Genomic DNA, 56986 nt, shown 5'->3' on the forward strand with positions numbered 1-56986 from the left:
CAATCCGTCCGGCAGCATCCGCGGAATGTTCTCGATGAATCCTCCGCCTGTCACATGCGCCATGCCGTCCACCTTACCGCTTTTCACCACCTTGAGCACCGGCTTCACATATATTCTCGTCGGTTCCAGCAATTCTTCTCCGAGAGGACGCGCAAACGGTTCATAGACAGTATCCAAATCAAGTCCGCCGTCATCAAGAAGCACTTTTCTCACAAGGGAAAACCCGTTGCTGTGAAGGCCGCTTGAAGTAAGTCCGATTAAGAGATGCCCCTCTTCGATATGTTCACCGGTGACGATTTCGTCTTTTTCCGCGACGCCGACTGAAAAGCCCGCAATATCGTATTCATCAGCCGTATACAGCCCCGGCATTTCCGCCGTCTCACCGCCGATAAGCGCTGATCCTGACTGCTCGCATCCGTCCGCCACGCCCTGAACGATCTGCTCAATTTTTACCGGATCGGCCTTGCCGACCGCTAAATAATCAAGGAAAAACAGCGGCTCCGCTCCTTGGGCAAGCACATCGTTTACACACATCGCGACCGCATCGACGCCGATCGTGTCATGCTTATCCATTGAAAATGCGAGTTTCAGCTTGGTGCCGACACCGTCTGTTCCGGAAATTAAAACAGGCTTTTGATACGGAAGCTCTGACAGATCAAACATTCCGCCAAAACCGCCCAGGCTTCCCATAACGCCGAGCCTTTTCGTGCGCTCCACGTGTTTTTTCATTCGTTTGACGGCTTCATACCCGGCTTCGATGTCAACTCCGGCATTTTTATAAGCATCAGACATCCCTATCACTCCTTGTCAATTCGTTTCTCCTTAAAAGGCAGAAAGAGAAAGGCAGCCTGAATTCCCGCTGCCTTTATGTCATTTTCACATTTTATTTTGTCAGCACCGCTTCTTTTACGTGAGGAAGCACTGTATCCTGATAAATTTCCGTCGGATATTTGCCCGTAAAACAAGCGAGGCATTGTCCGCAATTGGTGTCTTCAAATTTTCGGCCGACTCCTTTTAACAATCCGTCTACACTTAAGAAAGAAAGCGTGTCAGCACCGATGATCTGGCGGATTTCTTCCACAGAATGAGAGGAAGCGATCAGCTCCTCATGGGTTGATGTGTCGATGCCGTAGAAGCACGGATGAGCGATCGGCGGTGAACTGATCTTGACGTGCACCTCTGTCGCTCCCGCTTCTCTGAGCATTGTGACAATCCGGCGGCTTGTCGTCCCGCGCACGATGGAATCATCAACCATGACGACCCGTTTTCCTTCGACAACACCGCGGACGGCGGACAGCTTCATTCTCACGCCTTGCTCACGGAGAGCCTGTGACGGCTGGATAAACGTTCTGCCGACATAACGGTTTTTAATGAGACCGAGTTCGTACGGGATGCCCGTTGCCTCGGCATAGCCGATGGCCGCAGAAATACTGGAATCAGGCACGCCTGTGACGACATCCGCTTCAACCGCGGACTCCTGGGCAAGCATTTTTCCGAGGTTTTTCCGGGCGCTGTGCACGTTAATGCCGTCGATATTGCTGTCAGGTCTTGAGAAATAAATGTACTCCATGCTGCATATGGAACGGTTGATATTCATGGAGAAACGCTCTGATTTCATGCCTTCATCATTGATGATCAGCATTTCGCCCGGCTCTACCTCGCGAAGGTATGTCGCGCCGACCACATCGAATGCGCATGTTTCTGATGCGACGACGTAAGCATCGCCCATCATGCCGATTGACAGCGGTCTGAGTCCGTTCGGGTCAAGCGCTACGATCATTTCTGTTTCAGTCATGATTAAAAAGGCATAAGCGCCTTTCAGCATAGATAGCGAATTTTTGATTTGATCCTTCAGCGAAAAGTGTCCGCTGCGTTTAATCAGATGAGCCAGCACTTCCGTATCGGAGGAAGTCTGAAAGATGCTCCCTTGGTTTTCAAGCTGCTGCTTCAACTGTGTGGCGTTGACCAAGTTGCCGTTATGGGCGAGCGCGAGGCTGCCGTTGTTTTGCGAACGGAACAGGAGCGGCTGGACATTTTCATATCCGCCTCCGCCAGCCGTCGCATAACGGACGTGCCCGATCGCGCCTTTTCCCTTCACTTTGCTCAGTTCGCCGTTTTGAAAAACCTCGGTAATAAGCCCCTGTCCTTTATGCGCCGTCAGTTTTTCACCGTCAGTCGCCACGATGCCGGCGCCTTCCTGTCCTCTGTGCTGGAGGCTGTGCAGGCCGTAATACGTGATCTGCGGGGCTTCTTCATGTCCCCAGATGCCAAACACACCGCATTCTTCATTCAGGCCTTTGATTTCAGCAAGCATGGAATAGCTCCTTTCCACGCGCGCTCTAGTTCTTTCGTTTGCGCGTGAACCAATTGTTGTCCGTCCTGGTTTTGAATCGCCAGAAGTCCGTCAGCCGTTACCTCGCCGATATGAACCGCATCAGCCGCAGCCGCTTCAAACGCCGCTTGGTGTTCTTTTTTCACCGAAACGACGAAGCGAGATTGAGATTCAGAGAATAATAATGCCGCTTCTCCTGCTACAGTCACGTTGGCGCCAAGGTTTTCCGTCGTCATGACGCTTTCTGCAATCGCTACGCCTAAGCCGCCTTCAGACACATCATGCGCTGATTGAACGAAGCCTTTTTTAATCGCGTCAAGCAATGCTTTTTGGCGTGACAGCTCTATATCAAGATCGATTTGCGGCGCTTTGCCGTAAATGCGGCCTTCTGTCATTTTTTGCAGTTCGCTTCCGGCAAACTCAAGTTTTGTTTCGCCGATCACGTATACAAGATCCCCCGCTTGTTTGAAATGCTGTGTCGTAATATGAGCGGTATCTTCAATTAAGCCGACCATGCCGATAACAGGCGTCGGGTAGATCGCCGTTCCGTTCGATTCATTATAAAGTGATACGTTTCCGCCGATGACGGGTGTGCTGAGAACATTGCACGCCTCGCTGATGCCGTCGGCCGCTTTTTCGATTTGCCAGAAAATTTCAGGTTTTTCCGGGTTTCCGAAATTCAGATTATCCGTGACCGCAAGCGGTTCGGCGCCGGAGCATACGATGTTGCGCGCCGCTTCGGCAACGGCGATTTTTCCGCCTTCTTCTGGATCAAGATATAAATAACGGGCGTTACAATCCGTCGTCATCGCCAGCGCTTTTTTCGTGCCGCGGATTCTGAGCACTCCCGCGTCAGAGCCCGGAGCGACCACCGTATTTGTGCGCACCATGTAGTCATATTGATCGTACACCCACTCTTTGCTGGCGATTGTCGGCTGCTGCAGCAGGGCAAAAAGCGTCTCTGTCGCATCTTTTACTTCAGGCGCGGGAACTTCCGTTTCCTGAAACTCGCGGTAGTACGCGGGTTCTGCTGACGGCTTATGGTATACAGGCGCTTCTTCCGCCAGCGCGTCGACCGGAAGCTCGCAAACAACCTCTCCGTTATGGCGGAGGCGGAGCATTTTATCATCCGTAACATGACCTACGGAAACCGCTTCAAGATCATATTTATCAAAAATATCGACAATTTCCTGTTCACGTCCGCGTTCAATGACGAGAAGCATGCGTTCCTGAGACTCGGAAAGCATCATTTCGTAAGCGGTCATACCTGTTTCCCGCTGCGGAATGAGATCAAGGTTCATTTCAATGCCTGAGCCGGCTTTGCTTGCCATTTCAGCACTCGAACTTGTCAGACCGGCCGCCCCCATATCCTGAATGCCGACTAAGGCGTCGCATTGGATGACTTCAAGGCATGCTTCCAGGAGAAGTTTTTCCATGAAAGGATCGCCGACCTGCACCGCGGAACGTTTTTCTTCAGATGAATCTGACATTTCTTCTGATGCGAAAGTAGCGCCGTGTATGCCGTCGCGGCCCGTTTTAGCGCCGACGTACATGACCGTGTTGCCGACACCTTTCGCCTGGCCTTTTTTAATATCTTTATGATCAATTAAGCCGACGCACATTGCATTGACAAGCGGATTGCCCTCATAGCTTGCGTCAAACTGCACTTCTCCGCCGACCGTCGGAATTCCGATACAGTTTCCGTATCCCGCGATTCCCGCCACTACTTCTTCAAACAAGTACTTCACACGAGGTGAAGTGAGCTCACCAAATCGAAGAGAGTTTAATACAGCTATCGGACGGGCGCCCATTGAGAAAACGTCACGGATGATGCCGCCCACTCCCGTCGCAGCACCTTGGTATGGCTCAATCGCTGACGGATGGTTATGAGATTCAATTTTGAACACGACCGCCTGATTGTCACCGATGTCAACGATTCCCGCGCCTTCTCCGGGACCCTGCAGCACGCGTTCGCCGCTAGTCGGGAATTTGCGTAAAACCGGTTTTGAGTTTTTATAGCTGCAGTGCTCTGACCACATGACGGAAAAAATCCCGATTTCCGTGTAGTTCGGCAATCTTCCGATAATAGATTCAATGAGTGCGAACTCGTCATCACTGACACCCATTTGCTGATAGAGTTTCTCTTCTTTTATTTGTTCTTTACTTGGTTCAAGCAGTAGCGACATGAGTTTCCCTCCAATTTTTCACGATAGACCGGAACAATGTAAGACCGTCTGCGCTGCCGAGCAGTTCATCGACTGCGCGCTCAGGGTGAGGCATCATGCCTAATACGTTGCCTTTCTCATTCACGACGCCGGCAATGCCGCTGACGCTTCCGTTAATATCGCCGCCGTATGTGAAGGCGATTTGATTGTTTTCTTTTAATCTTTCAAGCGTTTCGTCATCACAGTAGAAATTGCCTTCGCCGTGGGCAACCGGAATCGTAATCGATTGTCCTTTTTCATAGGAAGATGTGAATAACGTACCGCCGTTCTGCACGATTAATTCAACCGGTCGGCAGATGAACTTTAAATCTTTGTTGCGTCTCATCGCGCCGGGCAGAAGTCCGAGCTCCTGCAGAATCTGGAATCCGTTGCAGACGCCGAGAACCGGTTTTCCTTCGGCAGCCGCTTTTTTCACAGCCGGCATGATGTTTGCGAATCTGGCGATGGCGCCGCATCTCAAGTAGTCGCCGTATGAAAACCCGCCGGGGATGAGCACGCCGTCAAATCCGTCAAGGCTTGTTTCCTCGTGCCAGACATACTCGACTTCTTCGCCGAGTTCGTCCTTTACGGCGTGGAACATATCAATATCACAGTTGGAGCCGGGTAACACAATCACCGCAAATTTCACTGTGCGACAACCTCCTCAACTTCATATCGGTAGTCTTCAATGACTGTATTGGCAAGGAGCTTTTCACACATTTCTTTCACGAGCGCGTCAAGATCACGGTCAGATTTTTCAATCGTCAGCTCCATGTATTTTCCGATGCGCACATCCTGCACTTCATTGTAAGTCATGCTGTGCAATGCATGCTGCACCGCGCTTCCTTGAGGATCGAGCACACTTTCTTTTAAGCTGACATAAACTTTCACTTTATACATTATGAAATGCCTCCCAGTCTTTTGAAAATCTCTTCATATGCGTCGGTTAAGCTTCCCAGGTTCCGTCTGAACAAATCTTTATCGAGCTTTTCGTTTGTGTCTTTGTCCCACAGACGGCACGTGTCAGGAGAAATTTCATCCGCTAAAAGAACCCGTCCCTCTGCGTCTAAGCCGAATTCCAGCTTAAAATCTATTAATCTGACGCCGCAGTCTTCAAAAATATGCTGCAGCTCTTGATTCACCTGTTTTGTAATCGATTTGATCGTTTCCACCTGCTCAGGAGCCGCTGCTTTTAAAAGCCAGATATGATCTTCTGTGATGAGCGGATCGCCGAGTGCGTCATCTTTATAGTAAAATTCGATAATCGGCTGCGGAAGCTCAGTTCCTTCCGGGATGCCGAGACGTTTCGACATGCTTCCGGCGGCAATGTTTCTGACCACGACTTCAAGCGGAATGATGCTCACTTTTTTGATAAGCTGCTCTGATTCTGAAACACGCTCCACAAAGTGGTTGTCAATTCCTTTGGCGTGCAGATGTTTGAAAATCAGGCTTGAAATTTCATTGTTCAGACGGCCCTTTCCGCTGATCTCCGCTTTTTTCTCACCGTTAAAGGCTGTTGCGGAATCCTTGTAGACCACGCGGAGAATCTGTTCGTCCTCAGTTTGATAAATTCGTTTCGCTTTTCCTTCATAAAGAAGATTATTGTTCACAATATTCACGGAAGGCCTCCTAACCCGAATGTTGGGAATATTCAATCTATGGCGACTGAAGAAGCCGCCTCCGGCTGGCTTCTTCTATAAACCTAAACGCTCAAAGATCAAGTCGACGTTTTTCAAATGATAATTGTAGTCAAAGCAATCGGCAATCTGTTCCGGTGTGAGACGGGACGTGATTTTTTCCTCCGCTTCGACAAGCTGGCGGAACGGCACTTGTTTTTCCCACGCTTCCATCGCTTTCGGCTGAACCGTGTCATATGCTTCTTCACGAGGCAGACCCGTGTCGATTAAAGCAAGCAGCACGCGCTGAGAATAGATCAAACCGAGTGTGCGGTCCATGTTGCGTTTCATATTTTCCGGGAATACCGTTAAGTTTTTGACGATATTGCTGAATCGGTTCAGCATGTAATTCAGCGCGATTGTCGCGTCAGGAAGAATGATGCGCTCAGCTGATGAATGAGAAATATCACGCTCATGCCATAACGGTACATTTTCGTATGCCGTCAGCATGTACCCGCGGATCACGCGCGCCATGCCCGTCATATTTTCCGACCCGATCGGATTCCGTTTATGAGGCATAGCCGATGAGCCTTTTTGTCCTTTTGCAAAAAACTCTTCCACTTCACGTGTTTCACTCTTTTGCAGACCGCGGATTTCCACTGCGAATTTTTCAATGCTCGTCGCGATCAAAGCCAGTGCCGCCATGTAATCCGCATGTCGGTCGCGCTGTAATGTCTGAGTGGAAATCGGCGCCGCTTTCAGGCCGAGTTTTTCACAGACATACTGCTCTACGAACGGATCAATATTTGCATATGTGCCGACCGCGCCGGAAAGCTTCCCGACTTCGATCCCTTCTTTTGCCTGCTTGAAACGTTCAAGGTTGCGTTTCATTTCTTCGTGCCAAAGCGCGAGTTTCAGGCCGAATGTCGTCGGTTCCGCGTGTACACCGTGCGTGCGGCCCATCATGACCGTGTATTTATGTTCTTTCGCTTTTTCTTTTATAATGTCAACAAATCTCTCAATGTCCTTGAGCAAGATCTCATTCGCCTGTTTTAATAGATAGGAAAGAGCGGTATCCACGACATCTGTTGACGTCAGGCCGTAGTGAACCCATTTTCTTTCTTCGCCTAATGATTCTGAAACCGCGCGGGTGAATGCAACGACGTCATGACGCGTATCCTGCTCGATTTCCAAAATGCGGTTGATGTCGAAAGACGCGTTTTCGCGCATGACCTTGACGTCTTCTTTCGGAATGACGCCAAGCTCAGCCCAGGCTTCACAGGCTAAAATCTCGACTTCCAGCCATGCCTGGTATCTGTTTTCGTCCGTCCAGATCGCGGACATTTCAGGTCTTGAATAACGTTCGATCATTATGCTCGTCCTCCGTCTCTTTTCATCCATATGTTCGTGATGTCCTGAATCCATGTTTCATCAGGCTTCCGCAAAAATGTCATATGCCCCATTTTGCGGCCTTTTTTAATCTCATGTTTTCCGTACAGGTACAGTTTGGCTTCCTTTAAAAGCTCCGTATGCTCCTCTGCAAGCTTCACTTCATCACCGAGCAGATTCACCATCATTCCCGGTTTGAGAAGATCGGTTCTGCCGAGAGGAAGTCCGCAGACCGCTCTGATGTGCTGTTCGAACTGGCTCGTTTCACAAAGGTCGAGCGTATAATGCCCGGAGTTGTGAGGACGCGGCGCCAGTTCATTGATCAAAAGGTCTCCGTCTTCCGTAACGAACATTTCCACCGCAAGCGGCCCGACAAGCTCCAATTTCTCCGCGAGCTGAACGGCAAGCGCCTCTGCCCGCTTTTGAACCGTTTCCTCCGCTCTCGCGGGCACGATGCTTTGGAACAGAATATTATTTTTATGGATATTTTCAGCAGCCGGAAAGGTTGAAATCTCACCGTGCACCGATCTCGTCACGATAACGGAAAGCTCCATCCGGAACGATACCCAGCTTTCAAGTATGCACGTTCCGTTTTCTAGCAGCGCGGCCGCTTCGTCTGTCTGTCCTTCTTCCTTAATGACAAATTGGCCTTTGCCGTCATATCCGCCGCGGCATGTTTTCAGCACAGCCGGGAGCCCCAGTGCCTGAACAGCTTCCTCAAGCTCCCGTCCGCTGTTTACGATCCGATAAGGAGCGACTTGACAGCCTGCTGACTGGATCGCCTTTTTTTCCGTTTCCCTGTTTTGGGTGATGAGCAGCAGCTCGCTTCCCTGGGGAAGATATGCATGTTCTTTGAGCCAGTTGAGCGCCTCGTAATCGATATTTTCAAATTCGTACGTAATGATGTCACTGACTCCGGCCAATTTTTGAATCGCTTCACGGTCATTATACTGGGCGGTAATCTCAATATCGGCGATCTGTCCGCATGGCGAGTCTTTCACGGGATCGACGACTGCGACTTTATAGCCCATCTGTTTTGCGGCGACAGCCATCATTTTTCCGAGCTGTCCGCCTCCGATAATGCCGATGACGGCGCCGGGATAAATCGTTTTTTTATCAGACAAGCTGATCACTGCTTTCCAGCACCGTTTGTTTTGTCGCATTTCTTCTCGCCTCTAGTTTATCCGCAATGTCATCGTCAAATGCCGACAAAATTTGCGCGGCTAACAGACCCGCGTTCACTGCGCCCGCTTTCCCGATCGCAGTCGTCGCGACCGGCACGCCGCCGGGCATCTGTACGATAGACAGAAGAGAATCAAGCCCGTTAAGCGATTTTGTCTGAACCGGTACGCCGATCACCGGCAGCGTCGTTTTGGCCGCCGTCATTCCCGGCAGATGCGCCGCTCCTCCGGCTCCGGCAATAATGACTTTTAAGCCCCTGTCTCTGGCGCTTTCTGCATATTCAAACATCAAATCAGGCGTCCGGTGCGCGGATACTACCTGTTTTTCATAAGGAATGTGAAGTTCGTCAAGTATGTCGCATGCATGTTTCATTGTCTCCCAATCGGAGGTGCTTCCCATGATGATTCCTGCTAGCGGCTGCATTCTGTTCCCACCTTCTCATGCTTTGTTTTTCAGAAAAAAAAGCCCGGCTTATATTGCAACTATGAGGAAGCAATACAAACCGGGCATGGCGCGCGTATCGTCAGTCGTTCGCTTCTGCGATATCCATGTCAGCTGTTTATCACTTTCCTGCATAGTCCGGCCGTTTACGGCAGCCGGGTAGAAACTTATGGGCCATATTCCCAAGATTATATGAGGTCGTGTTTTGATTTCATGTTTATCTTAACAACGGACTTGGATAATGTCAACGACATTATCGAACGATATAAAAATTCTTTCTTTTAATGTTCGTGTTTAGATCAATTTCCCTTCAAATACGATTTTTTTCCCGCAAGGAACGACTTGAATTGATCCATTTTCTTTCTTTTCTGTAAAGATCGGTTCTTCCATCCGCCGGACGGGCATATAGCCCTCTTCCTTCATTAAAGTGAGAATGGTGTCAATCGTTTCATCTTCCGTTACTTCAAACCGTTTCTTTTTTGGCTTTGTCATTCCTTAATTCTCCTCTTCTTCACTGCTTTCACCCAGAATCCGCCGTGGATCGTTTTCGGCTCAAAGGCGATGATAAACGCTTTTTCATCAAGCGTTTTAATCGTATCATAAAGCTGAAGCTCATATTTGCGCGGCGTCAGAATCTGCATGGCGGTCCGGTCTCCTTCAAGTCCGCCCGCAACCCAGCTTGTAACCCCGTATCCTTTTTCCCGGAGCTGTTTCGGCAGGTCCAGATCGAGCTCCTTCGTAATGACGTTGACTGTAATATAGCCGAGCGCCAGTTTTTCCTCAATTTTCATTCCCACTATAACACCGATGCCGTAGCCGAGCGCATAGGCAATGACGTTTTGAATTTGATTCAGATTGCCGAGCACAAGACTCAGGCCGGTCACATACACAAGGATTTCAATCGTACTGATGCCTGCGGCGAAATAGCGCTGTCCCTTTAATGTCAGAATCATCCTGATCGTAAAGAAAGAGACATATATAATGTTAATGATGAGAATAATGAGAACCATACCTATACTGTTGGATAAAATCGTCTGCATCACTGATTCCCCTCCTCTGATACTTTGAAAAGCATCAATCCTTCAATTAAGGATAGTTTACCCTCTTTTCATCATTTTCAAAAGAAAAAAAAGCCCGCCCCGCAAGGCAGACTTTCAAGCTCTTATCAGTGAAGCTCGGCTTTTTTCAATCGTTTGACGGCTTCATATTCCTTCTCAAGTTCACTCAGCGTGTACCCGGACAGTTCCTGAACATGGTCTTGATAAAACCCTGAGCGGATCAGTTTTGTCCTCAGGTGCTGTTTTTTCCGATTAATGGCTTCTCGCAACAACGGGGCCATCTTCATCATCCCTTTCCGAATCATAAAGAGTAGTGCCGCTTTCGAATTGCTGTTGCTCTCATCATATCTCGGCCGGGTCCTCAAAACAACACGCTTTATTAGAAAAATTTGTAAACATTGTGAAAGACAAATTTCGACTTATAAAGGGATCAGCGAAGCAGTAAAGTACTCTGAAATAAGCGGCCATGTCACAGCCGTAAAAACGAGCATGATGATAACCGCCGCGGAAATACAGTACATCACGTCAGCCGCAGGCTTTTCAGCCGATTTGTATAGAATCTGCACAAACTGCACCATCGCCGAGGCGGCCAGAAACAAGGTCAGCGCCGTAAACACCACGGTGATGACCGGCAGATTCAATATCGCGAAAATCATCCACACGATAGAGCAGGCGACAGCCGGAACCAAAAGCGATCCGACCCCCGCGGCCGCATCCCGCATCGTGATTTTCTGTTTCATCATATAGCGTGATACAAGCCAGACCGCGCCCGCCGCAGCGGCAAAAAAGACGAGCGTATACACGAGAACGACGGTAAAGCCGTCAAAAAACGTATGATGCCGCTCCCCGTATCCGAGAGGCCTTTGCTGGCTTGCCCTCAGCTGAAACCAATTTCCGATTGAGAAAAAGATACTGAATACAAGCATTGAAATAAGAGCATATTTAAAGCGGGAAAAGCCGTCTTCCCCAACGACCTTCACCGGTGATGTCAAAATGCGCAGCGCGAAACGGCAATAACGTTTGACCGCGGCCCATGCAGAAGCGAGTTTTTCCGTAAAAGCCGGAGCCGGGCGCCGTTCCTTTTCTTTTTTCTTTTGCTTTTGATAACGTCCCGCATTTCTGGACATTCTCGACAGCGGTTCTTCATCAGTCCCCTGATGCTGTTTTTCTTCTTCCAACGTTTCTTTTCTTTCTTCCGTCATGTCAGCAACTCCTATCAAAAAAATACGGCGGAATTTGTTAAACAAGAAAATAAAACACTTATATAAGGTACCGAAGCGTCCTTAAACAGTCAAGCGGTTTTCTTCACCCGGACACCCACATGACGTTTTATAGTATGTATTGGTTTTACGGAATAGGACAAAAACAAAAAACCGGCTTAACTCAGCCGGTTTTTCCGTTATTTCAAGAAGATGAAATACAGGATAAAGATGACGAACAGCCCGTACATAATCGGGTGAACGCTTTTTCCTTTTCCTTTGCAGATCATTGTAATCGGGTAGAATATAAAACCGATCGCAATCCCCGTCGCAATGCTGTACGTCAGCGGCATCATAATCATCGTTAAGAATGCCGGCACAGCCACCTCGAATTTATCCCAGGCGATCTTACCGAGCGGCGCCACCATCAGCGCGCCGACAATAATTAAAGCCGGAGCCGTCACATTCGTGGTGACAACTGACAGAAGCGGCGAGAAAAACATCGCCAGCAAAAAGAGAATGCCCGTCACAACAGCCGCGAAGCCGGAGCGCGCCCCCGCCGCAACGCCTGAGCTGGATTCAACATAAGAAGTCGTTGTGGACGTACCGAGTACGGCTCCGATAACGATTGATGTTGAATCCGCCAGAAGCGCTCTTCCCGCACGCGGAAGTTTGTTTTCCTTCATCAGCCCGGCCTGTGTCGCTACAGCCACCAGCGTTCCAGCCGTATCGAAAAACCCGACGAACAGGAACGTTAAAATGACAATCAGCATTTGGACGGAGAAGATATCCGGAAGATGCATCCACGCCTGTCCGAAAGTCGGCGCAAGACTCGGCACGCTGCCGACAATGTGCGTCGGAACCGGAATCAGTCCGCAGACCATGCCGGCAACCGCCGTCAGAAGCATTCCGATAAATACGCCGCCGTTTACGCGAAGCACCATCAGAATGACCGTCACAATAACACCGAAAACCGTCAGCAGCACAGGGCCGCTGTGAATATTGCCGATAGACACCAAAGTCGATGAGTTCGCTTCAATAATGCCCGAACCCTGCAAACCGACAAATGTGATAAACAAACCGATACCCGCGCCGACCGCCAATTTCAGCTCAGGCGGAATCGCATTAATGATTTTTTCCCGCAGTCCCGTCAGCGAAAGCGCCACGAAGATAATTCCGGAAATCAAGACGCCGGAAAGCGCAGCCTGCCATGAAATCCCCATGCCGAGTACGACAGAGAAAGCAAAAAACGCATTTAATCCCATACCCGGCGCAATCGCGATCGGATACTTTGCAATGAGCCCCATTAAAATACAGCCGGCCGCAGACGCCAAGGCTGTAGCGGTGAACACCGCGCCCTGATCAATTTTTAATGCTTCGGGAAATCCCTTCACACCGTTTAAAGACAATGTCAGCGGGTTGACGAACAGAATGTACGCCATTGACAAAAAGGTCGTTAAACCGCCGATGATTTCATTACGATAGCTTGTCCCCAGCTCATCAAACTGAAAAAATTGCTTCAAGCCAATTGCCTCCTTCATTCTCTCCCATTTATTCTGCCCGTTATCCGCCAAATAAAAAACGCCCCAAATACATTTGGGACGCTTGACTACATACGTTCAGTCTGAATAAATAAGAATGGATTATTTATATCAAACGATTGAGATTGATCCGTAGTCAAGCCATTTACGGTAGCTTGGTAGAAACTTGCGGGCCATATCCCCGCCATTATACGATATCTGCATATTTGATTTCTGAGTCTATTGTATCAATTCAATTTTGAAAACTCAATAAAAAAAACGAACAATCCCGTTAAAAAAATTTGGTTTATTCGTTAATTGACCAAAAATGGAAGACGGCAAAAGCCGCCTTCCCGACATCATTTTCCGTCCGCAGGCCGGACCGGCACCGAGAATGTAATCTTGCCGTCACCTGCTAAAGTGTTCATGAACGTTCGATTGACATACAAAGCGTATGAATCGAATGAGAAATCGCGCAACGAATAGTCTTTATCGGACGAATCATCTAATTCAAAAACGGATTCCATTTCACCCGTTTTAAGGTTCGTGACTTTCGCCTTATTCCCTTTCAGATAATAGCCTTTTTTATACTCATTAAGCGATGGCCAGGTTTTCATTTTTTTCGTATTGCCGAGACCGATTGACTCACCGACATTCATCAACTGATCTTTATCTGCTTTGCTGTAATTAATTCCTGTGAATTGATAATCGACGATCACCCGTCTGCCTTGCTGTTTGATCTTTTTGATGGTGATGCCGACATGATGATGTTTCGTTTTATAACTGACGGGCAGTTTTGTTTTCAGAGGGACGATTTCTCCAGGCTCTGATTCTGATTTTACATCGCCCGTTATGAAAAGTGTTTTCGCTTTCGGGTCTATCGGTTTGCTGAATTGTGTTTGGCCGCGTACTCTTTTCCCGCCGCCGGGAAGGTTCTTCCTGTTGCCAAGTTCAATAGCCGCTAACGTCATTTCATAATGGTTTCCTGCATCATCCGTTGCTTCGTCAATCGAGATGGCATCATTTTTAGCTGCATTTTGAAAGTCGACTGAATACAGGAGAGCCGATCCCGTCGTTCCGTTTTCCGCCCGGATATCGAAAAAGCGGTATAACCCGTTGACATTCACAGCTTTCGTTCCTTCAAGAGAAACGGACTTTTGTTTTTTAATCGGGAGTGTAAAGCGCCAGTTTCCGGGAATATCCTTGATTTGTGTAATGACAAGCGGAAGCTTATCACCGTCTTTCATCTTTGGGCCGTCCGCAAAAAAGCGAAGCTGCCCCCCGTACTGCCCGTCTTTCACTTTTTTCATGCCCTGACTGTCATAATCCAAAGATAATATATTCCGGCTGTCTTTATAATCTACTTCAAAAGGAATATCCTCCTCATTAGATTTCAAATTGTCAACGGTAAAATTGTAAACGAGCTGTCCGCTGTCGTAATACACACTTTTCACTGTAACCGTAATCCCGCGCGATTCCGCTTTCTCGTTCAGTTTTGTCACCAAATTGCTTTTAAACAGCGCAGAACCTGCCTTATCCTGAAATACCCTGTAAATCTGCCCGGCAACAGGGATGTTTCCCATAGCCGTATTAACGGAGGGCATGAATAAGCCTGAGGACAGATACAGAATAAACAAAGCAGCAGCAACCGCGAGTCCGTTTATCACTTTTCGTCCCCATCTCCGTCTGACGGCGCCTTCTTTTCCGGCACGGACAGCGGCGCTGTGTATCACGTTTTTCAATTCAGCTTTCGGCACGTCAATGTCCTGATACAATTGCTTCATTTGATGCTTTTCCATATATGTTTATCCTCCTTTTCCAGCTCCTGCTTCAATGCTTTTCTCGCCCTGTGGAGATGCGTTTTTACAGTGCCTTCCGCCATACCGGTCTGTTCAGCGATCATAGCAATCGAGAAATCTTGAAAATAATAAAGCTGAATGGTCAGCTGTATATGTTCGTCAAGGGTTTCCAGGGCATTCCGAAGATCTATGTATTCTTCAATGTTCTTATTCTCCGCGCGCGTATCGTGTTGCGGCTCAAACGGAATGACGTCTCCGTGCTTTTTCCTCATCGCAAAAATCGTATGAAGCAAAATCCGGATCAGCCACGTTTTAAAATATTTCGGCTCCTTCAGCTGCGCGATATGCAGAAAAGCCTTGTAAACCGTTTCCTGCACTGCGTCCAGCGTATCTTCCTTGTGATGCAAATAGAGATAAGCTGTTTTATATAAAGTCTCCTGATGAGCTGTGATCAGTTTTTCAAAGGCTGCGGCATCACCTTTTTTCGCCTTTTTGATCAATCGTTCTTCTTTCACCTTATCCACCTCCTATGCTGTTAGATATGAATCAGGGCAAAACGGTTTCAAAAAGATGAAAAAAAACGCCTCTTTTTTAAAAGAGACGTTTTTTTATCTTCATTTATTCCCACTCAATCGTTGCAGGCGGCTTGCTCGTAATGTCATACACGACGCGGTTGATGTGTTTCACTTCATTGACGATCCGTGTCGAAATCACTTCGAGCACATCCCAAGGGATACGCGCCCAGTCAGATGTCATGCCGTCAATTGATGTTACGGCACGGATACCGATTGTGTAATCATACGTTCTCGCATCTCCCATGACGCCGACGCTGCGGATGTCAGGAAGAACCGTGAAGTACTGCCAGATGTCGCGCTCAAGGCCGTGGTTCGCCACTTCTTCACGCAGAATCGCGTCTGATTCACGAACGATCTCAAGTTTTTCTTCCGTTACTTCGCCGAGTACGCGGATGCCAAGTCCAGGGCCCGGGAACGGCTGACGCCATACGATATCATCCGGAAGGCCGAGCTCTGTGCCGAGCGCGCGCACTTCGTCTTTGAAAAGGGTGTTCAGCGGTTCGATCAGTTCAAACTGCATATCTTCAGGAAGTCCGCCGACATTGTGATGCGATTTGATCGTTTGCGCCGTTGCAGTACCGCTCTCGATAATATCCGTGTAAAGCGTTCCTTGCGCAAGGTAATCGATGCCTTTCAGCTTGTCCGCTTCATCATCAAACACGTAAATGAATTCGTTACCGATGATTTTGCGTTTTTGCTCAGGATCAGAAACACCTTTCAGCTTGTTTAAGAATCTGTCTTTCGCATCAACTTTAATGACATTCATATTAAAGCCTTCGCTGAACGTTTTCATGACGCCTTCCGCTTCGCCTTTACGAAGCAGGCCGTGATCGACGAAAATACAAGTCAGCTGGTCGCCGATCGCTTTATGAATTAAAGCAGCCACAACAGAGGAATCAACACCGCCGCTTAGCGCGCATAGAACCTGCTTGTCTCCGACTGTTTCACGGATTTTTTGCATTTCGATTTCGATAAAGTTTTCCATTGACCATTTGCCTTCACAATCGCAAACGCCGAATACAAAGTTTTTCAGAAGATCATTGCCGTATTCAGAGTGGCGCACTTCCGGGTGGAACTGAACGCCGTACCAATTCTTGTCCGCTTTGCTCATCGCTGAATTCGGGCAGTGATGGCTTGTTGCGTCAACAGTGAAGCCTTCAGGAACTTCTACAACCAAATCGCCGTGGCTCATCCACACAACCTGTTCTTCCGGAAGATCTTTGAACAAGTCAGGAGTTCCTTGAATCTGAATGTTCGCTTTTCCGTATTCGCGCTGGCTTGCCGCCTCGACTTTCCCTCCGAGGTAATGAGTCATCAGCTGCATGCCGTAGCAGATGCCCAATACAGGAATATCGAGTTCAAAGATTTTTTCATCACAGCGGAAAGATCCTTCATCATATACACTGTTCGGTCCGCCTGAAAGGATAATTCCTTTTGGATTCATTTCTTTGATTTCCTCAGCTGTCAACGTATGGGGGTGCAGCTCGCTATATACGCCAAATTCACGGATCCGGCGGGTAATCAGCTGGTTATACTGACTGCCGAAATCAAGAACAAGAATCATTTCATTCACTAACTTCGTCATGGTTGTCACCTAATCTCCTCTAAGTTTTTGACACAGAAAAAACGGAGGACAAACGTTCAGCCCTCTGTCGCGCAAGACTTGTACGGAAGCCCGGCTTTTTAACGCTCCCGGGCTCCCATTTAACATTCATTTATTCTAACAACAGGACGATATGCGGTCAAGACTATCTTGTTTTAATTATATTTTCCCACAACTGTCCCGATTCATCCCAAAGCTTTGCGGCATTATCCCTGCGGTATAAGGCCCGCTCATAGCGCAGCGTCAGCTCGGACATGTCGTTTGTATGGTGCGCCTCGTCAATCCTCGCAGCAAAATCGCGCAGTGTTTCTCCGTCTCCCCTGCTGAATCCTTTTCGTTTCAGCTGGCGGAGCAGCGCGGCATATGCGTCGAAAAAGACGTCTTCATCCGTTCGCCGCTTCAATCTGGCTGCTGTAACGTGCGGAATCCAGCGCGCCCGGAGAAGCCAGGCGAGTGCCGCCGCGGCTGAAATCACGATGACGATGGCTGCATACGGCCATAGCTGTGCCGCGGTTTTGTTGCGGATCACAGGCTGCGGTGCCGCGCTGTGATCCCGCTTTTTCGGCTTTTCCTCTTTTTCCGGCTTTGTTTCCTGACGCTGCTTGTCAGACGGTTCATCCGAATTTCCCGCTGAGCCTCCGCTGTCTTTTGCCGCGGTATGATTTTGCTCTGACGTAAACTCCGTCGGATTGGTGAAGCCTTTTGTCGGCTCAAACGTCACCCAGCCCTGATCGGGAAAATACACTTCTACCCACGAATGGGCGTTGTTGTTTGTGACTTCATAAATGTGGCCGTTATGGTCGCCTGCCCCTTTATATTCGCCGGATGTATAGCCCTTCACCCAACGGGCGGGGATTCCCGCAGAGCGGAGCAGCACAGCCATTGCCGATGAAAAGTTATCACAATATCCTCTTTTCGTTTCAAACAGAAATTGATCGACATAATCCTGATTGTGCTCCGGAACCGCGACATCCTGTGTATTATACGAAAATGCGGAAGATCCGAGATAATCCTCGATCGCCTTCGCTTTATCGAACATATTATGATGATCCCGCGTCAGTCTGTCCGCAAGCTGTCTCACTCTTTTCGGAAGGCTGTCGGGGACCTGTAAATACCGGTCATTGAATTGATTCTGCTCACGGTATCGTTTCACTTTCACTTTTCTGAGATCATTCAGCTTAAAGACGGGCGCCTGAAAAGTCACCGTGTACCGTCCCATATTGCGGATGTTGCCCACTTGTTCACTGACCGGCGTAATTTGCTCGGTGTTTCCGTTCATTTCAAGCTGAATCGAGTGCTTCGGTTTAATATTGGAGACGCCGATCGGATACATGACGTGATTATAGAGATAATTCTCATCAATGGACACCTGTGCCGTATACCGTCTCGTCTGCACACTCCGGTCAAACCATATATCTTCCACGTTGCCGCCGTTCAGTTTATAGGACATGCCCTGATCGGTCTCCACCCAGCCTTTCCCCGTGTATGTATCCTTCGTTTCCACCCGGAAGTACGCCCGTTCTTTTCCGTTCCATGTGAAAACCGGCGTATCATCCTGCTGAAAAGGGCCGCCCAATGTTTCATCATGATTGCCGTAGCCGATTTTGCTTTCGGCGGCGGGCACTTCTTTGTGGTTTGTTATTTTTTTAAGAAACGGCACGGGGTCCGGCCAGTTCGGGTCTGATTTCGGAGCCGCCAGACCGAACACGACGGAAGCGCAGATAAACAGCATCAGCGGCAGAAACCATTTGAGTATCAATCTTTTTTTAAACGCTATGTGTTCCGTAAGCCGGATGCGCTCCATATACAAAAGCCCCATCATCAAAAAGCCGATAAAGACGATCCGGATGACGGCGTACGCGGCATCATAAGGAGTAAACGTATCAAGCACGGTGATATACGCCACCGTCATGATAAAAAAGAATAATATTTTCCGCTGATAGATCACCCAGTAATGCAGCAAATACACGAGCAGCCATAAAAGCACAAAAAACAGCAATGTGCGGAATGACGGATTCATGTCATTCCATCTTCCGGACCCGATGTGGCGGGCATTTTGCATCACGTCCCGCAAAAAAGAAACGAGCCATTCCGGCTGAAAAACCGAACCTTTATAAAACAGGATGTGAATACTGATCAACGTAAACAGAATGCAGGACGGCACGGTGACGTACCACCTCATCCGGAAGAATGACAGCAGAAATGCCAAACCGATAAAAACGATGAAAAAACCGGTATGTTTTGTATCCGTAAAATTGTGCAGCGGCCTGAGCCATTCCCATAACAATAAAAAAGCGAGAAAATAAAACAGCAGCAGACTCAGCCTGCTTCCCTGGTTCTCGTCATGCGGCATGGCGCGCCACCTCTCTTTCTAAACAACATGGGACACCCGTTTGTCCCTGATCATTTGCACCTTAATATTTTTTTGAGCGAAGATGAGAGCGAGTTTCCGTTCTTTCTCCGAAAGCGCGGCATTCGTTTCTTTCGCCAAAAACACCGTCATGTCAGCACGGCCGGGCTCAGCCTGTTTGAGAAGGTCTTCTGTAAGACTGCCCGTCACGACGGCAATGGAAGCTTTGCGGACGCGCGGATCCGCCAGCTCTTTTCCTAAACGCCCGCCTGCATCGGCTTCTTCCGATTCTGAAGCTGATGCCAGGTAACGCAGCATCTTTCTGAAATGCCGGTCTCCCTCCCGGACGGGAAATACGGTCCGGTCGCTCCCCAATGAAATAAATCCTGCGGGAGAGCCCTTCACAAGCGCCGTGTAAAGCAGGGATGCCGAAGCTGATACCGCGGCTTCAAACGATGGGGACGGCCTGCAGTCCAAAAGGAGAATCATATTCACACTCTGCAGCGGGTCAAATTCCTTCGTCATCAGCTCATTTCGCCGCGCTGATGTTTTCCAGTCAAGTGCGGAAAACCGGTCGCCCGGCTGATAATTTCTGACGCTCGCAGCCATTGCGGAGCGGTGTACCTGAAACGGAGCGCCGGCAGCCGCACCCTCTTCCCCGGAGGCGGCCTGCGGCTTATAGTGAACAGACCCGTACGCCGGGAAAACCAGAACCGTATCCGTAACGGAAAACGACGCCGTCTTGTCCAAAAGCCCGAGAACATCTCCCGTGCGCACTCTTATCGTATGTAAACGATGCTCTCCGCGCGGCACCTGCGGCAGCTCATATTGTAACGTCAGCTTCCTTTGAAACCACGGAAACACGAGCTGTTTCGCACTGCGCCTCTCGCCAAGCGTTTCCGGCATCACATCTTCAATGACCATATATGTCAGCGGAAACGGCAGGCGCCTCGTCAGCCTGATGGTGACAGACAGCCCGTCGCCTGAGGTTAACTGGGCGGAGGACACGTCACGCGCCACCTGAAACGCCCGCAGCGGGTACACAGCGACCAGCCCGGCGTAAACGGTAAACGGCAAAAACGCATAAAATAAAAACCAGCTCACAAATCCGCCCTGAAACATGGCATAAGAAAAGACAGCCGCCGTCAGTACGGCCAACATAAGCAGCTTCCAGCCATATAGAAGCCAATGCATCTTCTTTCTCATTAGCGGACCGACATCCTTTGAACGGGGACTTTTTCCGTTTGCATGATGTCTTCTATAACCGCTTCCGGCGTCACATCGTTAAATTTCGCCTCGGCGGTCAGGATCATTCTGTGCGGCAGCGTATACGGAGCCAAATACTGGACGTCATCAGGAATGACGTAATCGCGGTCATGAAGCAGCGCGTACGCCTGCGCAGCTTTCATTAATGAGATTGAACCGCGCGGACTTACGCCCAGATGTGCGGACGTATGCCGGCGGGTATGCTGAGTAATGCCGACGATATACGCTTTTATTCCATCATCCACCCGCACCTGCTCCAATTTTTGCTGAAGGCTGATAAACTGTTCTTTAGAAATGACGGGCTCGATTGTTTCAAGCGGATTGCGCCCTTCCTGCAAAGACAGAACTTGAAGCTCTTCCTCGGCAGTCGGATAGCCCATGCGCAGCTTAAATAAAAACCGGTCAAGCTGGGCTTCGGGAAGCGGATACGTTCCTTCATATTCAACCGGGTTTTGTGTGGCCATGACGAAAAACGGCTCAGCCAGCCGCATTGTCTTTCCGTCAATCGTGACATTCCCTTCCTCCATTGCCTCAAGCAGGGAAGACTGTGTTTTCGGAGAGGTTCTGTTAATTTCATCAGCCAGCACGATATTCCCCATGATCGGTCCCGGGCGGTATTCAAATTCCATCGTTTTCGTATTATAAATAGAGACACCCGTCACATCTGACGGCAGAAGATCCGGCGTGAACTGAATCCTCTTAAAGTCAGCTCCGATCAGCTTGGCCAAAGCGCGGACCATCATCGTTTTTCCGACTCCCGGCACGTCTTCCAGCAGCACATGCCCTTTTGCGAGAATGGCGGCCAGACTGAGTATGGCGATATCCCGTTTTCCTATGATGATGTTTTCAATATGCTCAACGGCTTTCTCCAGCAGCGGATGCAGCTCTTCTTTATAAGCCATTCTTCTCCTCCTAGTCATCTCTCAAATTTCAATTATCGTAACCTAACTTTACCACAAAATATAAACAGTATAAAAAATCGTTTCCAGCGAATTGTTTCCAGTCTGAAAAAGGAAAAAGCTCCCTTTAGAAAGGAAGCTTTATTTCAGCTGGAGAGGCTCCATATGAACGTGTGAATGGTCAATGGCATGTTCCTCTTTCATCTTGCGTTCTATCTCATTTGCGATCTCATGACTCTCTTTAATGTTCAGATCTGACGGCACTTCAATGACGACATCAATATGAACGGAGCTGCCCAGATATCTCGCTTTAATATCTTTTAAACGGCTGCCGCCCGCAATCTGTTCAATCGTCTTTTTATAATCAGAAATATGTTTGACATCAAAGCCGTCAGTCAGCGAATGAGAGGATTCCTTAAAAATATCCCACGCGGTTTTGCATATGATCAATCCGATGATAAACGCGGTAACCGTATCCACCCAAGCCAAATGGAACTGAGAAGCAAAAATTCCGATAAACGTGCCGATACTGACGAGCGCATCTGATTTATTATCAGCGGCCGCAGCTGAAAGCGCCTGGCTGTTTACCTTTTTGGCAAGCCCTTTCGTATAGCGATAGACCATCAGCATCACGACCGCGCTCCCCGCGGCCGTCCAGGCGGCTATCATATCCGGCGTTTCCTCTTTAACGGAAAAAATAGATTGCGCGGCGCTGAACAGCACTTGCATTCCGACAAGCATCATAATAATGGAAGCGATGAGTGACGCGACGGTCTCCGCCCGAAAATGGCCGTAAGGATGATCTTCGTCAGGAGGTTTCTGAGAGATGCGCAAACCGATGAAAACAGCCGCAGATGCCGCGATATCAGTCGTATTATTTAAACCGTCGGCCTGAAGCGCTTCTGAGTGAAACAAATAACCGATTACAAGCTTCACAGCCGACAATGCCGCATATGCGCCAATACTGACAATCGCTCCGGTTTCGCCTTTTTTCAATTCATGATATCTCTCCACTGAAAATCCTCCTTCCCGTTCAATTTTTCCTTCATTATCATACAAAGCGAGGACACAGTGGGTCTATAGAAACATGATTCACTTTCCACAGAAAAATAGTAAGCATAGAACATTTATGCACTCAGGAAACTTATTTTCATTCACAAAACCCCTCTCATCCCAATCGTATCAAGGATTCTCGCCAACCCACGTTCATGGAATTATTTTCAAAACCATTAAAACACAGAAATAACAGAAAATTATTTTTTTTCCTTCCGGCACTTTCTGCTGTACGGACGAGAAAAAATGTCATATTTTCTTACATCATTTTCAACTGCCTGTGGCATTTATGATAGAATAATACTTGTCGGAATATTCAGCATAAACAAACCAAAAGGAGGCAAAGAATGAATCAGCCTAACTCTTTATCAAAGGGATTAAAAACCCGGCATATGACTATGATTTCAATTGCCGGCGTGATCGGCGCCGGATTATTTGTCGGAAGCGGATCCGTCATTCATTCCACCGGACCCGGAGCGATTGTCTCCTACGCTTTAGCAGGATTATTAGTGATTTTTATTATGAGAATGCTGGGGGAAATGTCCTCCGTCAACCCGACAAGCGGTTCGTTTTCACAGTACGCGCATGACGCCATCGGTCCTTGGGCCGGTTTTACGATCGGATGGCTGTATTGGTTTTTCTGGGTCATCGTCATTGCCATTGAAGCCATTGCAGGCGCCGGAATCATACAGTACTGGTTCCCGGGCATTCCGTTATGGCTGACGAGTCTGCTTCTGACCGTGCTGTTAACACTGACGAATATTTATTCAGTTAAATCGTTCGGCGAATTTGAATACTGGCTTTCCTTAGTGAAGGTAGCGACGATCGTTGTCTTCTTAATCGCGGGATTTGCGTTCATTTTCGGAATCGTCCCCGGCAGCAAACCGGTCGGGCTGGAAAATCTGGCGGGCAGCGGCGGATTTTTCCCTAAAGGTCCAAGTTCCGTTCTGCTCGGCATCGTCGTTGTCATTTTTTCTTTCATGGGATCTGAAATCGTCGCAATCGCAGCGGGAGAAACGTCAAATCCGGTCGAATCCGTCACAAAGGCTACCCGCTCAGTCGTTTGGCGGATCATTATTTTTTACGTCGGTTCCATTGCGGTTGTGGTCACACTGCTGCCGTGGGATTCAGCTAATATTTTGGAAAGCCCCTTCGTTGCCGTTTTGAGCCATATCGGGGTTCCCGCAGCCGCTCAAATCATGAATTTCATCGTCCTGACAGCCGTTCTGTCCTGCCTGAACTCCGGGCTTTATACGACGTCACGGATGCTGTATTCACTGGCAGAGCGAAATGAAGCGCCGCGGCGTTTTATGAAACTGAGTAAAAGAGGCGTACCGGTTCAAGCCATTATCGCCGGCACCTTTTTCTCCTATATTGCCGTTGTTATGAACTACTTTTCTCCCGACTCCGTATTTTTGTTCCTGGTCAATTCATCAGGGGCGATCGCACTGCTCGTCTATCTCGTCATCGCCGTCTCACATCTGAGAATGAGAAAGAAAATCGAACGGACAAACCCTGAATCTCTTAAAATCAAAATGTGGTTCTATCCGTACTTAACCTACCTGACGATCATCGCCATTTGCGCCATCTTGTTATCTATGCTGTTTATCAGTTCAATGCGGTCTGAATTTCTGCTGACAGGATTTATTACTCTGCTGGTACTTGCCTCCTATGTATTCCGCAAAAAACAAAAACCGAAAGAGAGCGCCTCCGAAAGCCGGATTGCGCAATAACCGCAAACACCCCCCCTCAAAAAAGGGCGGGTGTTTTTTTAACCAACCTGTTCCAGGCAGCATTAACTGTAGTACAGGATTTCAATAAATGATAAGGACAGGATGAAAAATGGCACTAGAAAAATTTGCAGATGAACTGCCGATTATCGAAACACTCCAGCCGCAGAAGAAATCAGACGGCAGCACGTATTATGAAGTCACCATGAAGGAATGCTTTCACAAGCTGCACCGCGATCTCCCGCCGACCCGGCTGTGGGGGTATAACGGTTTATTTCCCGGCCCGACGATCGACGTGAACCAAGATGAAAACGTCTATATTAAATGGATGAATGACCTTCCGGATAAGCATTTTCTGCCCGTGGATCATACCATTCACCATTCAGAAAGCGGCCATCAGGAACCCGATGTCAAAACCGTCGTCCATTTACACGGAGGAGCAACGCCGCCGGACAGCGACGGCTACCCGGAAGCATGGTTCACAAAGGATTTTAAGGAAACGGGTCCTTATTTTGAGAGAGAGGTATACCATTATCCAAACAAACAGCGCGGGGCTCTGTTATGGTATCACGATCACGCCATGGCGATTACGAGGCTCAATGTGTACGCCGGGCTTGCCGGGATGTATATCATCCGCGAGCGAAAAGAAAAGCAGCTGAAGCTTCCCTCCGGAGAGTACGACGTACCGCTTATGATTTTGGACCGCACGTTAAATGACGACGGTTCCTTGTCTTATCCGAGCGGGCCTGCTACCCCTTCCGAAACGCTGCCCAACCCTTCCATCGTCCCGTTTTTTTGCGGAAATACCATTCTCGTCAATGGTAAAGCGTGGCCGTATATGGAAGTTGAACCGCGGACATATCGTTTCCGCATCCTTAATGCCTCCAATACGAGAACATTTTCTCTCTCGCTCAATAACGGCGGGAAGTTTATCCAAATCGGTTCTGACGGCGGACTGCTTCCCCGCTCTGTCAAAACACAATCTATCAGCTTAGCCCCGGCAGAGCGGTATGATGTGCTCATCGATTTCTCCGCCTTTGACGGAGAACATATCATTTTAACGAACGGCACCGGCTGCGGGGGCGACGCCGATCCGGATACAGACGCCAATGTGATGCAATTCCGCGTCACAAAACCGCTGAAGGGAGCAGACACAAGCCGGAAGCCTAAATATCTTTCAACAATGCCTAATGTGACATCAAAGAGAATACACAATATCAGGATGCTTAAACTCACAAATACGCAAGACAAATACGGCCGGCCCGTTTTGACGCTGAATAACAAGCGATGGCATGATCCTGTGACAGAAGCGCCGAAGCTCGGCACAACGGAAATCTGGTCGATTATCAATCCGATGGGGGGAACCCATCCGATACACCTGCACCTTGTTTCCTTCCAAATCCTTGACCGGCGCCCTTTTGACTTAGAGCGTTATAACAAATTCGGCGACATTGTGTATACAGGCCCCGCCGTCCCGCCTCCTCCAAGTGAAAAAGGCTGGAAAGATACCGTGCAGGCGCACTCGGGAGAGGTCATCAGAATCGCGGCGACCTTCGCTCCTTACAGCGGACGCTACGTATGGCACTGTCATATTTTAGAACATGAAGATTACGACATGATGAGACCGATGGACGTCACGGATAAGCAGTAAACAAATATCACCCCTTTTAAAGAAGGGGATTTTTTATTTATCCAAAAAGAAAAAATAAGAAGACACTTATTTGCATATACTGTAATAACAGGAAGACGATGCACCCTCATTGGAAATCTGGATAGAAAAAGGAATTAGGAGATTAGGGAAAAGTATGAGACAATGAAGGAGTGCACGAAAATTCATAAGGGAAGAAGTGACTTTATGTCTTACTACAACAAACGTAATCAGGAACCGCTGCCTAAAGAAGATGTCAGTACGTGGGAATGCACAAAAGAGGACTGTATCGGCTGGAGCAGAAAGAATTTTGCCGGCAGTGATACCCCGACTTGCCCCCTTTGCGGCAGTAAAATGATCGACGGCGTCCGTTCGTTGGTAAATCTCCAAAACAATAATCAAACGGCATCAAGTTAGACCTCCCTTTTACGAGTCTCAACATAGAGAAGGCCTCCATGTCTCATGAGAGGCCTTTGCGTTATTATGTCCTTTTATGATGCAAAAGAGCAATGAACATGAAAAACGATCGGCAGCAGAACGATCTGAAGGAAATGGCAAAACGGCGGAAAATGAACCTTGCCGCACAGTCATTCATCGAAACGCTTCATTTTGCCGTTCCGATTCTCCGTTTTTTCAAATGGCTCGCCTCAGCCGCAGCCAGCTTTGTTCATTAAAAAACACCCAGCGGGCGCTGAGTGTTTTTTTCATGATTGGATGACGGAAAAACTGTTAATAATGCCGTTGTCATTTTCCCAGACTTTTTCGCATTTTTTCGTATCCAAATGATAAGCATAAATGGTCCGGACCTTCGCATTCCGCCCCGTTTCATCCTTCAGACGCTTAGCGCCTTTTGCTTCCGCCATGAAATAAATGATGCTGCCGTCTTTAGAAAACTGAGGCTGGGCATCAATCAGCGGAGCGAAGTCCTTCCCGTTTGAGATAATCGTTTCATCTTTTTTCGTTTTGACATTCATCAGACGGATGGACGCTTTTTGTTCCGTCCCTTTTTGTGTATAAGATGTAAAGACAAGGTTCTTTCCGTCCGGTGACACCGCCACGTCGCTGATAAACTGCTCAAGGTTTGTCAAATCCTGAAGGTGTTCGCCCGCTCCTGCTGCAAACCGGATATTCGTCGGTTCAGGGTCAATCCCCTTCTCATTTGCCTCATCCGTTTTTTGATAATCCTCTTTTACGGAATAATGCAGAAGCGCAAAATCGTTTTGGCTCCGGTTATAAAAGAAGCTGCTCACACTGTCGTCTTTCTCATCGGCGGCGGGATACAGATTTTCATAACGTTTCGTTTTCAAATCAAAAGATGCGAGACGGAAAATATCTTCATCCGCTTTTCCGAGACGGAAATAAATGTGCGTCAGATCCTTTGATAAAAACAGACTGTCAGCGCTTGCCGTTCCTTTATAAAGCACCGTCTTCTTTTTCGTCTTCAGATCAAGCTTATAGAGACGCATCTCATTTTGGTCATTATTCCCGACAAAATAGAGCACCTGATGGGCGTCATCGAGCGCAAACGCCGGATATGCCGAAAGCTTTTCCTCATACAGCACGCGGCCGTCCTCGTAATATTTCGTCATCAGATCTTTGTCTGTAATGGAAACAAGCAGCTTGTCATGGCCGCCGGAGACAACGGCTTTCCCGCCGCCGTCGCTTTTTCCTTTAATCAGTAAAACGGCCGCGATGACCGCCGCCGCCAAAACGGCGGCCAGCAACATCCAGATCCATCGTTTCTTCTTCATTATCAATCTCTCCGTCAATCAGAAAAAGCAAGAATCAGTGTCCTTGCTTTTTAAGATGGTCTATTTTAATAGCTGTAGTGTCCGGATACTCTTCCTTTGCTTAATGGATATCCGAGCGCTTTAAACGCTTTCGGGCTGACATCCAATACGGCATTCGGCAGACGGCCTACATCATTTTTGTATACGGTGATAACCTTTTTCGGTTTTGATTTCGCATAAGCTCTGATTTTCGTTCCGTTTCTCGGAACGTCAAATCCTAATTTTGTCGCGCAATCCCAGTGCCCCAGTTTTTTACCGGAAGATCCTTTTTTACCGACTCCATTATACCATGTAATATTTCCGTTCACTTTTTTAGCGCTTGCATCAGAAGAGTAACTGATCGCTCCCAGCGTGCTTCCTGCTAAAATCAATAAGGCTAAGAATAACTTCTTCAAGCTTTCGTCCTCCTGATTCTTTATTCTAGGCAAAATTATACACCAAGAAGACGATTATAATATTTCAATCACTTTACATGTTCATTACAACGTGGTGAGAAATGCAAATAACGACGGCACAATTTCCCGTTCTATATAATTCCATGGTAAATTATACTACAAAATTTAATTCATTAGCGTTATAATATTCATAGAGTATTTCTGCATTCAATATGGACTTTTTATAAGGCCTATTGATAGTTGCATAATATGATATATTTTGAGAAATCAGGCTTTAGGAAGCAGGCACTTTATTCCTTTTAACCGTGGTTCATATTGATCATGTACCTATACTCGTTTCAATCAGACTAGGAGTGATAATCAATGAAAGCGGCAAGATGGCACAATCAAAAAGACATTCGAATCGAAAACATTGATGAACCTAAAGCAGAACCGGGTAAAGTCAAAATTAAAGTCAAATGGTGCGGGATTTGCGGAAGCGACCTTCATGAATATTTGGGAGGCCCGATCTTTATTCCGGTCGGCAAACCTCATCCGTTAACAAACGAAATGGCGCCCGTCACGATGGGTCACGAATTCTCAGGAGAAGTCGTTGAAGTGGGCGAAGGCGTCAAAAATTACAGCGTCGGCGACCGTGTCGTCGTGGAACCGATTTTTGCCACACACGGACATCAGGGAGCCTATAACCTTGATGAACAAATGGGATTCTTAGGCTTAGCCGGAGGAGGCGGCGGATTTTCTGAATATGTATCCGTTGACGAAGAATTGCTGTTTAAGCTTCCTGAAGAGCTTTCTTACGAACAGGGCGCGCTTGTTGAGCCGTCAGCGGTAGCGCTTTACGCCGTCCGCCAAAGCAAATTAAAAGCGGGCGACACGGCGGCAGTTTTTGGCTGCGGACCGATCGGGCTGCTTGTGATTGAAGCCCTGAAAGCGGCCGGCGCCACAGATATTTACGCGGTTGAACTTTCACCGGAACGTCAGGAAAAAGCGAAAGAACTCGGCGCTATCATCATTGATCCGTCAAAAACGGACGATGTCGTTGAAGAAATCGCTAAACGTACAAACGGAGGCGTTGATGTTTCTTATGAAGTAACAGGCGTTCCTGTCGTTCTCCGCCAGGCGATCCAGTCAACAAACATTGCCGGTGAAACGGTTATCGTCAGCATTTGGGAAAAAGGAGCGGAAATTCATCCGAACGATATCGTTATCAAAGAACGGACCGTAAAAGGCATTATCGGATACCGTGACATCTTCCCTTCCGTTCTTGCACTGATGAAAGAGGGCTACTTCTCAGCAGATAAGCTCGTCACGAAAAAAATCGTGCTCGACGATCTGATTGAAGAAGGCTTCGGCGCTTTAATCAAAGAGAAAAACCAAGTGAAAATCTTAGTCAAACCGAACTAAATCGTTTAGCTGAATAACAGACACATCCGAAAAAGAGCCGTTCCGGCTCTTTTTTTCATCTCATCGTCTTTCCTTCCTTTTAAAAATGATCCCCTCTGCGCAAACTATTTTTCACCCTGTCCCGTCTATCCTTAGGCAGCAGCCTATGATACGTATTTTTAAAAAAGGAGCCCTTTGAAGCAATGAAGAACGAAACAGCCAAAGCGTCGCTTGTGACGTGCATAACTGAGCGCAAGGAAGACTTTTACCGGCTGGCGTACAGTTACGTAAAGAACAAGGATGACGCGTTAGATATTGTTCAGGAATCAATTCAAAAAGCGCTGACATCGGTCGAATCAGTCAAAAACCCCGATGTGATCAAAAGCTGGTTTTATAAAATTTTAGTGCGCACGGCCATTGATTTTCTCCGCAAACAGAAAAAACTGAAAGTGATGGACGATGAAACGATCGAGTTTTTAAGCCGCGGAAAGGAAGATCACTACAAAGACACAGACCTTCACGAAGCGCTTGATGACCTGCCGCATCAATATAAAACCATTATCATTCTGCGTTTCTTTGAAGACCTGAAATTAGAAGAAATCGCGGATATCACGGGGGAAAACATCAACACCGTCAAAACACGCCTTTACAGGGGGCTGAAGCTCATGCGCATTCAGCTGACGAAGGAGGATCTTTCTTAATGGAAAAGAGATTAGAACAATTAAGAGAAGAGTATAAAAGTGTGCCCATTCCTAAGGAACTGGACAGCATTGTCGAAAAAGCCCTTCAGCAAAAACCGAAGAAAAAACGAATCGTAATGTGGCCGACATCCGCGGCAGTCGCTGCGGCCGTCTTATTTACCGCCGTTGTCAATATCAATCCGGATGCCGCACAAGCCATGTCTAAAATCCCCGTCATCGGCAAAGTCGTCCAAGCCATCACATTCACGGAGATGAAGGAAGAAAAGAACCAATCAAGCATTGATGTGAAAACGCCCGCTCTGTCCGGACTTTCCGATCATAAACTCGAAGACAGCATCAATCGGCATTATATGAAAGAAAGCAAAGAGCTGTATCAGGAATTTATGAAGGCGACCTCAAAAAGCAAAAAAGGCCACCTCAGTATTTACAGCGATTATGAAACCGTTACTGACACAGCGGATTTGATCTCAATCCGCCGTGATATCGAAAAAACACAAGCTTCATCTTATACGCAAAGCCGTTACATCACGATTGATAAAAAGAATGAGGCCGTGCTTACGTTAAAGAGTTTATTTAAAGATGACCGTTATATTAAAGTCATCAGTGAAAATATTAAAGAACAAATGAAAAAACAGATGAAAGAAGATCCGAATAAAATATACTGGGTCGAAGATGATGATATGACGGAGCCTTTTAAAGCCATCCGCGCCGACCAGAATTTTTATATTACAGATAAGCACAAACTTGTTATTTCATTTGACGAATATGAAGCGGCACCCGGATATATGGGCGTTACAGAGTTTACAATACCGACCTCCGTCATCTCCAAGCTGCTTGTCGGAGACCGCTACATCAGATAAAGAAAGAAAAAAATCCATGATATCCGCAGATCATGGATTTTTTCTTTCGTCCCGCAACAGCCAAGATGCACAAGGGACCCTTTTCATATAACAGACGCCGGACGGGGGCTGAAAAGTTTAAGAAAATCACAGCATTTCATTCACTTTTTCTGAAACAAAATCCCCTTCCGAATGCGTCTAATTAACGGAACAAATGGAAGACTGTACAGAAATCTGCCATAGCCATCCGCAAAACAGCGAGAATTTCCGCACACATTATTGGAGGAATACCATGTCAGACAAGTCACTGCATCACCGCTATATTCCCGGACTGGATGGACTTCGCGCCTTTGCCGTCCTCGCAGTTATCGCATATCATCTGAATTTTAACTGGGCCGACGGCGGTTTCATTGGTGTTGATATCTTTTTTGTTTTATCGGGGTATTTAATTACATCTATTATATTGCCTGCCCAAGGCAATGCCATCACCCTTGATTTGCGTGATTTTTGGGTGCGCCGGATCAGGCGGCTTCTGCCGGCGGCTTATCTCATGATTATCACGACGGTCATTTGGGTCGTATTGTTTAACAGCGAGCTCCTGCATACCGTACGCGGGGATGCGGTCTCCTCACTTTTTTACATAAGCAATTGGTGGTTTATCTTTCATCAACTTTCTTATTTCGACAGCTTCGGCTCCCCTTCGCCATTAAAAAACCTTTGGTCACTGGCGATTGAAGAACAGTTTTATATCATATGGCCCTTCCTGCTGCTTGCGGGAATGTACATATGTAAAACACGGGCCCGGCTTGCGGCCGCGGTCATGTTTCTCGCGTTATGTTCGGCAGTCGTAATGAGTATGATGTATGTGCCCGGCGGAGATCCGAGCCGCGTTTATTACGGGACGGATACCCGCTCATTTGAATTGCTGATCGGCTGCGCTTTAGCTTTAGTGTGGCCGATGAAACGATTATCTTCCAAACGGCTGCCGAGCAGCATGAAACACCTGCTTCACGGGACGGAGCTTGCCGCTTTTGCCGCGCTGCTGCTTTGCGTCTTTTACACAGATGAATATGAACCCTTCCTGTACAAGGGCGGCATGCTTTTGATCAGCATCACCGCAGCGGTTCTTGTCGCATGTTTATGCCATCCGAGCAGCTTTTTGGGACATGTCCTTTCATGGAAGCCGCTTCGCTGGATCGGAACGAGATCATACGGAATCTACCTTTGGCATTACCCGGTTTTCGTACTGAGCACACCCGTGCAGGAAATCGGAAATCCGGTTTATTGGCACTGCGCCGTCAGAATCGGCGCCACTTTCATTCTTGCCGAGCTGTCTTACCATTTCATTGAACAGCCGATCCGCACTGCGGGCTTCCGGCCATTTTTACGCCGCGTGTTTCTGAACCGCTTTCTGGAATGGAAGACGTCCTCTGTCATCAGCAGAATGTCGCTCGGCCTTATTCTTGCCGCCATTCTCGTATTTGCGGGCGGGCTGTCAGGAATAGCCGAAGAGAAAAAACAGCCGCAATGGACGTACGCGCAAAATGATCAGCAAGAAACCGCCGCCTCTTCGCACAAGACGGCCGATCACGATCAACCGGCAAAAGAAGATGACAGCAAGAAAAAACACGGCGGCGAAAAAACAGACACCGCGTCAGACAAAAACAAGAAAGAACCAACAGACAAATCAAATACAAAGAAAAACGAAGAGAAAAAGGAACGGTCATCTCAAAAAACGGCTGATCCAAAACAAACACAGCCTCAGCAAGACGTGCTGGCCATCGGTGATTCGGTGATGCTGGACATTGCGTCATACCTGCGGCAGTCCCTCCCTCATGTCACCATCGACGGAAAGGTAGGAAGACAAGTCTCTCAAGCACTCCAGCTCACTTCGGAATATGCGTCATTTAATCAGCCGAACAAAGCGGTCATCATCGAGTTAGGGACGAACGGCTATTTCACAAACAGCCAAATTGAATCACTGATCAGCTCCTTTTCAAAAGCCGATATCTATCTTGTCAACACGCGTGTGCCGCGGCAGTGGGAAAGCAAAGTAAACGAATCATTGCGTCGGCAGGCCGAGTCTCGCAAAAATGTGACGCTTGTCGATTGGCACGCAAAAGCATTGCAGCACCCTGAATACTTCACACCGGACGGCGTCCATCTCATACCTGAGGGGTCTAAAGCGCTGACATCCCTCATCGTTCAAACAATGAAATCATGACAAAAAAAGAGGCCCCAAAAAGGCCTCTTTTTCGTATATCGTCAGGCAAGCTTCTGTCCGCAATTCGGGCAAAAATTCGCGCCTTCCGTTTTCGTTCCGCAGTTCGGACAAAATTTCGGCTTAGCCGCTCCTTCCGAGCCGTTCGCCGGTGCCGTCCCCTGATTCTGCTGACTTTGATTTTGCTGCGGCTGGTTCTGCTGATTTTGGTTCATTTGGTTCATCATTTGATTTGCCGCATTCATTCCCATCATCATGCCCGCCATGTCTGAGGCGGCGCCGCTTCCGCTCATTTTGCCGGATGACATTCCGTCCGTCATGGAAATCTGCTGATAGCGGTTCACATCGCCCACCATGCCGTAAGAAGCGTTTTTCGTAATCATATCCTGAACTTCCTGCGGATAATTAAAGCTCATAATATTGAAGCCCGTAATCGACATGCCGTCTCCGATCAGCTGCATATCAAGATCTTCTTGAATCCCTTTTCCGATTTCAAAGGAATTCGACTGCAGATTGAACATGTCTTTTCCTTCTCTGGTGATCCATTTCATCAAAAGCTGATCGAGAATAGACGTAATCCGGATTTTAATGTCCTCCACTAAATAGCTGTCTTTGACACCCGCAATCTTATCAATCAATCCGATGTAGTCAATGACCTTGAAGTTAAATGTGCCGTTTGCGCGGATCGGCATACCGCCCGGCATACCTGCCGCCGGAATGTTGATAGCGTTTTTTGTGCCCCACTTCACGGTGAACTCCTTCGTATTCACAAACAGCACTTCAGCCCGCATGCCGCTGTTAAAGCCAAACTTAAACCCTTTTAGTGTAGATAGAAACGGAATGATTTCTGATTCGATATCATAATCGCCGTCATCACGGAAAATCCCTTCAATCTTCCCGTTGTATAAAAAGATGGCATCCTGTCCCGGCCGGATGATCAGACGGCTGCCTTTTTTAATTTCACGGTTGTTCCATTTATAGAAAACCATGTCATCTCTGAATTCTTCCCATTCCACCACATTTGCTAACTGATTTCTGAAAAAACCCATGTATGCTCAAATCCTTTACATATAATTTAAAAACTTCCCTTGCTTCCGCTGTAACTCGTGCCGCCCCTCGTGACTCCGCCGTCATTGTCATTATCTTTATCAGGCTTTTTTTCTCTTGTAACGTCGGTTCGGATATATGTGTCGTGCTGGCTCAGCACTTCAGACGTATCGTGATCCATATACGTGCTGCCGGTGACGGTGACCTTGCCGCCGGAATTGTACACCATCACAGTGACGGCGATGCCGGCCGCGGCTGCGGCAATAATGAGCTGAAACCACCATGTGAGCAGCAGATTGTCAGACTTGTCGTCCGGGCTTTTCCCCATATCTTTATAAGCCAACTTGATGTAGGTCTGAAACGCCTTTTCATAATGGCCTGCGGAAATATCTGACGAGATCGTATTTCTGATCGTATTCAGCCGGCTGTTATTCAAATACGTCTCCGCCTTTTTATATCCGGAGATAAATACTTCCCGCTTTTTCATATCAATGGTCAAAATCGCCGTGCTTCCGCTAAAATGACTGTCATAAAAATCACCGGCGTACTGCTCGATGTCCTTACCGCCCGTTCCGTTTGCGGTAAGAATGATAAAATCGGTATGGCGCTTTGCCCCGAGCTTCCCGGCCAATTCCTCAAGTTTCTTCGTTTCATCCTTCGTTAATAAATGAGCATTGTCATAAACATATTGCTTCTGTTCCGCGGCAGACGCCGATGTATGTAAACCAAAAGACAGCATCAGAAAAAGGACGAAGCAGAAGAGACACGCTTTTTTTATCGATACTTTCATCAAAAACCGCCTCCTATCATAAGTGAGACGAGTCTTAATGCTAAAAACGCACCGGCGGTTATGCCGCCGAACCACGCGGCCACTTTTCCGGCACTGATCGGCGGTTTGCCGACAACCTTGCCCGTCTGCCCGTTCATCGCAAAAATGTGCTCAGCCCGCTCATAGTCGTAGCTGACCATCCAGACCGGAAGCAGTACGTAAAAGCTGCTGATTTTATCGGTCTGAATCTGCTCATCCGTAATGTCAGCCGTCGTATATCCGGAGAAGGTGGATCTGATATAAGAATCAATATAATGGCTGATTTTATCCTTCGCCCGCGGAAAGAGATCGTCATCGGTATAATTGTACTTTTCCGCTATATATCCCGCTAAATAGGCCGTATTAAACTCCTTCAGTTCACTGTATGAGTAAGGTTCCAATTTGTCCATTAATTCATCATTCATTTTTTCTGAAGCGTCGACCGGAATTTTGAGATAATCAAGATTGATATCTCGGTACGCGTTGTAATACTCGGTCTCCGTCACCCGGTATTCTCCATCTTCATAGTGATGCACTCTCGTACAAACGGCATTGACCTGAACCTTGCTGTTTAAATCAAACATCCAAAATGGCACGTACATGCCGGTTATGCTCTTCACCCGATCGGCAGTCATAAATCCTTTCGGTGTCAGACGGCCGTTTCGGCACCACTTTTTAAAAGCGCTCATGGCCTCTTCTTTACTGATCGTAAAAGGAATCACCATCGAAGGCGCGAGATTTCCCGACAATCGGTCGGCGAGAACGGCGGCTCCTCCGCAAAACCCGCACGTCGTGGCCGTCGTTTCCGCCTCAGTCATTAATACCGCGCCGCAATTCTCACACCGGTACTCGTTCGCCTCATTTTCGGAAAATCTCGTCGTAATATACTCCTTTGGCAGGCTTTCAATCTGATCCTGCCGCCCGCAGCTGTGACATGTCAGCATGCCGGATGAACTGTCAAAGACCATATCATCGCCGCAGTTCGGGCATTTATAAGAAATGATCATTCTGTTTCTCTCACTTTCTCTTTATATCGGACAAAGCTGCAGCCCGCTGTCTATTGATCTTTACTGAAAAGCATTTTCTGCTTGAGCGCCGCCAATTCATCATCGACACTGCTTTGATTGCTGTCATATTTAGCCGTCAGATCGTCAATATCGTCTTTCGGAGACGCGTTCAGCTCAGCCATCGCATTGGCATGATCAAGCGCTTGGTTGACCTTGTCTTCCATTCTGCCGAAAGCTGTCATCGATTGGCCCGCATTTGACACAGAGGACCCCAATTTGTTCATTCTCTCCTGCGTTTTTGCCACAGACCACTTCGCTTTGATGGCATTTCGGCGCGACTCAAGCTCTCCGATATCAGCGACAAGCTTGTCATGCATTTTGCGCATTTGAGAGGCGTTGGAAGAAGCGAGCTGATAAGCCGTCTGCAGCTCAGTCAGTCTTGATTCAACAGCCGCTTTCCTTTCCAAAAACGTCCGCGCATCGGCTTCATTGCCGGCCTGCAACGCTTTCATCGCATAACTTTCCATCTTTTCGGCATCAGCCTGGCATTCTGTTAACGCTCTTTTCGCCCGCTGTTCCTCAGCCATGACAGAAGCCGTCTCCGCTTTCACTTTTCCTAAATCACTGTTCAGATTCCGCAAATATTGATCAACCATTTTTTCAGGGTTTTCAGCTTTGTCCAGCAGCGCATTGATATTGCTTGACATGATGTCTTTAAATCTTCCTAAAATACTCATTTTTCATTTTCCTCCCAAAATTAAATAGTAACAAGTTCATAGTTATCTATACTGTTTTTTTCGAAAAAAGTTTCATTTTCTCATAAATTTATGTATTTTATATGAAAATAGTCTCATTCAGCCCATTTGTGCCGGCGGAAATTCTTTACGACCAGATACAGTGAGAACAAAAAATAAATAAAAAGCGCGATCATCAACCCGCTCACTAACGGGTAATGCTTCGCCGCATACACAAAGAAATCCAGCTGCGAAATCTGTTCCGGACTTGTAATCGTATCCGTCCCATTCAAAAGCTTTGAAAATTTAGCCGTATAATTCCAATCAAACGAATCAGAAACAAGCTCACTCCCCTGATACCAATTGACAGCGGCGAGACAAAGAAAACAAAAAACAGAAAACGCGCATTGCACAATAAGAAAAACATGTTTCATGAAAAACATTCCTCCGCGGTTCAATATCACAGGCCGTCACACTATACATGACGGCAGCAGCAGAAACTTGGTTTTACTCAGAACTGATAAAAAAGTTATTGTATGAACTTCACAGCGGTTCAATTTACTGGATGCCTTTCTAAAGTATACCTTATATCGAAAAGGGTTTCAGGCCTAAATAAAAGAGGATGCTTCCCGAAGTCCGATGACTTTCAAGAAGCATCCTCGATATTTTACAGTGATACTTCAACCTCTTTTAAACTCGGCAAAGCATCGATCGCACCGATTTTGGTGCACACGAGCGCCCCCACCTTATTGGCAAATGAGACAATATCACGCAGCTTCGCAAAATCATCGGCTGCCGTCTGAATCTCATCCGTGCGCGCCAGCTGATACAGCGCCGCGCCGACAAACGCATCTCCCGCTCCCGTTGAGTCTATTGATGTCACCGGAATGCTCGGAATGATGTCAATATCCTTCCCATTTGAAAGAAGGGTCCCGCTTTTCCCGAGTGTCACCGCCACAATACCGGCCCCGAGCTCATGAAGAACCGCAACACCTTCTTTATGATCCTTCGCACCGCTGATGATCTCAAGCTCTTCGTCACTGACTTTCACAAAATCACTTACGGCAACGGCTTTTTTTGCGGTGTTTATAAACTCTGAAACTCTTCCTTTCCATAAATCCTCACGGTAGTTAGGATCGAAGGAAATAAACTGTCCATTATCTTTCGCAATCGACATCAGCCGTAAATAGGCTGAGCAAAACGGATCAGATAACAATGCTGTCGCTGATCCGAAATGAACGATTTTCGCATCGTTTACCTTTTCCAGATCAATATCATCCAGCGTAAACAAAGCGTCCGCTCCTCTGTTAAACACAAAGTCGCGCTCCCCATTTTGTTTTAATGAAACAAACGCAAGCGTTGTAGGCGCTTTCTCATCCATGACGAGCATAGAGGTATCGACGTGTACGGCGTCCAATGTCTGCTTCAGAAAATACCCGAACGGATCTTTGCCTGTTTTTCCGCTGAAAGCCGCGTCTCCGCCCAGCTTAGCAATCGCTGCCGACACATTCGCCGGTGCGCCGCCGGCACTTTTTAAGAAGTTGCGCCCTTTCGTCAAATCAACATCCACATCGGTACAAAAGAAATCAATTAACAATTCTCCAATACAAATAACAGATTGGCTTCTCACATTATCACACTCATTTATCAATTCTCGATTATAGTTTCAGTATAGTGCTTTCTGTCATAAATACAACCGTTTACATAGAATATTTTAAATTTTACGTATACTTATCTGGCAGCCCTTTGCTCCAGATCAGACATCATCTGCTGATATTTTTTTTCAGTTAAAGGATAAAAAGAAATAAGAATAATAGACAGCAGAATGAACAATCCCGGAATGAGCGCATTCATATTTTTAATCGCATTCAATGACGAGGCGGTCTGATCGGTATTCGCGGCATATCCGGCGATTCCGAGATAAACGGCCGAAAATGACCCGGCTAACGCAACTCCGAGCTTATTGATGAAACTCATGCTCGAAATCACCACGCCATCAGCCCGGACTCCGGTTTTCCATTCCGCATAATCGACACAATCGGCAACCATTCCCCAAGCAAGCGTATTTAAAGGCGTCGTGAAAAATCCCGAAACGAAAAGCCAAAAGAAAATAAGCGGCAGCGAAGAATACGATGTAAACTGAAGGCCCGCATAAGAAATCAGCGATAGCGCCGCCGTGATGATCATAACCTGCTTCCGGCCCCGCTTCTCAGAAAAGAAAGGAATAAACAGATTGCTGATCAGCGCTGCGCCGAAAAACAACACGGTTCCTAAAAACACAAATTCCTTATGGCTGACGTTATACGTAAAATAGTACACCATCGTGCTGAGCTTAATGTTAAACCCAATCGCAAACGCCAAAAATGCAGAAACCAAAATGAGCAAAGGCTTGTTTCGGAACAAAACAGACAACGTCTTTTTCATTCCTTGTTTTTTTCTTTTTTCAGGCTGAATCCGCTCCCGTACAGTAAAGAAACTAAATAGATTCAAAACGATGCTGACAGCCGCATAGATGAGCGCCGTCATCTGAAATCCAAACGCCTGATCTTTCCCGCCGATGGCGTCCGCAAGCGGTGTCGCACAGGAAATCGATAACAGAATTCCGATATAAACTAAAATCATCCGGGTCGTCGTCAGAACCGTCCGTTCCTCCACGGAATTCGTCATCCGCCCCGTTAAGCTGTTGACCGGAATCGTCTGCATGCTGAAGGACATCCCAAGCAGAATATAAGTGATGTACGCATAAACCATGTTCCCCGTCTCGCCGAAATGGGGGGTCGTGAAGCATAAGAACGTAAATAGCGCAAAAGGAAACGCCACCCACAAAAGATACGGCCTTGCCTTTCCCCATCTTGTATTCGTCTTGTCTAAAACCGGTGACGGAGACAGCATCCATTGCCGAATCGCCTCTATATCAAAGTCGCGGCCGATAAAGTTCCCCGTCCGGCGTGACGGTAAGTTATGCGTGACGGACTTTCTTGTAAGCGCATTCGTTTCGTGGCTTGGTCTGTCATGAAACAGCCGCTTTACTGCTTTTTCAACATCGTCATCACTCGGTGCTCCGAATGATCCGTCTTTCCGGAGTATTTTTGCTTTTTTTAGACAAGACGCCGTCCAAACGGGCAATGCGGGTTTGATGACGGGTATGGTGGTGGTTTCCAGAAGGCCGGTCAGCCATTCAGAATCCATATCAGTCTTTTCTATAATGATCCAGATCATGCCGAACAGCTTTCCGTCGTCAATTCGTCCGGGAATGTAGTTTGCGCCCATCTGTCCGATCCAGCTTTTGATCGTGTTAGAGGAAACGCCTAATCGGAGTGCGATTTGATCTATATAAGACTGTCCTGTTTTTTCGTTCTTTTTCCTTCTGACTTTATAATCAGGATGAAGTTTCAGCGATTTGACGGCAGGCGCCAGCAGTTCTGCAAAATGTGTCCGGTTTTCAAGTTCGGCCATTAGCCTGCACCTCCTATTAGTACTATTTTATCAATTCAGTGTTTTTTGTATATGAAAAAATAAAAAGTACAGTGCGGCTGTCCTTTTATACAGCAGGAAAGGCTGTTGAACGTATGGAAAAGCAGATAAAATAGGGGCAGTAACAGAGAAAATAAAAATGTATGCACTTACATTTCAGAGCAGAGAAAGGATTTTGCCAAATGACTCACACAGTGCCTCAAAACATGAAAGCGGCGGTTATGCACAACACGAGAGAAATCAAAATCGAAACATTGCCCGTGCCTGAAATCAATCATGATGAAGTGTTGATTAAGGTGATGGCTGTCGGAATTTGCGGATCTGATCTGCATTACTATACAAATGGCAGAATAGGCAATTATGTAGTGGAAAAACCATTTATCCTCGGTCATGAATGTGCGGGAGAAATTGCCGCCGTCGGATCGTCTGTCGATCAATTCAAGGTGGGAGACCGTGTCGCCGTCGAACCCGGTGTCACATGCGGACGCTGTGAGGCGTGTAAGGAGGGGCGTTATAATCTTTGCCCGGATGTACAGTTTTTGGCGACACCGCCGGTTGACGGCGCGTTTGTCCAATATATCAAAATGCGTCAGGACTTTGTTTTCTCGATTCCGGATTCACTATCCTATGAAGATGCGGCTTTGATCGAACCGTTTTCTGTCGGCATTCATGCGGCCGCGAGAACAAAGCTTCAGCCCGGATCAACAATTGCGATTATGGGAATGGGGCCTGTAGGATTAATGGCCGTTGCGGCAGCGAAAGCATACGGGGCAGGCACAATCATTGTGACCGACTTGGAGCCGCTGCGGTTAGAAGCTGCGAAAAAAATGGGAGCGACTCATGTCATCAATGTCCGGGAACAGGATGCCGGTGAAGAAATCAAAACGATCACGAATGGCAGAGGCGTTGATGCTGCCTGGGAAACAGCGGGGAATCCGGCGGCATTGCAATCCGCACTGGCTTCCGTGCGCCGGGGCGGAAAACTGGCGATTGTCGGTTTGCCTTCTCAGAACGAGATTCCGCTCAATGTGCCGTTTATTGCAGATAACGAGATTGATATATACGGAATCTTCCGTTATGCGAATACGTATCCGAAGGGAATTGAATTTCTCGCTTCCGGCATAGTGGACACGAAGCATCTTGTAACGGACCAATATCCGCTGGAGAAGACGCAAGAGGCGATGGAACGGGCCTTTCAATACAAAAATGAATGCTTAAAAGTGATGGTGTATCCAAATCGCTGAGTGAACGGGGAGGATCTTTGCATTCTCCCTCTCACCGGCTGGGCCGGCATGGGAAAAACAACAATCGCTCTTGAAGCAGCCTACCTTTGTGCCGGCGGTTCACCAGATTGGCCGGCATTCAACAGCATCATCTGGATCAGCGCTGACTGGAAAGGATTAAGCTTCAGCGATTTTTTAAACACGATTGCCTACCAGCTCGGACGCACCGAACAAATCGACAAATCCATTAACGAAAAACGGTTCGTTGTCCGCAATGCATTAGCCGCTCATGCAAGTGAAAAACCCGTGCTGCTGATCGTTGACGGCATTGATACAGCGGAACGTGACATTCACGAATTTATCATCGGCCTTCCGCAAGGCGTAAAAGTCCTCCTTACGGCACGTGAAAATGTAAAACAGACATACCGGGACGGCTTCGGAGAACTGGCGGCCATCCAGCTGAGCGGTCTTGAACAAACGGATGCCCTTGATTTTTTTCATCAAGAAGTGCATCGCTGTCTGCAAACATGCAATCTCCCGCATAAACGGGAAAAGCTGGAGCAGCTGTTGCAGCTATCGCCTGACCTTAAGAATGAATTTGTCTCGGCAGCCGCCGGCAACCCGAAGGCCATGGCACTCAGCATTGCATACATGTCAGACGACGACATCCCCGCTCCCCAGCTCATTCAAGAGCTTAAACAAGCGGGTTACTCATTATTGGAATTGTTTGAGGTTCTCTTTGGCCGCACATGGGACAGATGTCATGAAGACACACGAAAACTATGGCAGACGCTTTGCTTTTTCGCTAAACCCCCTGACGAAAAAAGCTTGGCTCAAGCGGCCGGATTAGACGCCCGCCGTTTTCATTACGCGATTGAGCAAATGCGGTCATATGCTTTAATACAGCCGGAACGAAGCGAAGGAAGAATTCAATATTCAGCCCATCAAACTGTTGTCGCTTACGGAGAACAGCACTTATCCGAAAATCATGATTTTGCAAAAGAAGCCCGAAGCCGCTGGGCGCATTATTATATGGATTATGCGGAAACCCATATAAAACGGGAACAGCCGAATTCCATCTATTGGAGCTACCTGCTGGGACGGAATTTAGAGCAAATGAAAAAGGAATGGCCGAATATCCTGAAGGTCATCGAATGGTCGAGCGAAACCGGACAACATGAAATCCTGATCAAACTCATCATCCGTATCAGCCATTTTCTAAGCAGAATCAGCCTGCCCCTGCGAATCGAATACGGATTAAAAGCTGCCGATGCCGCCCATCAATCAGGCGAACACACACGGGAAGCTTACTTTCGGATCGACACGGCAGGCTGGGCGCTGATGGAAGTCAACGATTCAGACGAAGCTCTCAGGCAAATAGAAGCCGGCCTGAAGATACTCGAACAATCAGGCGCGCCGGATCACGATGACTTGAAAGTATGGGGAATCGCCCTGCAAGCAAGGCTGCTGTTAAAAATCGGAGAACCGGACAAAGCGGCAGCAATGCTGGACGGCATCAAAGATCAGCCCGTCTCGCCCATTATCCGGCACAGGGTTCTTCTGGTCCGCGGCGACCTGAGTTTCGCCCGCTCTCACTACGAAGAAGCCATCACATTATACGAAGCGGCAAACACCACCAGCGCCGCATACGGCGGCGAAAAAACGATAGAAGCCTATTTTAACCTGGGCATGGCTTACGTCAAGTGTGATCAACTCGAAAAAGCGGAAAAAGCCTTTGAACAAATGCTCTATGACAAACACAACGCCAATCAAGTTGAACTGATTTACTATCATTACGGAATGGCACAGCTGTTGTATCGAAAAGGAGAAACTACGAAAGCGATAGAAGCTAATCAAAAGGCGATTCGTCTGATTGATTCGTGGGAGCCTGGGATTGGGATTCGGGGTGAGGTGGAGCAAATGGATATTCTCATTTAAAAGACAAATACATTGCGGCTAGCGGTAAGAGCTTTGAAAAACACTCATGACCTTGTTGTTTTTAAAGATAAAAAGGTATCTTTATCAGTACAGTAAATTGATTAAGATACCTTGATTGAAAAATTAATTTTTCACAGAAAACAAATTTCTAAAGTTAAACTTTTTAACAACAAGAGGTTAATACTTATACAGCCGTATTAATGCTGTACTGTAATATAATGTTTTAGTTCACCTGACCAATATCTTCCTCCCCAATCCTGTCCAACTTGCACATCATACTTACCTGCAGGAAGATTTTTCGTTGAAAAACTCACACGAAAATTACGTGAACCAATACTATGCGAAATATCTTTTCTGGCAAATACTTTACCTTTATTATTTAAGATAATTACTGAAAAGCCATTATCTAAATCCCTAGCCAAAGTACCCGTAACTACAATGGAAGTAGCACTTTTCGTATATGTATTAGCATCTGTTTTAAATTTGATTGTACCTTTCGAATCCATAGCTAAGGCTTCTGACCCACCTGCGAAAATAGCAACTCCCAAAAGTACTGCTGTAAACAGGGTCATTACTAACTTTTTCATCTTTAGAATTCCTCTTTTCTTTTTAATATTTTAAATCCAAAATTATAATAACATATTTTCCTAAAAAAACAGAGGTTTTTCCATATCTTTCTTCCGAGAAATGAATAAGTATGATAGAAATTTATAATATTAATGCAAATTTAAGATTTTTGTGAAATGAAGCTTAAAATTTGAAGTATAGTATCATCTATAAAACCTTTGCCAAGGTGTCCTTCCAAGCGCCCAATGGATATGGGGTAGAAAACACAATGTGAATAACAGCATGATAAGTTCCTCATGTTTCCCCTTTCTCTTTCCTTCCATACTATTAAACAAGACTATTCTAATACCCTTGAACTGCATTTAAAATTGGTTTAGTGTTATTATTTAATAAAGATCTGTGCAATGAAAACTCTTTCTGTCCGATATACCCTTAAGTATTCCTAATCAACATTATGCTGGTGAGTTCAAATATTTCTTAATTCAAACTCTAGTTCTTCTGCTCTTTTTCAAGATCCAAACAAGTAATGCAATAAAAACGACGTTAATTAAAAACGCAGAAATAACATAAGTTTCATCTGAAACGCCAATATACTTCCCTTTCGATTCTAAGAGATTCCTTACTTGCTTACTCCATAAAGAACCATTCAGCGAACTATCGTCTGCTCCAAATGTAATTTGTGCTGTTTCCTTATTGCTGCTTGTAATATTAACACCATAAAATACTGTATACCTATTGTTATAAAAGATAGGCATATAAGAATAGTCAGAAACTAAAGGCTTTACCTTTTTGGCAGGTAATGCTACGTACAAAATCGCAGAATAATTACCTACCCCTGTTTCAAATTGCTCTGCTTTAATAAACTTCGTGTTTGAAGGTAGATCAATATTATAAAAATGCTCAAAAATTTGAATATCTTCTTCCGAAAAATCTGTTAATTGGTAGTAATGCGGATCAATAATACATTTATGAAAATACCATCCATTAAACAATAATAAACAGGCACTTATTAAAATTATTAATACTGCCTTATATATAATCTTTAACTGTATCACAATGATATGCGCCCCCTCATAATGTGCATTACTTTTGGGAAGAATTAATTATTCAGATTTTATTTTTCTTTAAGGCAATCTGCAAATGCTTGTGCAATTGTTTGACCATCCTCTTGGGTATAATTATTAACAGTAAAATGATGTTTAAATTTCAGATAGACAGGATTGTTGGTGTTTAAATAGCACTCTGCATCCTTAGTAACTGCTTCAAATGAATTATTAAATCTGTTTTTGGAAAATTGAGAGTATCTTGTACTATAGCCGATGCTAACTTAAATAAATTAGCATCATTCATTCGTAATTTGAGATGAATGATAGAAATAAAAAAAGCCCCTCACAAATTCATTGAACTTGTGAGAGACCTCGTATGGCATTACATCTGGCAACCCCTTATGTCCAAACAGGGATCATAATTTTTTACATCATGCCGCCCATACCGCCCATGCCGCCCATGTCAGGCATTCCTGCGCCGCCGGCGTTTTCTTCCGGTTTGTCAGCGACAACGGCTTCAGTTGTTAAGAGCATTGCTGCTACAGAAGCTGCGTTTTGCAGAGCAGAACGTGTCACTTTTGTCGGGTCAACGATACCTTTTTCGATCATGTTTACCCATTCGCCAGTTGCAGCGTTGAAGCCTACGCCGATTTTTTCGTTTTTCAGGCGCTCAACGATGACAGATCCTTCAAGACCAGCATTGTGCGCGATTTGACGGATCGGCTCTTCAAGCGCGCGAAGCACGATGTTGATACCTGTTTGCGCATCGCCTTCAGCTTCCACTGCAGCGACTTTGTTGTATACGTTGACTAGCGCTGTACCACCGCCGGATACGATGCCTTCTTCAACAGCTGCGCGAGTGGAGTTGAGTGCGTCTTCGATGCGAAGTTTACGCTCTTTCAGCTCAGTTTCAGTCGCAGCGCCGACTTTGATGACAGCTACGCCGCCAGCAAGTTTCGCAAGACGCTCTTGTAATTTTTCTCTGTCGAATTCAGAAGTTGTTTCTTCCACTTGAGCGCGGATTTGGTTGACGCGTGCAGCGATTTTTTCAGTGTCGCCGGCGCCTTCTACGATTGTTGTGTTTTCTTTCGTTACCACAACTTTAGAAGCGCGTCCCAATTGTCCGATTTCAGTAGATTTCAGATCAAGGCCTAAGTCTTCTGTGATTACTTCTCCGCCAGTAAGAACAGAGATGTCTTCAAGCATTGCTTTACGGCGGTCACCGAAGCCAGGAGCTTTAACGGCAACAGCGTTGAATGTGCCGCGAAGTTTGTTGACAACGAGTGTAGCAAGAGCTTCACCTTCAACATCTTCAGCGATCAGAAGCAATGGTTTGCCTTGCTGTACAACTTGCTCAAGCACAGGAAGGATTTCTTGAATGTTTGTGATTTTTTTGTCTGTGATTAAGATGTATGGATTATCGAGAACCGCTTCCATCTTATCAGAGTCAGTCACCATGTAAGGAGACGCATATCCGCGGTCGAATTGCATACCTTCCACAACTTCAAGCTCAGTTGTGAATCCTTTAGACTCTTCGATTGTGATGACGCCGTCGTTTCCTACGCGCTCCATTGCTTCAGCGATAAGGCTTCCGACTTCCTCATCAGCAGCAGAGATCGCAGCAACCTGAGCGATAGACTCTTTGCCTTCGATCGGCTTAGAAATTTCTTTTAAGTTTTCGATTGCTACAGTCACGGCTTGTTCCATACCTTTACGCACGCCGACAGGGTTAGCCCCCGCAGTTACGTTTTTAAGGCCTTCGCGGATCATAGCCTGCGCAAGTACAGTCGCAGTCGTCGTACCGTCACCGGCAACGTCGTTTGTTTTGCTGGCTACTTCAGCTACAAGCTTCGCACCCATGTTTTCAAACGCATCTTCAAGTTCAATTTCTTTTGCGATTGTCACACCGTCATTTGTAATTAACGGAGAACCGAATTTTTTCTCCAGAACCACGTTGCGTCCTTTTGGCCCTAAAGTTACTTTTACAGCGTCAGCAAGCGCATCGACACCGCGAAGCATAGCGCGGCGTGCTTCTTCACTAAACTTAATATCTTTTGCCATGTTAACGAAACCTCCTCGAATTTTTAAAAATATTTATTTGCTTAGCCGATTACAGCTAAAATGTCGCTTTCACGTAAGATTAAGTATTCAGTACCTTCGTATTTCACTTCAGTACCGGCGTATTTTGAGAAGATAATGCGGTCGCCCTCTTTTACTTCTAAAGCAACGCGCTCTCCGCTTTCCAACACGCGACCTGAACCGGCTGCCACGATTTTGCCTTCTTGCGGCTTTTCTTTTGCAGAATCCGGTAATACGATTCCGCTGGCAGTTTTTTCTTCAGATTCTACGAGTTCAATGACAACGCGATCACCTAATGGCTTTAACAATGTAATAACCTCCTCAATAGTATGAATATGTAATTTTAGCACTCAGCTCTAAAGAGTGCTAACACAGTTATTATAATAAAGAATCTCACTTCCAATTTCAAGTCATAAGAATAAAAAATTTTCACGCTTACATGATTCTCTCTCACACTGATTTTCTCCTTTTTTCACGTCAAGTTCACTTGTGTTACAATAAGAACAAATAAGTTGATTTTATAGGATAAAGGAGTACATATCATTTGAGAAAACAGTATTGGTATATCATTTTGACATATGTTATCATGCAGCTTTCCGCATTGATCGGCATTCCTTTAATGTACAAATTCGGCTATGCGGGCGGGCACCCTACGAATGCGAATCTCACCATGGCTCAGGGGATTTATTCCGTCGTAAGCTTTTTTATCTGCCTGATTATCGTTCTCTTGATTTTGAGAACCGCGCCGAAGCAGACATTAAGAAACGGGAAGAAAGCATCCGCCGGCATGTCCGTTCTCTGGGCGGTCGCGGGAATATGGCTCGCTTTATTTTCTCAGGGAATCGCCGGGATGATTGAGCAGTATGTCTTTCATGTGGGCAGCGGTTCCGAAAACACGAAAGCCATTCTCAGCATTATTAAAGCCATGCCGCTCATGATTATCGTTTCTTCTATCGTCGGGCCGATTCTTGAAGAAATCATTTTCCGGAAGATCATTTTCGGTGTATTATATGAAAAAACGAATTTCTTTATCGCCGGACTGATCAGTTCCGTCATTTTCGGCATTGTGCACCAAGACCTCACGCACCTGCTGCTGTATACGGCCATGGGCTTTACCTTTGCGTTCTTGTATGTGCAGACGAAACGGATTATTGTGCCGATATTCGCCCATGTCATGATGAATACCATTGTCGTGGTCATGCAGCTCGGCCCCGCCCAAAAATATATTGAACAGCATAGTGAGCAAATGCAATTAATTATTGGAGGATTGTTTGTATGAGGAACCCAATGACTTGGGGCTTGATTTATTTCGCAGTCGGCTGTATCTTTACGTATTTGGCCGCAAGCTCTCCGGGAAGCATGTGGTCTTTTTATTCCATACTGCTGATGGTTTTCGCCGCTTATAATATCAGCATCTCGTTTAAAATGTTCGCTTTCTCATTTAAAGTGAAGAAAAATCAAAAATAAAAGAAAAGCCATTTCTCATCATTGAGAAATGGCTTTTTTTATGCTGATACGTCCTGATCGGATTCACTGCTGGTCTGCCTTTTCCGATACGCCGCTTTTGAGATAAGAATGCTGATCTCATATAAAATGCAAAGCGGAATGGTAATCATCAAGTGAGACAGCAGCTCAGGCGGCGCAATCATCGCGGCGATCACAAGCAGCACAAAATACGCGTACTTCCTGATCTTCGATAAAAACATCGGCGTGATAACACCGAGTCTCGTTAAAAACATGATCAGCACCGGCATCTGAAACAGCAGTCCGAACGGAATCGTCAGCTGCAGCAGAAAATGAAAGTACTCGGTGATCCCGATCACCTGGTTGACATCGAGGTCATTCGAGACCCGCTTCATAAAATCAACGACCAGCGGAAATAAAATATAATAAGAAAACGACACACCGCCGACAAACAGCACGATCGAAATCGGAATATAGCTGAGTGTTACTTTGCGCTCCTTCTCATACAGGCCCGGGCTGACAAACGCCCAAATCTGATAGAGAATAATCGGCGAAGTCAAAATGATGCCGATGATAAACGCGAACTGCAAAAAGATAAACAGCGGATCCGTCAGGTTAAAAGCATTAAGGGTGAGCTCTTTTACTTCATCGGCTTTTTGAAGATACACAATGATAGGTTTTGCCAGAAAAAAGCCGGCAATAAAGAAAACCGTAAAGGATAACGCCACAATCAGCAATCGTTTCCGAAGTTCGGCAATATGCTCCACAAGCGTCATTTGATTCACTCTCATACGCGTCATCCTATCTTACTGTTCTTCTTTCTTTTTTTCCTCTTCTTCACCGGCTAATCCCTTAGTAGCGTTCTTAAATTCACGAAGCGTGTCCCCCGCCGCTTTTCCTAATTCGGGAAGCTTCTTCGGACCGAAAATAATCACCGCCACCACACCGATAACCGCCAGGCTTCCAGGACCGATCATGTGCAGCTCCTCCTTTCGCTATTCAATTTCTTCCAAAACAGAATAATGCTTCAAGAAATAAACCAATGATTGAAGCTCTACAGCTAAATCTATATGATGAATTCGAATGTGATCCGGCACATTCAAACGGGCCGGCGTAAAGTTAAGGATTCCCTTGATTCCGAGCGACACGAGCCGGTCGGTGATTGACTGGGCGGCAACCGCCGGAACGGTAAGAATCGCCACGGGTTCATCCTTAATGTGAAGCTCTAAATCATTAAGATCAAAGACAGGCACACCGCCTACCTCAGTTCCTATTTTACTCTGATTCACATCAAAAGCCATAGATATTTTTGTGTTATTATTTTTTGTGAAATTATAGTGAAGAAACGCCGTCCCTAAATTCCCGACACCGATCAAAATGACGTTCGTCGTTTCATCCTGATCCAGTGTTTTTCTGAAAAATGACAGCAGGTAATCCACATTATAGCCGTATCCTTTTTTGCCGAGCGCCCCGAAATAGGAAAAATCCCGGCGGATCGTGGCCGAATCGACTTTTACCGCGTCGCTCAGTTCAGCTGATGAAACGCGCTGTTTTCCTGACGCGTGTAAATTCTTTAAAAAGCGATAATAAAGCGGCAGCCGTTTTGCCGTCGCCTGTGGAATTTTTGATTGATCCTTGTTCATGATTGGTCCTCCACTTTATACTCAGATGCATCTCTTTTAAAATCACCGTTTTTGCCTCCTGTTTTTTCCATGAGGCAGGTCGGGCCGATGACCATTCCTTTATCCAGCGCCTTACACATGTCATACACGGTCAAAGCGCAGACTGAAGCGGAAGTTAGCGCTTCCATTTCCACACCTGTACTCCCTTTCGTTTTTACGCTAGCCTGTATATGAAGAACGGCTTCGGAATCCTTTTCCTCCCAGCCGAATGAAATGTCGACGCTGCTTAAAGAAAGCGGGTGGCACATCGGGATAATCGCTGACGTCTGCTTTGCGGCCATAATTCCGGCCACCTGTGCGACAGCCAGCACGTCTCCTTTTCCGATCTCGCGGTTTTTGATTCTGCTGTACACGTCATGCTTCATGTGTACGCTGGATATCGCAGCGGCAGTACGGACTGTTGAAGATTTATCGCTTATATCCACCATGCGGGCACGGCCTTCTTCATTAAAATGAGAAAATCCATTCATATTTAAACTCTCCTTACTTCTGATCATACACTATTTTCTCCCTGATGTCTTATCCTATAATGTTCCAATTCTGATGTATTGTTTGCTGACAGCAGGTTGATAAGCTACACTTAACTTATTATAACAGAGGTGAAATAATATGATGATCTTACAAATTAATCAGCTATCCAAATCTTTTGGCGCTGATCCTATTTTAAACAATATAAAGCTTGAAGTCAGATCTCGGGATCGCATCGCCATAGTAGGCAGAAACGGAGCCGGCAAATCAACTCTCCTTAAAATTATCGCAGGTCACCTTTCATATGAAAAGGGTGAATTAATCAAACCGAAAGAATTAACGATGGGATACCTTGCCCAGCACACAGGCTTGGAATCCCAGCTTACCATAAAAGAAGAACTGCTGAGCGTTTTTGATTTCCTGAAAGCAATGGAAAAAGAGATGCGCTCTATTGAAGAAAAGATGGCCACGGCCGCCCCCGCGGATCTTGAGACGCTGATGAAAACCTATGACAGGCTTCAGCAAGATTTCAAGGATAAAGGCGGCTATCAATATGAAGCGGATGTCCGATCTATCCTTCACGGCCTCGGCTTCGGAAAATTTGACGATTCCGTGAAAGTGCAAAGCCTGAGCGGCGGCCAGAAAACAAGACTTGCGCTCGGAAAACTGCTGCTGACCCAGCCTGATCTGCTTATTCTGGATGAACCGACGAACCATCTCGACATCGATACGCTTACATGGCTTGAGCATTATTTACAGGGATATTCAGGCGCCATTCTGATCGTCTCCCACGACAGATACTTTCTTGATAAAGTCGTCAGCCAAGTGTACGAGGTCTCACGGACAGAAAGTAAAAAATATCTCGGCAACTACAGCGCCTATTTAGAACAAAAAGCTGAGCAGTACGAGAAAGACCTGAAGCTGTATGAAAAACAGCAGGACGAAATCGCCAAGCTTCAAGATTTTGTCGACCGCAATCTGGCCAGAGCTTCTACAACGAAAAGAGCCCAAAGCAGACGAAAACAGCTTGAACGGATGGACGTCATGGCAAAGCCGCTCGGTGATGAAAAATCAGCCGCCTTCCGTTTTGACATTACAAAACAGAGCGGAAACGACGTCCTGCGCGTACAGGATGTTTCCATCAGCTATGACGGCCAGCCGCCGCTCTTGAAAAACCTGACCTTCGGCATTACAAGAGGCGAAAGCGCCGCCCTCGTCGGACCGAACGGAATCGGCAAATCAACCTTGCTGAAAACCATTATGAACACGCTCAGCCCCGAATCCGGATCGATCACGTACGGTTCCAATGTCACAATCGGCTATTATGATCAGGAGCAGGCTGAACTGACCTCGTCCAAACGCGTGCTGGACGAGCTGTGGGATGAATATCCGGACATGCCGGAAAAAGAGATCAGGACATGCCTCGGCAACTTCCTGTTCAGCGGAGACGATGTCCTGAAACCTGTCCGTTCTCTAAGCGGCGGTGAGAAAGCAAGAGTCGCGCTTGCCAAGCTGATGCTGCAAAAAGCAAACTTTCTCATCCTTGATGAACCGACAAACCACCTTGACCTGGACAGTAAAGAGGTGCTGGAAAACGCCCTGATTGACTACCCGGGAACACTGTTATTTGTATCGCATGACCGCTACTTTATTAACAGGATCGCCACAAGAGTGCTGGAGCTGTCACCTGATCATGCAGAAGAATATTTGGGTGACTATGACTATTACACCGAGAAAAAAGCCCAGCAGCTGGAACTGGAAGAAATGAAGCGGCAGGAAAAAGAGCAGGCTCAGCCTGCCGGCAAGGTCAAACAGGATACGAAAAGAACTTACGAGGAAGAAAAAGAATGGAAGAAGAAAGAACGGCAGCGCCTGAGACGCATTGAAGAAATTGAAGCTGCCGTCTCATCCGCCGAAGAGAAAATCAGCGCCAATGAGGAGCTGCTGTGCGATCCTGACGTGTATCAGGATCATGAAAAGGTACAGACCATTCATGCGGAGAATGAAGCTCTGAATCAAGAGCTCGAAAACTTATTAGCAGAATGGGAGGAACTCTCCTCAGAAGAATAGAAAAAGTCAAGCACCTCTTTAAGGGGGTGCTTTTTTATCCACAGCTATCCTCCTTGTCAGCCATGTAGGTAAACGTTTTATACACACTATCCACAAAATTTTCTGACTTTATCCACTTTACTAACAACTTACAGCCCCTTATCCAGCCTGGATTTTTGGATATATTCACAATCCTGTGGATATGTTAGAATTATCTGTTAATAAGTAAAAAAAAGCCTCATGTTTTACAACGTGAGACGATCAAAGGATGTTAATTCCAAACCGGGCTGTCCGTTCATATCATATGAGCCCCGAATCCCCTTTTCAAAAGCAACGGTTCCGGCAGCCGCAATCATCGCTGCATTGTCCGTGCATAAAGAAAGCGGCGGGATGATAAGCTCGGGATCTCCCGAATGGCTGAATTCCTGCTGCAGTGCGGCTCTCAGCCCTTTGTTAGCGGCTACGCCCCCTGCCAGCAGCACTTGTTTAACCCCGTATTCTTTCGCGGCCTTAGAGGTTTTTGCCGTCAGTACATCAATGACACTCTGCTGAAAGCTTGCGGCAAGATCCTCCGGAGGAATCACCTCATTTTTTTGCGAGGCGTTATGAAGCGTGTTAATCACGGCTGACTTCAGGCCGCTGAAGCTGAAATTGTAAGACCCTTCTTCCAGCCACGCACGCGGAAGCGGAATGGAATCCGTTCCCACAGCAGCCAGCTTATCAATCTGCGGCCCTCCCGGATAAGGAAGCCCCATCGTTCTTGCCACTTTATCGTAAGCTTCGCCTGCGGCATCATCCAGTGTTTCACCGATAACCTCGAATGAACCGTGCTCTTTCATATAAACCAATTCCGTATGTCCGCCTGACACAACCAAAGCAAGCGCCGGGAATTGAAGCTCTCCTATCAGCCTGTTTGCATAAATATGGCCCGCGATGTGATGGACGCCGACTAACGGTATTTGATGGGCAAAGCTTAACGCCTTTGCCGCATTGACTCCGATTAACAGGGCTCCGACAAGTCCGGGTCCTTCCGTTACGGCAATCGCATCAAGATCATCAAAGCCCATCTCCGCTTTTGAAAGAGCTTCCTCAATCACAAGGGTAATCTGCTCCACATGATGTCTGGACGCTATTTCAGGCACGACCCCGCCGAAACGTTTATGGCTTTCAATTTGAGAAGCGACAACGTTTGAAATAATTTCATTCCCGTTTTTTACGACTGAGGCCGCTGTTTCATCACAGCTTGTTTCGATTCCTAATACATAAATATCTTGTTTTTCACTCATGTAATGTCACCCACATTAATAACGCATCTTCTCCGTTATCTGTATAGTATTGTTTTCTGATTCCTCCGGCCTGAAGACCGAATTTTTTATATAAGGATTGGGCGGGATGATTTGAGACCCTGACTTCGAGAGAGAGCCTTCTTGCCTTTTTTTCTCTGCACAATTCTATCGCAGAGCGAAACAACGCTTCTCCCAATGATTGGCCCCGATATTCCGGCTTAATGGCTATGTTCGTAATCTGCGCGTCATCTATAATAATCCAGATTCCGCAATACCCCGCCAGACAGCCGTCCTTTTCAATGACAAGGTAGTGGGCATACGGATTTTCCAAAAGCTCATGATAAAATGAATCCTTCGTCCACGGAGAAGTAAAGGATGCTGTTTCAATTTCATAAATTTGATCAATATCTTCCGGCCGCATGCTTCGAATCGCCGTTTTCGTTTTCATCCCTATCACCCTATTTTTGAGATTCCATCCACTTCGCTTCAGCCTCTGCCAGACGCAAATAATCCGGAACAAGGCTGTGGACATCCGCTTCCTCTTTTTCCAAGCCTAAAAACGCCAGCTCTGACGGCCGCGGATTATGCTGTGCAGCCGTTCCAATCACTGCTTGAGATGTCAATTCATGAAGAATGGTTTCTTCATGAATGGCTGTATCGTGCCCTAAAAATAAAACCGGAGACGCTTTTTCTTTCAGCATGCCGAGCCAATCAGTCAAAAGGACATTCTGATCAGGAATAACGGATCGTAATCGGCCGTCCTGATATTCATAAAGCCCCGTATATACCTGTCCGCGCCGGGCATCAAATAACGGGCAGATCAGTCCTTGAAAGTGCCGTCCGTTAGCCGCCAGCACCTCCAGACTCGAGACAGCGGAAACCGGAAGCTTCAGCGACCATGCCAATGTTTTTGCCAGCGTCACACCGATTCTGACACCTGTGTACGAACCCGGTCCTTTCGCCACCGCTATTTTCGTAAGGTCCTGCGGTGTTAGGCCGCAATCCTTCAGCAATGAATTGACAGCAGGCATGGCCCGCACGGAATGATTCTTTTTTAAATATGTAATATACTCCGCCATCACCGTTTTGTCACGAACGAGCGCGGCACCCAGTGTGTAATTTGACGTATCAATTGCCAGTATTGTCATGTTTATTTATCTCCTCACAAAGCGTTTCATACCGTGTTCCGCAAGCCGTAAAGGTAATGTCCCTTGCCTCATCACCGGCTCTTGTGATGACGATCTGCAGCCGTTCAGCAGGCAGCTGATCCTGAATTAAATGAGCCCATTCAATTAAACAGACGCCTTGTCCCTCAAAATATTCTTCAAGCCCTAAGTCTTCGCTTTCATCCTCCATACGATACACATCCATATGATATAGAGGAAGCGAACCGTCATGGTATTCTTTTATAATTGTAAAAGTCGGGCTGTTTACCACTCTCGTGATTCCCAGTCCTTCGGCAAAACCCTTTGTAAAAGTCGTTTTTCCCGCGCCTAAGTCGCCTTCCAGTGTCAAAATGTCTCCCGGCTTTGCCAAAGAAGCGGCAAGCTTGGCTACGGCTTTCGTTTCTTCGGGGTTTTTCGTTCTCCATTGTAATGTCTTCAAAGTGAGTCACCCGTCTTATTTAAAATGATTGTATCCTTTTTTCTCAAGGACGATTTGTCTCTGATCATTGGCTGTCAAAAGAACACATGCTTCCTTCCGTTCAGATACCGCTCCTATCTTCGCAATCGGAATGCCCGATTGAGTGCAGTAATCAAGCAAAGAGGTCCACTCTTGCTGAGAAACCGTTCCAACCAATTCAAAATCTTCACCGCCGAATAACACCCATTTCTTCCACTCAGAATCTGCCTCAGGCAAATCCGGATGCACCGGCAGAAGTTGTTCTTTAATTTCTATCGTAACTGAACTTGCCGCAGCTATTTCATGCAGCTCACTGGCCAATCCGTCACTGATATCATTCAGAGCCGCGCGCTGAAGCTGAGAGCAGAAGCGGCCGACCTGAACTCTCGGAACGGGCCGTTTATGTTTTTGGATAAAATAATCAGTCGTATGAAAAGCAGAAGGGAGTGTTTCTCCCAATAAAAGAGACAGTCCTGCTGCGGACGAACCGATATCCCCTGTAACAAACACAGCATCTCCGGGTCTTGCCGAGCTTCGCAGACAAGCGCAATCCTTCTCAACTTCTCCGATGACAGTAACGGTAATTACGGCTTGACCGGAAGCGGAGACGGTATCTCCCCCGATCAAATCCATTTGATATAGTTTCGCCAGTTCCGCCATTCCTTCATACATTGCCTGGACGTCAGCTTTCTGCCAGCAAGAAGGAACCGCTAGAGACACCAAATAAAACTTCGGAATGCCTCCCATCGCCGCCACGTCACTAATGTTAACAGCAAGCGCCTTATAACCGATATCATGAGGAGAGGAATACTCTAATTTAAAATGGACATTCTCCACCATTGTATCAAGGCAGACAATTTGCTGCATATGGGGTGATGCTGTATAAACCGCACCATCATCACCGATCCCTACATCGACGGAAGGATGATAATGCGAATGTGGCGTAATACTGTGAATCAAATCAAACTCATCCATATATCTCCCGTCTCCCTTTCTGACGCTCTTGTGAAATACAGCTCTTTCTAGTGTATCGGATTATGTTTCAATATCCAAGACTTTAACGATATAAAAGAAAGCTTGGTTAGATACCAAGCTGCCAGTATTTAAAAGAAAACACAAAAAAAAACGAAAACATGATCGTTTCGTTTACAATAAAAATGGCGGTCCGGACGGGACTCGAACCCGCGACCTCCTGCGTGACAGGCAGGCATTCTAACCAACTGAACTACCGGACCATTTATTTTTTGGTTGCGGGGGCAGGATTTGAACCTGCGACCTTCGGGTTATGAGCCCGACGA

Annotated in this window: 54 protein-coding genes, 2 tRNA genes, 3 pseudogenes and 2 riboswitches (2 of these 61 cut by a window edge); of the genes and pseudogenes, 13 read left to right on the top strand and 46 right to left on the bottom strand. The window is 46.8% G+C overall.

Annotation, left to right across the window (positions count from 1 at the left end; translation table 11 throughout):
* The 21 genes from purM to ABK447_RS17275 all read right to left on the bottom strand — a co-directional run.
* Positions 1-792: the 5' portion of a phosphoribosylformylglycinamidine cyclo-ligase gene (purM, locus tag ABK447_RS17175; protein WP_124934883.1), read on the bottom strand. Its footprint begins 249 nt before the window's first position; only the first 792 of its 1041 coding nucleotides appear in the window; it begins with the start codon at positions 790-792; the stop codon falls past the left edge of the window.
* Positions 793-883: 91 nt separating this feature from the next.
* Entirely contained in the window at positions 884-2314 is a 1431-nt protein-coding gene (purF, locus tag ABK447_RS17180; RefSeq protein ID WP_007609856.1) for an amidophosphoribosyltransferase, read from the bottom strand.
* On the bottom strand, positions 2290-4518 hold the full coding sequence (gene purL / locus ABK447_RS17185; protein WP_191974092.1) for a phosphoribosylformylglycinamidine synthase subunit PurL: 2229 nt from the start codon (positions 4516-4518) through the stop codon (positions 2290-2292). Before purL ends, purF begins: the two co-directional genes overlap by 25 nt.
* Positions 4502-5185, bottom strand: a complete 684-nt coding sequence (gene purQ / locus ABK447_RS17190) for a phosphoribosylformylglycinamidine synthase subunit PurQ (RefSeq protein WP_007408898.1) — start codon at positions 5183-5185, stop codon at positions 4502-4504. Before purQ ends, purL begins: the two co-directional genes overlap by 17 nt.
* On the bottom strand, positions 5182-5436 hold the full coding sequence (gene purS / locus ABK447_RS17195) for a phosphoribosylformylglycinamidine synthase subunit PurS (RefSeq protein ID WP_003155758.1): 255 nt from the start codon (positions 5434-5436) through the stop codon (positions 5182-5184). Before purS ends, purQ begins: the two co-directional genes overlap by 4 nt.
* Positions 5436-6155: a phosphoribosylaminoimidazolesuccinocarboxamide synthase gene (gene purC, locus ABK447_RS17200; RefSeq protein WP_007408897.1), complete on the bottom strand. Its 720-nt coding sequence runs from the start codon at positions 6153-6155 to the stop codon at positions 5436-5438. Before purC ends, purS begins: the two co-directional genes overlap by 1 nt.
* A gap of 75 nt (positions 6156-6230) precedes the next feature.
* A complete protein-coding gene (purB, locus tag ABK447_RS17205; RefSeq protein WP_007408896.1) occupies positions 6231-7523 on the bottom strand; it encodes an adenylosuccinate lyase in 1293 nt (430 codons plus the stop codon).
* A complete protein-coding gene (purK, locus tag ABK447_RS17210) occupies positions 7523-8704 on the bottom strand; it encodes a 5-(carboxyamino)imidazole ribonucleotide synthase (RefSeq protein WP_042634928.1) in 1182 nt (393 codons plus the stop codon). The genes purB and purK overlap by 1 nt, the downstream gene beginning before the upstream one ends.
* Positions 8658-9146, bottom strand: a complete 489-nt coding sequence (purE, locus tag ABK447_RS17215) for a 5-(carboxyamino)imidazole ribonucleotide mutase (RefSeq protein ID WP_007609846.1) — start codon at positions 9144-9146, stop codon at positions 8658-8660. Before purE ends, purK begins: the two co-directional genes overlap by 47 nt.
* 132 nt (positions 9147-9278) lie before the next feature.
* Positions 9279-9380, bottom strand: a riboswitch (purine riboswitch).
* Positions 9381-9458: 78 nt separating this feature from the next.
* Positions 9459-9656, bottom strand: coding sequence for an NETI motif-containing protein (locus ABK447_RS17220; RefSeq protein ID WP_007609843.1), 198 nt, complete (start codon positions 9654-9656; stop codon positions 9459-9461).
* Positions 9653-10207: a DUF2179 domain-containing protein gene (locus tag ABK447_RS17225; RefSeq protein ID WP_025284369.1), complete on the bottom strand. Its 555-nt coding sequence runs from the start codon at positions 10205-10207 to the stop codon at positions 9653-9655. Before ABK447_RS17225 ends, ABK447_RS17220 begins: the two co-directional genes overlap by 4 nt.
* 122 nt (positions 10208-10329) lie before the next feature.
* A complete protein-coding gene (locus tag ABK447_RS17230; RefSeq protein WP_003155777.1) occupies positions 10330-10503 on the bottom strand; it encodes a Fur-regulated basic protein FbpA in 174 nt (57 codons plus the stop codon).
* 138 nt (positions 10504-10641) lie between these two features.
* Positions 10642-11424 (bottom strand): hypothetical protein, encoded by a 783-nt coding sequence (locus ABK447_RS17235; protein WP_014304542.1) that lies wholly within the window; start codon positions 11422-11424, stop codon positions 10642-10644.
* A 197-nt stretch (positions 11425-11621) separates the two neighbouring features.
* The gene (locus ABK447_RS17240) at positions 11622-12944 is read right to left on the bottom strand and encodes an NCS2 family permease (RefSeq protein ID WP_007408891.1); all 1323 of its coding nucleotides are present in this window, start codon (positions 12942-12944) and stop codon (positions 11622-11624) included.
* 131 nt (positions 12945-13075) lie between these two features.
* Positions 13076-13177: riboswitch (purine riboswitch) on the bottom strand.
* 123 nt (positions 13178-13300) lie between these two features.
* Positions 13301-14740: a DUF4179 domain-containing protein gene (locus ABK447_RS17245; RefSeq protein ID WP_191974091.1), complete on the bottom strand. Its 1440-nt coding sequence runs from the start codon at positions 14738-14740 to the stop codon at positions 13301-13303.
* The gene (locus ABK447_RS17250) at positions 14722-15255 is read right to left on the bottom strand and encodes a sigma-70 family RNA polymerase sigma factor (protein ID WP_033574951.1); all 534 of its coding nucleotides are present in this window, start codon (positions 15253-15255) and stop codon (positions 14722-14724) included. The genes ABK447_RS17245 and ABK447_RS17250 overlap by 19 nt, the downstream gene beginning before the upstream one ends.
* A 103-nt stretch (positions 15256-15358) precedes the next feature.
* On the bottom strand, positions 15359-16900 hold the full coding sequence (guaA, locus tag ABK447_RS17255; RefSeq protein WP_007408887.1) for a glutamine-hydrolyzing GMP synthase: 1542 nt from the start codon (positions 16898-16900) through the stop codon (positions 15359-15361).
* A gap of 163 nt (positions 16901-17063) precedes the next feature.
* Positions 17064-19271, bottom strand: a complete 2208-nt coding sequence (locus ABK447_RS17260; RefSeq protein ID WP_094031560.1) for a DUF4129 domain-containing transglutaminase family protein — start codon at positions 19269-19271, stop codon at positions 17064-17066.
* Between the two features lie 18 nt (positions 19272-19289).
* The gene (locus tag ABK447_RS17265) at positions 19290-20474 is read right to left on the bottom strand and encodes a DUF58 domain-containing protein (RefSeq protein WP_094031559.1); all 1185 of its coding nucleotides are present in this window, start codon (positions 20472-20474) and stop codon (positions 19290-19292) included.
* Positions 20474-21436, bottom strand: coding sequence for a MoxR family ATPase (locus ABK447_RS17270; RefSeq protein WP_094031558.1), 963 nt, complete (start codon positions 21434-21436; stop codon positions 20474-20476). The genes ABK447_RS17265 and ABK447_RS17270 overlap by 1 nt, the downstream gene beginning before the upstream one ends.
* A 138-nt stretch (positions 21437-21574) precedes the next feature.
* On the bottom strand, positions 21575-22447 hold the full coding sequence (locus ABK447_RS17275) for a cation diffusion facilitator family transporter (protein WP_094031557.1): 873 nt from the start codon (positions 22445-22447) through the stop codon (positions 21575-21577).
* 386 nt (positions 22448-22833) lie between these two features.
* Between ABK447_RS17275 and gabP the strand changes: the two genes are divergently transcribed.
* From gabP to ABK447_RS17295, 4 genes are all read left to right on the top strand, one after another.
* The gene (gene gabP, locus ABK447_RS17280) at positions 22834-24219 is read left to right on the top strand and encodes a GABA permease (protein ID WP_007408881.1); all 1386 of its coding nucleotides are present in this window, start codon (positions 22834-22836) and stop codon (positions 24217-24219) included.
* 109 nt (positions 24220-24328) lie between these two features.
* On the top strand, positions 24329-25867 hold the full coding sequence (gene cotA, locus ABK447_RS17285) for an outer spore coat copper-dependent laccase CotA (protein WP_094031556.1): 1539 nt from the start codon (positions 24329-24331) through the stop codon (positions 25865-25867).
* 204 nt (positions 25868-26071) lie between these two features.
* On the top strand, positions 26072-26281 hold the full coding sequence (locus tag ABK447_RS17290) for a cold-shock protein (protein ID WP_007408879.1): 210 nt from the start codon (positions 26072-26074) through the stop codon (positions 26279-26281).
* A gap of 98 nt (positions 26282-26379) precedes the next feature.
* Positions 26380-26538 (top strand): hypothetical protein, encoded by a 159-nt coding sequence (locus ABK447_RS17295; protein ID WP_012116985.1) that lies wholly within the window; start codon positions 26380-26382, stop codon positions 26536-26538.
* Positions 26539-26568: 30 nt separating this feature from the next.
* Here the strand turns inward: ABK447_RS17295 and ABK447_RS17300 are convergent, their stop codons facing one another.
* Positions 26569-27615: a PD40 domain-containing protein gene (locus ABK447_RS17300; protein WP_012116984.1), complete on the bottom strand. Its 1047-nt coding sequence runs from the start codon at positions 27613-27615 to the stop codon at positions 26569-26571.
* 65 nt (positions 27616-27680) lie between these two features.
* A complete protein-coding gene (locus ABK447_RS17305; RefSeq protein WP_012116983.1) occupies positions 27681-28049 on the bottom strand; it encodes an RlpA-like double-psi beta-barrel domain-containing protein in 369 nt (122 codons plus the stop codon).
* 363 nt (positions 28050-28412) lie between these two features.
* On the opposite strand from ABK447_RS17305, the gene ABK447_RS17310 reads away from it, so the two are divergent.
* The 4 genes from ABK447_RS17310 (at position 28413) to ABK447_RS17325 (ending at position 33196) form a co-directional block, all read left to right on the top strand.
* Complete coding sequence (locus ABK447_RS17310) at positions 28413-29453, top strand: 2,3-butanediol dehydrogenase (RefSeq protein ID WP_012116982.1); 1041 nt, start codon at positions 28413-28415, stop codon at positions 29451-29453.
* 182 nt (positions 29454-29635) lie between these two features.
* The gene (locus tag ABK447_RS17315) at positions 29636-30133 is read left to right on the top strand and encodes an RNA polymerase sigma factor (protein ID WP_003155802.1); all 498 of its coding nucleotides are present in this window, start codon (positions 29636-29638) and stop codon (positions 30131-30133) included.
* Positions 30133-30993, top strand: coding sequence for an anti-sigma-V factor RsiV (rsiV, locus tag ABK447_RS17320; protein WP_012116981.1), 861 nt, complete (start codon positions 30133-30135; stop codon positions 30991-30993). The genes ABK447_RS17315 and rsiV overlap by 1 nt, the downstream gene beginning before the upstream one ends.
* A 271-nt stretch (positions 30994-31264) precedes the next feature.
* Entirely contained in the window at positions 31265-33196 is a 1932-nt protein-coding gene (locus ABK447_RS17325; protein WP_094031555.1) for an acyltransferase family protein, read from the top strand.
* 41 nt (positions 33197-33237) lie between these two features.
* Here ABK447_RS17325 and ABK447_RS17330 read toward each other — a convergent pair whose 3' ends face one another.
* The 8 genes and pseudogenes from ABK447_RS17330 to ABK447_RS17365 form a co-directional block, all read right to left on the bottom strand.
* On the bottom strand, positions 33238-34242 hold the full coding sequence (locus ABK447_RS17330) for an SPFH domain-containing protein (protein ID WP_020955434.1): 1005 nt from the start codon (positions 34240-34242) through the stop codon (positions 33238-33240).
* Positions 34243-34268: 26 nt separating this feature from the next.
* The gene (locus ABK447_RS17335; protein ID WP_012116978.1) at positions 34269-35030 is read right to left on the bottom strand and encodes a YgcG family protein; all 762 of its coding nucleotides are present in this window, start codon (positions 35028-35030) and stop codon (positions 34269-34271) included.
* Positions 35030-36055, bottom strand: a complete 1026-nt coding sequence (locus tag ABK447_RS17340) for a TFIIB-type zinc ribbon-containing protein (protein ID WP_007408871.1) — start codon at positions 36053-36055, stop codon at positions 35030-35032. The genes ABK447_RS17335 and ABK447_RS17340 overlap by 1 nt, the downstream gene beginning before the upstream one ends.
* Before the next feature lie 50 nt (positions 36056-36105).
* Positions 36106-36792, bottom strand: coding sequence for a PspA/IM30 family protein (locus ABK447_RS17345; RefSeq protein ID WP_015239300.1), 687 nt, complete (start codon positions 36790-36792; stop codon positions 36106-36108).
* Positions 36793-36905: 113 nt separating this feature from the next.
* Positions 36906-37223 (bottom strand): YjdJ family protein, encoded by a 318-nt coding sequence (locus ABK447_RS17350; protein ID WP_025284358.1) that lies wholly within the window; start codon positions 37221-37223, stop codon positions 36906-36908.
* Positions 37224-37456: 233 nt separating this feature from the next.
* Positions 37457-38419 (bottom strand): carbohydrate kinase, encoded by a 963-nt coding sequence (locus ABK447_RS17355; protein WP_100001269.1) that lies wholly within the window; start codon positions 38417-38419, stop codon positions 37457-37459.
* Positions 38420-38520: 101 nt separating this feature from the next.
* Positions 38521-39663 (bottom strand): annotated as a pseudogene (locus ABK447_RS17360) (glycoside-pentoside-hexuronide (GPH):cation symporter); the annotation flags it as partial.
* Positions 39661-40245 (bottom strand): annotated as a pseudogene (locus ABK447_RS17365) (transcriptional regulator); the annotation flags it as partial. The pseudogenes ABK447_RS17365 and ABK447_RS17360, both read right to left, overlap by 3 nt.
* A gap of 200 nt (positions 40246-40445) precedes the next feature.
* On the opposite strand from ABK447_RS17365, the gene gutB reads away from it, so the two are divergent.
* Both gutB and ABK447_RS17375 read left to right on the top strand, forming a co-directional pair.
* Complete coding sequence (gene gutB, locus ABK447_RS17370) at positions 40446-41507, top strand: sorbitol dehydrogenase (RefSeq protein ID WP_085341788.1); 1062 nt, start codon at positions 40446-40448, stop codon at positions 41505-41507.
* A 30-nt stretch (positions 41508-41537) separates the two neighbouring features.
* Positions 41538-43424: pseudogene (locus tag ABK447_RS17375) on the top strand (NB-ARC domain-containing protein); the annotation flags it as partial.
* Positions 43425-43621: 197 nt separating this feature from the next.
* Here the strand turns inward: ABK447_RS17375 and ABK447_RS17380 are convergent.
* The 4 genes from ABK447_RS17380 to groES all read right to left on the bottom strand — a co-directional run bounded on the left by ABK447_RS17380 (position 43622) and on the right by groES (position 47424).
* The gene (locus ABK447_RS17380; RefSeq protein WP_025284353.1) at positions 43622-44011 is read right to left on the bottom strand and encodes a hypothetical protein; all 390 of its coding nucleotides are present in this window, start codon (positions 44009-44011) and stop codon (positions 43622-43624) included.
* Between the two features lie 462 nt (positions 44012-44473).
* Positions 44474-45046: a hypothetical protein gene (locus tag ABK447_RS17385; RefSeq protein ID WP_015239293.1), complete on the bottom strand. Its 573-nt coding sequence runs from the start codon at positions 45044-45046 to the stop codon at positions 44474-44476.
* Positions 45047-45463: 417 nt separating this feature from the next.
* Positions 45464-47098, bottom strand: a complete 1635-nt coding sequence (gene groL / locus ABK447_RS17390; RefSeq protein WP_003155941.1) for a chaperonin GroEL — start codon at positions 47096-47098, stop codon at positions 45464-45466.
* A gap of 41 nt (positions 47099-47139) precedes the next feature.
* Positions 47140-47424: a co-chaperone GroES gene (gene groES, locus ABK447_RS17395; RefSeq protein ID WP_003155970.1), complete on the bottom strand. Its 285-nt coding sequence runs from the start codon at positions 47422-47424 to the stop codon at positions 47140-47142.
* 236 nt (positions 47425-47660) lie between these two features.
* Here groES and ABK447_RS17400 point away from each other — a divergent pair, with 236 nt between their 5' ends.
* Together ABK447_RS17400 and ABK447_RS17405 are read left to right on the top strand one after the other, a co-directional pair.
* On the top strand, positions 47661-48395 hold the full coding sequence (locus tag ABK447_RS17400) for a CPBP family intramembrane glutamic endopeptidase (RefSeq protein WP_007408860.1): 735 nt from the start codon (positions 47661-47663) through the stop codon (positions 48393-48395).
* Positions 48392-48583 carry a YdiK family protein gene (locus tag ABK447_RS17405; RefSeq protein ID WP_003155975.1) on the top strand — a complete coding sequence of 64 codons (192 nt, stop codon included), beginning with the start codon at positions 48392-48394 and terminating at the stop codon, positions 48581-48583. Before ABK447_RS17400 ends, ABK447_RS17405 begins: the two co-directional genes overlap by 4 nt.
* Before the next feature lie 38 nt (positions 48584-48621).
* On the opposite strand, the gene tatC is transcribed toward ABK447_RS17405, so the two are convergent.
* From tatC to moaC, 4 genes are read right to left on the bottom strand one after another with little or no spacing between them, the layout of a single operon-like run.
* Positions 48622-49380: a twin-arginine translocase subunit TatC gene (gene tatC / locus ABK447_RS17410; RefSeq protein WP_094032596.1), complete on the bottom strand. Its 759-nt coding sequence runs from the start codon at positions 49378-49380 to the stop codon at positions 48622-48624.
* A gap of 6 nt (positions 49381-49386) precedes the next feature.
* Entirely contained in the window at positions 49387-49557 is a 171-nt protein-coding gene (locus ABK447_RS17415) for a twin-arginine translocase TatA/TatE family subunit (RefSeq protein ID WP_003155981.1), read from the bottom strand.
* A gap of 18 nt (positions 49558-49575) precedes the next feature.
* Entirely contained in the window at positions 49576-50223 is a 648-nt protein-coding gene (locus ABK447_RS17420) for a redox-sensing transcriptional repressor Rex (protein ID WP_003155984.1), read from the bottom strand.
* Entirely contained in the window at positions 50220-50732 is a 513-nt protein-coding gene (gene moaC, locus ABK447_RS17425) for a cyclic pyranopterin monophosphate synthase MoaC (protein WP_003155986.1), read from the bottom strand. Before moaC ends, ABK447_RS17420 begins: the two co-directional genes overlap by 4 nt.
* A 139-nt stretch (positions 50733-50871) precedes the next feature.
* Between moaC and abc-f the strand changes: the two genes are divergently transcribed.
* Positions 50872-52800 (top strand): ribosomal protection-like ABC-F family protein, encoded by a 1929-nt coding sequence (gene abc-f, locus ABK447_RS17430; protein WP_033574939.1) that lies wholly within the window; start codon positions 50872-50874, stop codon positions 52798-52800.
* A 224-nt stretch (positions 52801-53024) separates the two neighbouring features.
* Here the strand turns inward: abc-f and tsaD are convergent, their stop codons facing one another.
* From tsaD to ABK447_RS17465, 7 genes are all read right to left on the bottom strand, one after another.
* A complete protein-coding gene (tsaD, locus tag ABK447_RS17435) occupies positions 53025-54065 on the bottom strand; it encodes a tRNA (adenosine(37)-N6)-threonylcarbamoyltransferase complex transferase subunit TsaD (protein WP_007408855.1) in 1041 nt (346 codons plus the stop codon).
* Positions 54058-54513, bottom strand: coding sequence for a ribosomal protein S18-alanine N-acetyltransferase (gene rimI, locus ABK447_RS17440; protein WP_003155993.1), 456 nt, complete (start codon positions 54511-54513; stop codon positions 54058-54060). The genes tsaD and rimI overlap by 8 nt, the downstream gene beginning before the upstream one ends.
* 10 nt (positions 54514-54523) lie before the next feature.
* Complete coding sequence (gene tsaB / locus ABK447_RS17445) at positions 54524-55213, bottom strand: tRNA (adenosine(37)-N6)-threonylcarbamoyltransferase complex dimerization subunit type 1 TsaB (protein WP_033574938.1); 690 nt, start codon at positions 55211-55213, stop codon at positions 54524-54526.
* Positions 55194-55670, bottom strand: a complete 477-nt coding sequence (gene tsaE, locus ABK447_RS17450) for a tRNA (adenosine(37)-N6)-threonylcarbamoyltransferase complex ATPase subunit type 1 TsaE (RefSeq protein ID WP_007408853.1) — start codon at positions 55668-55670, stop codon at positions 55194-55196. The genes tsaB and tsaE overlap by 20 nt, the downstream gene beginning before the upstream one ends.
* A 15-nt stretch (positions 55671-55685) precedes the next feature.
* Positions 55686-56663 (bottom strand): thiamine-phosphate kinase, encoded by a 978-nt coding sequence (thiL, locus tag ABK447_RS17455; RefSeq protein ID WP_033574937.1) that lies wholly within the window; start codon positions 56661-56663, stop codon positions 55686-55688.
* A 183-nt stretch (positions 56664-56846) separates the two neighbouring features.
* A tRNA-Asp gene (locus ABK447_RS17460) sits at positions 56847-56923 on the bottom strand.
* Positions 56924-56933: 10 nt separating this feature from the next.
* Positions 56934-56986 (bottom strand) — tRNA-Met (locus tag ABK447_RS17465) (it continues 24 nt past the right edge of the window).

The sequence above is a fragment of the Bacillus sp. hwrm1 genome, assembly GCF_040207805.1.
In the GTDB taxonomy this organism is placed as follows: domain Bacteria; phylum Bacillota; class Bacilli; order Bacillales; family Bacillaceae; genus Bacillus; species Bacillus velezensis.

Excerpts from the sequence above, each read along its gene's own strand:
- purF (WP_007609856.1), bottom strand. The coding sequence starts at position 2,314 with ATGCTTGCTGAAATCAAAGGCCTGAATGAAGAATGCGGTGTGTTTGGC.
- purL (WP_191974092.1), bottom strand. The coding sequence starts at position 4,518 with ATGTCGCTACTGCTTGAACCAAGTAAAGAACAAATAAAAGAAGAGAAA.
- purS (WP_003155758.1), bottom strand. The coding sequence starts at position 5,436 with ATGTATAAAGTGAAAGTTTATGTCAGCTTAAAAGAAAGTGTGCTCGAT.
- purB (WP_007408896.1), bottom strand. The coding sequence starts at position 7,523 with ATGATCGAACGTTATTCAAGACCTGAAATGTCCGCGATCTGGACGGAC.
- purK (WP_042634928.1), bottom strand. The coding sequence starts at position 8,704 with ATGCGACAAAACAAACGGTGCTGGAAAGCAGTGATCAGCTTGTCTGAT.
- purE (WP_007609846.1), bottom strand. The coding sequence starts at position 9,146 with ATGCAGCCGCTAGCAGGAATCATCATGGGAAGCACCTCCGATTGGGAG.
- ABK447_RS17220 (WP_007609843.1), bottom strand. The coding sequence starts at position 9,656 with ATGACAAAGCCAAAAAAGAAACGGTTTGAAGTAACGGAAGATGAAACG.
- ABK447_RS17230 (WP_003155777.1), bottom strand. The coding sequence starts at position 10,503 with ATGGCCCCGTTGTTGCGAGAAGCCATTAATCGGAAAAAACAGCACCTG.
- ABK447_RS17235 (WP_014304542.1), bottom strand. The coding sequence starts at position 11,424 with ATGACGGAAGAAAGAAAAGAAACGTTGGAAGAAGAAAAACAGCATCAG.
- ABK447_RS17245 (WP_191974091.1), bottom strand. The coding sequence starts at position 14,740 with ATGGAAAAGCATCAAATGAAGCAATTGTATCAGGACATTGACGTGCCG.
- guaA (WP_007408887.1), bottom strand. The coding sequence starts at position 16,900 with ATGACGAAGTTAGTGAATGAAATGATTCTTGTTCTTGATTTCGGCAGT.
- ABK447_RS17260 (WP_094031560.1), bottom strand. The coding sequence starts at position 19,271 with ATGCCGCATGACGAGAACCAGGGAAGCAGGCTGAGTCTGCTGCTGTTT.
- ABK447_RS17265 (WP_094031559.1), bottom strand. The coding sequence starts at position 20,474 with ATGAGAAAGAAGATGCATTGGCTTCTATATGGCTGGAAGCTGCTTATG.
- ABK447_RS17270 (WP_094031558.1), bottom strand. The coding sequence starts at position 21,436 with ATGGCTTATAAAGAAGAGCTGCATCCGCTGCTGGAGAAAGCCGTTGAG.
- gabP (WP_007408881.1), top strand. The coding sequence starts at position 22,834 with ATGAATCAGCCTAACTCTTTATCAAAGGGATTAAAAACCCGGCATATG.
- cotA (WP_094031556.1), top strand. The coding sequence starts at position 24,329 with ATGGCACTAGAAAAATTTGCAGATGAACTGCCGATTATCGAAACACTC.
- ABK447_RS17290 (WP_007408879.1), top strand. The coding sequence starts at position 26,072 with ATGTCTTACTACAACAAACGTAATCAGGAACCGCTGCCTAAAGAAGAT.
- ABK447_RS17295 (WP_012116985.1), top strand. The coding sequence starts at position 26,380 with ATGAAAAACGATCGGCAGCAGAACGATCTGAAGGAAATGGCAAAACGG.
- ABK447_RS17300 (WP_012116984.1), bottom strand. The coding sequence starts at position 27,615 with ATGAAGAAGAAACGATGGATCTGGATGTTGCTGGCCGCCGTTTTGGCG.
- ABK447_RS17310 (WP_012116982.1), top strand. The coding sequence starts at position 28,413 with ATGAAAGCGGCAAGATGGCACAATCAAAAAGACATTCGAATCGAAAAC.
- ABK447_RS17315 (WP_003155802.1), top strand. The coding sequence starts at position 29,636 with ATGAAGAACGAAACAGCCAAAGCGTCGCTTGTGACGTGCATAACTGAG.
- rsiV (WP_012116981.1), top strand. The coding sequence starts at position 30,133 with ATGGAAAAGAGATTAGAACAATTAAGAGAAGAGTATAAAAGTGTGCCC.
- ABK447_RS17325 (WP_094031555.1), top strand. The coding sequence starts at position 31,265 with ATGTCAGACAAGTCACTGCATCACCGCTATATTCCCGGACTGGATGGA.
- ABK447_RS17330 (WP_020955434.1), bottom strand. The coding sequence starts at position 34,242 with ATGGGTTTTTTCAGAAATCAGTTAGCAAATGTGGTGGAATGGGAAGAA.
- ABK447_RS17335 (WP_012116978.1), bottom strand. The coding sequence starts at position 35,030 with ATGAAAGTATCGATAAAAAAAGCGTGTCTCTTCTGCTTCGTCCTTTTT.
- ABK447_RS17340 (WP_007408871.1), bottom strand. The coding sequence starts at position 36,055 with ATGATCATTTCTTATAAATGCCCGAACTGCGGCGATGATATGGTCTTT.
- ABK447_RS17345 (WP_015239300.1), bottom strand. The coding sequence starts at position 36,792 with ATGAGTATTTTAGGAAGATTTAAAGACATCATGTCAAGCAATATCAAT.
- ABK447_RS17350 (WP_025284358.1), bottom strand. The coding sequence starts at position 37,223 with ATGAAACATGTTTTTCTTATTGTGCAATGCGCGTTTTCTGTTTTTTGT.
- gutB (WP_085341788.1), top strand. The coding sequence starts at position 40,446 with ATGACTCACACAGTGCCTCAAAACATGAAAGCGGCGGTTATGCACAAC.
- ABK447_RS17380 (WP_025284353.1), bottom strand. The coding sequence starts at position 44,011 with ATGAAAAAGTTAGTAATGACCCTGTTTACAGCAGTACTTTTGGGAGTT.
- groL (WP_003155941.1), bottom strand. The coding sequence starts at position 47,098 with ATGGCAAAAGATATTAAGTTTAGTGAAGAAGCACGCCGCGCTATGCTT.
- ABK447_RS17405 (WP_003155975.1), top strand. The coding sequence starts at position 48,392 with ATGAGGAACCCAATGACTTGGGGCTTGATTTATTTCGCAGTCGGCTGT.
- tatC (WP_094032596.1), bottom strand. The coding sequence starts at position 49,380 with ATGACGCGTATGAGAGTGAATCAAATGACGCTTGTGGAGCATATTGCC.
- ABK447_RS17415 (WP_003155981.1), bottom strand. The coding sequence starts at position 49,557 with ATGATCGGTCCTGGAAGCCTGGCGGTTATCGGTGTGGTGGCGGTGATT.
- ABK447_RS17420 (WP_003155984.1), bottom strand. The coding sequence starts at position 50,223 with ATGAACAAGGATCAATCAAAAATTCCACAGGCGACGGCAAAACGGCTG.
- moaC (WP_003155986.1), bottom strand. The coding sequence starts at position 50,732 with ATGAATGGATTTTCTCATTTTAATGAAGAAGGCCGTGCCCGCATGGTG.
- abc-f (WP_033574939.1), top strand. The coding sequence starts at position 50,872 with ATGATGATCTTACAAATTAATCAGCTATCCAAATCTTTTGGCGCTGAT.
- tsaD (WP_007408855.1), bottom strand. The coding sequence starts at position 54,065 with ATGAGTGAAAAACAAGATATTTATGTATTAGGAATCGAAACAAGCTGT.
- rimI (WP_003155993.1), bottom strand. The coding sequence starts at position 54,513 with ATGAAAACGAAAACGGCGATTCGAAGCATGCGGCCGGAAGATATTGAT.
- tsaB (WP_033574938.1), bottom strand. The coding sequence starts at position 55,213 with ATGACAATACTGGCAATTGATACGTCAAATTACACACTGGGTGCCGCG.
- thiL (WP_033574937.1), bottom strand. The coding sequence starts at position 56,663 with ATGGATGAGTTTGATTTGATTCACAGTATTACGCCACATTCGCATTAT.